Source organism: Microbispora bryophytorum, assembly GCF_043197435.1.
GTDB lineage: Bacteria > Actinomycetota > Actinomycetes > Streptosporangiales > Streptosporangiaceae > Microbispora > Microbispora bryophytorum.
In genome coordinates this window covers 338,283-382,816 of the sequence record NZ_JBICTF010000007.1, presented here as the reverse complement: position 1 = coordinate 382,816, position 44,534 = coordinate 338,283, and the positions used below count along the sequence as shown (strand labels likewise).

The window sequence follows — 44,534 nt, the reverse complement described above, 5'->3', positions numbered from 1 at the left end:
CTCGACCCGGTGATCGGCCGGGACAAGGAGATCGAGCGGGTCATGCAGGTGTTGTCCCGCCGGACGAAGAACAACCCGGTGTTGGTGGGTGAGCCGGGTGTGGGGAAGACCGCCGTGGTGGAGGGCCTGTCGCAGAAGATCGTCAAGGGTGAGGTGCCCGAGACGCTGAAGGACAAGCAGCTCTACACCCTTGACCTGGGTGCGCTGGTGGCCGGTTCCCGTTACCGCGGTGACTTCGAAGAGCGTCTGAAGAAGGTGCTCAAGGAGATCCGTACCCGCGGCGACATCATCTTGTTCATCGACGAGTTGCACACGCTGGTCGGCGCGGGCGCCGCCGAGGGCGCCATCGACGCCGCGAGCATCCTCAAGCCGATGCTGGCCCGCGGTGAGCTGCAGACCATCGGTGCCACCACGCTCGACGAGTACCGCAAGCACCTGGAGAAGGACGCGGCTCTGGAGCGCCGGTTCCAGCCGATCCAGGTGGCCGAGCCGTCGCTGTCGCACACGATCGAGATCCTCAAGGGTCTGCGGGACCGGTACGAGGCGCACCACCGGGTGTCCATCACCGATGGCGCTCTGGTGGCGGCCGCCACCTTGGCCGACCGCTACATCAGCGACCGGTTCCTGCCGGACAAGGCGATCGACCTGATCGACGAGGCCGGTTCGCGGATGCGGATCCGCCGGATGACCGCGCCGCCGGACCTGCGCGAGTACGACGAGAAGATCGCGAACGTGCGGCGGGAGAAGGAGTCCGCGATCGACGCGCAGGACTTCGAGAAGGCCGCGGCGCTGCGGGACCAGGAAAAGCAGCTGCAGCTCAAGCGGGAGCGGCGGGAGAAGGAGTGGAAGGCCGGCGACATGGACGTCGTGGCCGAGGTGACCGAGGAGCTCATCGCCGAGGTCCTGGCCACCGCCACCGGCATCCCGGTGTTCAAGCTGACCGAGGAGGAGTCCCAGCGGCTGCTGCGGATGGAAGACGAGCTGCACAAGCGGATCATCGGCCAGGACGACGCCATCAAGGGGCTGTCGCGGTCGATCCGCCGCACCCGCGCCGGGTTGAAGGACCCGCGCCGTCCGGGTGGGTCGTTCATCTTCGCCGGCCCGTCGGGTGTGGGGAAGACCGAGCTGTCCAAGGCGTTGGCGGAGTTCCTGTTCGGCGACGAAGACGCGCTGATCATGCTGGACATGTCGGAGTTCATGGAGAAGCACACCGTCTCGCGGCTGTTCGGCTCTCCGCCCGGTTACGTCGGGTATGAAGAGGGCGGTCAGCTGACCGAGAAGGTGCGGCGCAAGCCGTTCTCCGTGGTCCTGTTCGACGAGATCGAGAAGGCCCACCCCGACATCTTCAACTCGCTGCTGCAGATCCTGGAGGACGGTCGGCTGACCGACGCCCAGGGCCGGGTGGTGGACTTCAAGAACACCGTCATCATCATGACGACCAACCTTGGCACCCGGGACATCTCCAAGGGCATCGGGGTCGGGTTCGCCCGCGCGAACGACGCCGAGTCGAACTACGACCGGATGAAGTCCAAGGTGCAGGAGGAGCTCAAGCAGCACTTCCGGCCGGAGTTCCTCAACCGCGTCGACGACATCGTGGTCTTCCACCAGCTCACGCCCAAGGAGATCATCCGGATCGTCGACCTGATGCTCGCCCAGGTGGCCGAGCGGCTCAAGGACCGCGACATGGGCCTGGAGCTGACCCCGGCGGCCAAGCAGGTGCTGGCCGACCGCGGGTACGACCCGGTGATGGGCGCCCGTCCGCTGCGGCGCACGATCCAGCGCGAGCTGGAGGACACGCTGTCGGAGAAGATTCTCTACGGCGAGCTGCGGCCGGGCCAGGTCGTCAAGATCGACATCGAGGGCGAAGGCGACGCCGCGACGTTCACCTTCACCGGTGAGGCGAAGGCCCCGTCGGTCCCGGACTCGGCGGCCTCCATCGCCGAGGCGGTCCAGCGCTGATCCGCCTGCTGATCCGCCTGCGATAACCCGTTCCACCCGAGGGGCGCTCCGCGAGGGGCGCCCCTCGGCGTTTTCGCCGTACCCGGGTCTCCGCCGTACCCGGGTCACGGTGCGGTCACCTTCCTGCCGAGAAGGCGAGAACCGGTATCCCGCCACCGGGCGTAGTACTACACTTTGTAGAGTCCGCTCGCGGTATGCCATGAGTGAGAGCGGACGGCATGTCATCCCTGCGGCGTACCGGACAATCCGCTGCGGGGCGGACGCGCAGGGCCGGGCGCACGGAGGAAGCTCGGTCTGCCCGGGAGAGATCCCGGCGGTAGGAGGACCGGAGTCCCACGGGGTCGGGCCCCGCCCTGTGGGCGAAATGGCGGTCCGGAAGTGCACAAGCCTTGGAGGCACCTGATGCGCCTGTTGCACGACGACGGGACGCTGGTTCACCTGGCCTACAACGCGGGCGTACATCCCGCCGAGGATCTGGAGAACCTGATCGCCCACCTCACGCGCTACGCCGTGCCGGTGCGCAGGAAGCTGGGAGTCGACCGGCTGGGCGTCGGCCTGTGGCTCGCTCCCGCCGTGGCGGACCACCTCGTCTCCGATCGCATCGAGCTCGTACGGCTGCGCCGGTCGCTGGAGGAGCGCGGCCTGGAGTGCGTCAGCCTGAACGGCACCGGCGGGCGCAACCAGGAGGTCCCCGGACCCGACTGGGCCAAGCCCGAGCGCTACCGCTACACGATGTCGCTGGCGAAGATCCTCGCGTTCCTGCTTCCCGACGACGTGCAGTCGGGCAGCATCTCCACGATCCCCATCGGCTGGCGCCGTGACTGGCCCGCCGACCTGCACGCCATCGCCTCCCGCCGGCTCGAACGGCTGTCGCGCGAGTTGCGCGGCCTCTATAGCGTCACCGGCAAGATCGTCAGGGTCGGCTTCGAGCCCTGGCCGGGCTGCGTGCTGGAGACCACCGAGCAGGCCCTTGAGCGGGTCTGCGACATCGACTCCGATCACCTCGGCGTCTGCCTGGACGCCTGCCATCTGTCCTGTGGCGCCGAGGAGCCCGACGCGGCGCTGCGCGGACTGGCTCTCGCCGGGGCCCCGGTGGTCAAGCTCAGCCACGTGCACAACCACAGCCAGGAGATCCCCAGCACCCAGCCGGTGATCGCCGACACGCTCACCGCGATCCTGTCCGGAGCGGTGAACGGCACCGCGCACGTCGAGGTGGAGGCCCACGACCTGACCTCCCCCAAGGCGAAGGGGCCCGCCGCTCTGGTGGCGAAGCTCGCCGACGAGCTCGACTGGACCCGCCGCAACCTCACCGCGCTCGGCCTCAAGCTCGCCGCCTGAGGAGGGCGGGTCAGGAGGGCAACTGGTAGGTGCCGTCCGGGAGGACCTCGGCCAGGCGGTCGTCCAGGAGGCCGTCCAGTGCGCGCTCGCGCTGCACGTGGTCGGCCCAGACGGCGTCCAGCGCCTCCTTGGGGACCGGCCCGTGCGCCTCGCGGAGCACGGCGAGCAGGCGGCCGCGGCACTGCCGGTCGGTCCCCGCGTACGTCTGGCCCTGCCGAGCCGGGCCGTCGTGGGCCGGACGTCCGGCCAGCCGCCACGCGCACTGTGCGGTGACCGGGCAGCGCTCGCAGCGGGGCGCCCTGGCGGTGCACACCAGTGCGCCCAGCTCCATCACGGCCACGGCCCAACGGGGCGCGCCCACCGGGGGCACCAGCGACTCGGCGAGCCGCCGTTCGGCCGCCGTGGGCGCCTTCGGCGGGTACTCCTCGCCGCGCACCGTTCTGGCCAGCACCCGCCGCACATTGGTGTCGAGCACCGCGTGACTGCCGCCGTACGCGAAGCTGGCCACGGCCGCCGCCGTGTAGTCGCCGATCCCGGGCAGGGCCAGCAGTTCGTCGTACGTGGCCGGCACGCGGCCGCCGTGGTCGGCCGTGATGGCCCGCGCGCACGCGTGCAGGTTGAGCGCCCTGCGCGGGTAGCCGAGCCGGCCCCAGTGGCGTACGGCCTCGCCGGGGGACTCCTTCGCGAGCGCCTCGGGGGTGGGCCAGCGCTCCATCCACTCGGTCCAGATCGGCAGCACTCGGGCGACGGGCGTCTGCTGGAGCATGATCTCGCTCACCAGGATGCCCCAGGGGGTCGCGTCGGGACGCCGCCAGGGCAGATCGCGGTTGTGCTCGGCATACCAGTCGAGGATGGGCTCACGCAGGGAGGCGGACACGCCCCGACTGTACCGAGAGCCGTGCCGGCGCGCGTGTAGCGCCCGATTGCGCAAAGACCCGGCGACGCTGTGATGTGGAGAAGGACAAGGTTCAGCGAGCCGTTCCCGGCTGCCCCCCAGGGCTCCCCATACTGTCCGTATGGATCCGGACACTTTCCGTGGTGACGTGGGCGTCGAGGGGGCGGACGTCTACTGGCGCCGCCGGGTGTCGGTGCTCACGGGGATGCTCGTCGTGGTGGCGGTCGTGGCATGGGCGTGCAGCAGCGCCTCCGGACGGCCGGACGAGACCGCCGCCGCCGTCAAGGCGACGCCCTCCGACCGGCTGGTCGTCTCGCTGCCCGCCGGGCTGGCCCCGAAGACGCCCGCCGTCTCCGGCGCCGCCGTCCCCGGGCAGCCGTCGCCGTCCGCCTCCGCGGGCGTCTCGCCCTCGCCCGGCAAGCCGCGGCGTCCCGGCGATCCCTGCGATGAGAAGGACCTCGTGCTGGCGCTGCAGAACGGTCAGGACGTGTACAGCAAGGATGTCACGCCGTCCTTCCTGCTGACGGTGGTGAGCACGAGCAAGGTCGAATGCACGGTGGACGTCGGGCCGCGGACGCTGGAGATGCGGGTGCTGTCGGGCGGCGAGCGCGTGTGGTCGACGGCCGACTGCGTGGCGGGCGACGGCGTGGACCGGCAGTTGCTGGAGCGCGGCATCCCCTACGTCCGCTCGATCAAATGGGACCGCCACCGCTCGGGCAGCACGTGCGCCGGCAAGCGGCCTGCCGCCGACCCCGGCACGTACGTCGCGACCGCGCATTCCGGCCGGCTGAAGAGCCCGAAGATCGTCTTCCATCTGCGCTGAGAGAGGGCGTCGCGAGAGGGCACTGAGAGGCGGACGCCGAGAGGCGTGCGGGTCCGCATGATCGATGGTCTGGCCCGCCTCCTCTCCCGCGGCCTGGCGTCGTACGTCAGCCGGCGAATCTGGTGGCACTTCGCAACTGGTCGTGTTAGCGTCATTCCAACCGATTTCATTCTGCAATCAGTTTCCGGAGGCGTGGTGGTCTACTTCCACACCCGCAGCACGGAGGTGGAGTACGACGAGGGCGGCCCGTTCGGCCAGGCCGACTACCGCTTCTGACGCAGGGCAGCGACAGAGCACTCAGGAAAGGGCATCATGCGGCTCCTTCTCACATCCGCCGGCATCGCGAACGCGAGCATCCACGACGCGCTGGTCGACCTCCTGGGCAAGCCGATCGCCGAGTCCCACGCCCTCTGCATCCCCACCGCGGCATACGGGCACCCTCAGGGGACTCCTGTCGGCGCATGGCGTTTCATCAGTGGACAGTCCGCCCTACCCATGTGCGAGCTGGGGTGGAAGTCCGTGGGAGTGCTGGAGCTCACCGCGCTGCCCAGCATCGGTGAAGAGCGCTGGGTCCCCTGGGTCCGGGAGGCAGACGTCCTGCTGGTGAACGGCGGCGATGCGCTGTACCTGTGTCACTGGATGCGGCAGTCCGGGCTGGCGGATCTATTGCCGTCGCTGAGCGAGACGGTCTGGGCGGGACTGAGCGCCGGGAGCATGGTGATGACTCCCCATATCGGGGAGGACTTCGTCCAGTGGAAGTCGCCCTCCGGTGACGACAGCACCCTGGGTGTCGTCGACTTCTCGATCTTCCCGCACCTGGATCACGAACTCCTGCCGGAGAACACCATGGCCGAGGCGGAAAAGTGGGCGGCCGGCATCCCAAATCGGGCGTACGCGATCGACGATGAGACCGCCATCAAGGTGATCGACGGCCATGTCGAGGTCGTCTCCGAGGGGCACTGGAAGCTGTTCACCCCCTAGATCATGAGGGTCGGCGACCTCTCCGTCCTCGTGCTCGCACCGCCGTGGCCGCGCGCTCCTCAGCCGCTCCGGCAGGTCATCGAGTCGAACTGCCGCGCATCGATCAGAGGTAGCGCTCCAGGATGGACGACTCGGCGAGCCGGGACAGGCCCTCGCGGACGCTGCGCGCCCGGGTCTCGCCCACGCCGCCGACGGCCTGAAGATCGTCGGTGCTGGCCGCGAGCAGCTTCTGCAGGCCGCCGAAGTGGCTCACGAGCCGGTCGACGATCGCCCCGGGCAGGCGGGGGACCTTGGTGAGCAGCCGGAAGCCGCGTGGGCTGACCGGCGTGTCGAGCGCGTCGCCGCCGTGGTGACCCAGGATCTGCGCCACCTTCGGCAGGTCGAGCAGGTCGCCGGAGGACAGCTCGTCCAGCTCCCCCATGGCGTCGGCGTCCCCGTACGGCCGCGCGCCGAGCGAGCCGGGCGCGTAGTCGCGGATGATCTGCACACGGTCGGTCTCCACACCCGCGAACAGCTCGTCGAGCTGGAGGGACAGCAACCGCCCGTCGGTGCCGAGCTCGACGACGTATCCCTCGATCTCGCGGGCGATGCGGCGGACCATCTCCAGGCGCTGGACGACGACGGCCACGTCGCGGACCGTCACGAGGTCCTCGATCTCCAGGGCCGACAGGTTGCCGGAGACCTCGTCGAGCCGCTTCTTGTAGCGTTCGAGCGTCGCCAGGGCCTGGTTGGCCTTGGACAGGATCGCGGCCGACTCCTCCAGGACGTAGCGGATGCCGTCGAGGTAGAGCGCGATGATCCGCATCGACTTGCTGATCGCGATGACCGGGAGCGAGGTCTGCCTGGCCACCCGCTGCGCGGTGCGGTGCCGGGTGCCGGACTCGTCGGTGGGGATGGCCGGGTCGGGCACGAGGTGCACGGCGGCCCGCACGATCCTGAGGTGGGCGGTGTCGAGCACGATCGCGCCGTCCATCTTGGCCAGCTCACGCAGGCGGGTCGCGGAGAACTCGACGTCGAGCGTGAACCCGCCGGTGCAGATGTCCTCGACCGTGCGGTCGTATCCCAGGACGATCAGGCCGCCGGTGTGGCCGCGCAGGATGCGCTCCAGCCCGTCACGCAGCGCCGTCCCCGGGGCGAGCGCGGCGAGCACGGCCCTTCTTCGGTCGTCGATCGCCTTGTCGTTGTCCAGCACATGCACCCCAGTGGGCTCGCCCGGTCGTCATCCGTCGGATCGTCTTCCTACCGATCCCTTGTCGCGGCGAGATTCCGCGAGGCGCTCCGCGGACGCCCTGTGAAGCCCCTCGGGGGCGCGGGGGCGAGGCCACGGCCGACGGGGCAGGCAACAGAGTTTACCGGCGTGACGCCGTGCTCACCGGTGTGACGGCCGATCACCTGGCCGACCTCATGAGGTTGAGCGCGTCCCACACGTTCTCCACCTCCGTGACCTCGAAGCCCGGTGCGAACGGCGTCGTACGGCCGGTCGGCGAGCGGAGCGCCACGAGCCGGCCGCGGCTCTCCGACGACTCCAGGCGTGGGCCTTCCTCCTCCAGCGAGCCGGTGGGCACCAGTGCCCTGGTGAAGCCGAGCCGGGCCGCCTCGGCCAGCCGCCGCCGGACCTCCCGCACCGGCCGCAGTTCGCCGGCCAGGCCGACCTCGCCCAGCGCGACGAGCCCGGCGGGCAGGGCCTGGTCGCCGGCCGCGCTGACGACCGACAGCATCAGGGCGAGGTCGACGGCGGGGTCGGTCAGGCGGATGCCGCCCACCGTGGCCGTGAAGACGTCACACTTGCTGATCTTGGCGTTGAGCCGCCGCTCCATGACGGCGAGCACCATCGCCACCCGGTAGGAGTCGAGACCGGACGACGTGCGGCGGGGCTGCGGGGCCTCGGTCGGGCCGACCAGGGCCTGCAACTCGGCCGGTATCGGCCGGGTGCCCTCGATGGTCACGGTGACGCAGGTGCCCGGCACCGGCTCGGGATGGCGGGAGACGAACAGCCCGCTGGGGTCGGTGATCCCGCTGATGCCGCGCTCGTGCAGGTCGAAGCAGCCCACCTCGTCGATCGGCCCGAACCGGTTCTTGATCGCGCGCACCAGGCGCAGCCGCGAGTTGCGGTCGCCCTCGAAGTGGAGCACGACGTCCACGAGGTGCTCCAGCACCCGAGGTCCGGCGATCGTGCCGTCCTTGGTGACGTGGCCGACGAGCACTGTGGACAGGGCCCGCTCCTTCGCGAGGCGGACCAGGTTGCCGGCGACCTCCCTGACCTGGGTCACGCCGCCGGGCACTCCGGTCGCGTCGGCCGAGCCGATCGTCTGGACCGAGTCGACGATGAGCAGGCTCGGCTGCACCTTGTCCACGTGCGCCACCAGGGCCGACAGGTCGGTCTCGGCGGCCAGGTAGAGCCTGTCCTCGATCGCGCCGATGCGATCGGCGCGCATGCGCACCTGGGCGGCCGACTCCTCGCCGGTCACGTAGAGGACGGTCTCGCCGCTCGCGGTGCGGGCGGCGGCCTCCAGCAGCAGCGTCGACTTCCCGATGCCCGGCTCTCCCGCCAGGAGCACGACCGCGCCCGGGACGAGGCCGCCGCCGAGCACGCGGTCGAGCTCCGGGACCCCGGTCGTCCGCGAGCTGACGGCCTCGGCCTTCACCTGGCCGATCGGGACGGCGGGGGCGGAGACCGCGCCCGGCTTGACCACGTGGACGCCCTGCCGGGCCCCGGCCTCCTCGACCGTGCCCCACGCCTGGCACTCCCCGCACCTGCCGACCCACTTGACCGTGGTCCAGCCGCACTCGCCGCACCGGTACGCCGGTTTCGCTGCCTTGCTCACGTGCGGGAGGTTACCGGCAGCCGCCGACAATCCCCTCCGGAAAGCGGCGCGGGGCGGGAACTAGACTTCCGGCCTGTCCGGCACGTAGAAGGCGGTGGTGCCGGCGACCGCGGCGGTCACCACGTCGTCCGGCGCGCCGGAGGCCCGGTACGCCGCGCCCCACAGGTCGCTGCTGAGCCTCATGAGCTCGCGTGCCTCCTCCGACTGCTCCCACGCCGCGGGGTCGTCGAGCATCTCGCCGCGCAGGTGCAGTCCGAGCCCGAGCACCGCCAGATCCCAGCCGACGCCGGTGGCCCCCGGCCCGAACCGGTCCCAGAACTCCGGCGGCACCACGGCGACGTGCTCCAGTTCGAACACGGTGCGGCCGTCGCCCTCCGCGCTCAACCGCACCTCGACCTCGCTGAAGCCGGGGTTCTCGCCGAACAGCCAGCTCACCCGGAGCAGCCGGGGCGGCTCGCACCGCAGGATCTCCCCGCCCGCGTTGCCCTGGAGCTGGTAGTGCCCGCCGAGCTTCAGCTCGCCGCTCACCGGAAGGAACCAGCGGCTGATCCGCTCGGCGTCGGTGCAGGCGTCCCACACGTCCTCGATCCCGGCGTCGTAGGTGCGCCGCAGCAGCACCGTACGGGCCTCGCCTTCCGGCAGGGCGCGCGTGCCGACCGCGCGGTGTACTCGGTTGATCTGGTCGATGAAGTCGCTCATGGCCGCTCTTCCTCGTCGGTTCGTCCGTCGTGGGCTGCGTGACGGGCAACGTGATGGGTCGTGTGATGAGCATCGCCGCCGTCGTGCCGCCGGCCGAGTCGCCGCTCCCGTCTGCCCCTCGCCAGTTCGGTGCCGAGCGCGTCGAGCCGCTGCTCTCCCAAGCCGCGGAACCGCTCCAGCCAGGTGTCGACCTCCCGCAGCGGCTCGGGCTCCACGGCGTACAGCCGCCGCGTGCCCTCGGCCCGTACGGACGCCAGCCCTGACTCGCGGAGCACTCGCAGGTGCTGGGAGATGGCCGGCTGTGAGATCCCGAACTCGCCGCGGATGACGGAGGTGAGCGTTCCCGACGTCTGCTCACCTTGGGAGAGCAGCTCCAGGATCCGGCGTCGCACCGGATCCCCCAGCGCGTCGAATGCGTGCACGCGCTCACTATGCCGAGAGCCGCTTATAGAAGTCAACGCTTATATAAGCCGTCCAAGCGGCTCCCGGCAGACGGACGTGACTAGAAGTGGCCGGCGAGGTCGGCGAGCAGTAGGCGCTTGGGCTTGGCGCCCCTGATCTGCTGGACGATCTCGCCGTCCCGGTAGAGGTTCAGCGTGGGGAAGCCCAGGACGTTGTAGCGCTGGGCGATCTCGGGGTGGTCGTCGGCATTGATCTTGGCCACGATGAGGCGGTCGCCGTACTCGGCGGCGATCTCCTCCAGGATCGGGGCGATCATCTTGCACGGCGGGCACCAGTCGGTCCAGAAGTCCACCAGCACGGGCTTGTCGCCGTGCAGCACCTGCTCGTCGAAGTTCTCCGCGGTCAGCGTGATCATGACTCTCCTCGTCGTGTCAGCAGGCAGCCGGGGCAGGCGTCGGCGAACTGGGCGGCCACCTCCGAGCGGCGGGCCAGCAGGTCGCGGATCTGCCGGTCGATCTCGGCGAGCTTGCGCCGGTAGACGGCGACCGACTCGGGGCAGGAGCCCCCGGACGAATGTCCGGACCGCAGGCAGTCCACGAACGGGCGGGCGTCCTCCAGCGTGAAGCCGACCGACATCAGCTCGCGGATCTCGCTGACGATCGGGACGTCCGACTCGTCGTACTCGCGATATCCGTTCGCCGAGCGGCGCGACCGGATGAGCCCCCGCTGCTCGTAGTACCGCACCGCCCGGGTGCTCACTCCGGCACGCCGGGCCAGCTCGCCGATCCGCATCGGCTCCTCCTCGGCTGTCCTGGGCACGACGGTAAAGCTTGACGCCGGTGACAAGGTCAAGCCCGGATTCAGAATTCCCGCCACCGCAGGACGTTCGGGTAGTCGATCTCCAGGCCCTCGGCTTCCCGCAGTGCCTCGCCGGCCACCTCGGGCGTGAACTCGATCCGCAGCACCGCCTCCATGTCGGCCCGGGAACGGAACGTCATGCGCAGGTCCAGCTCCTCGCGCCGCCAGCCCTGCCGGGACCAGAAGAGCTCCACGGCCTCGGGCGAGTACGACGGCAGCGATCGGCGGAACCAGCGGCCGAACGCCCCGCGCGAGGCGTCCACGTCCACCACGAACGCCGCGCCGCCCCGGCGCAGCACCCGCCCCAGCTCGCGCAGGCCGGGCTCGCAGCCGGGCCCGAAGAAGTACGCCCACCGCGCGATCGCCACGTCGGCCGACGCGTCGGGGAGGGGCAGCGCCTGCGCGGTGCCCGTACGCACCGAGACGTTGGCCAGCGACGCGCAGCGGGCGGCGGCCTGGGCGGCCAGGCCGCCGTGCGGCTCGACACCCACCACCCGCCCCGCGGACGCGGCGAGCGCGGACAGGTGGAAGCCGCTGCCGCAGCCGATCTCGACCACGGTCGCGCCGTCCCAGGGCCGAACGGCCCGCATCGCCGAGTCGGCCGCGCCCACGGGTCCCACGGCGAGGTTCTCCAGCTCGTAGATCTGGGGAGTGTTCCAGATGTTCGGACTCGGTACGGCCCCGCTCACGATCCGTGCCATGCGCCCCACATTAGTTGGCGACCTTGGGTAGTTGATTGTGGCGAAGCGGCGTACGGCGCGGCTGCGGCTTAGGCTGGATCCGTGAACGGGCGCATGGAGCGAACGGACGGCCACGGCCACGGGACTGGAACGTGCCCGCCGGCCGCCAGGGGAGGCTGGCCTCATGAGTGACATCCGCGTGCCCCACGGCAAGGTGGCGCTGTCGACGGCGTCGGTGTACCCGGAGCGTACGCCGGACGCCTTCGAACTGGCCGCCAGGCTCGGGTACGACGGCGTAGAGATCATGGTGGGACAGGACCCGGTCAGCCAGGACATCGAAGTCCTCCAACGGCTGCGGGACCACTACCAGATCCCGATCATGGCCGTGCACGCGCCCTGCCTGCTGGTGACCCAGCGGGTGTGGGGCCGGGACCCGTGGCTGAAGCTGCGCAGGGCCCGCGAGGCGGCCGAGCGGCTGGGCGCGCACACCGTCGTCGTCCACCCGCCCTTCCGCTGGCAGCGCGACTATGCCAAGGAGTTCGAGAAGGGCCTGGCCCGGATGCGCGAGGAGACCGACGTCGTCTTCGCGGTGGAGAACATGTTCCCGCTGCGGGCCAGAGGCAACGAGGTCGTGCCGTACGCGCCGGACTGGAACCCCCTCGACTTCGACTTCCCCGACGTGACGCTCGACCTGTCCCATACGGCGGTGTCCGGGTCCGACGCGATGGAGATGGCGACCAAACTGGGCGAGCGGCTGGCCCACCTGCATCTGGCGGACGGGGTGGGCACCACCAACAAGGACGAGCACCTGGTGCCCGGCCGGGGGTCGCAGCCCTGCGGGCCGATCCTGGAACGCCTGGCCGGGAACGGCTACCGGGGCCTGATCGTCCTGGAGATCAACACGCGCAAGGCCACGAGCCGCAGCGAACGGATCGAGGACCTGACCGAAGCGCTCGCCTTCGCGAGGCTCCACTACGCCGCCTCGTCCACGGCCTCATGAACGAGCGGATCGCGGACAGCCATCGGGTCTTCGACCGCGTCTCCCAGGAGTACGACGCGGCGAGGCCGCACTACCCGGAGGCCCTCTACGTCGCGCTGGAGAGCCTGTCGAGGGTCCGGCTCGCCGGGGCGACCGTGATCGACGTCGGAGCGGGCACGGGCATCTCGGCCCGGGGCCTGCTCGACCGCGGCGCCCGGGTGGTCGCCGTGGACCGCGGCGAGGGGATGCTGGCCCGGCTGCGCGCCCGCACGCCCTGCCCGGCCCTGCTGGCCGACGGGAACGACCTGCCCTTCCGCACGGGCGCGGCCGACCTTGTGACGTACGCCCAGTCGTGGCACTGGCTCGACCCGGTGCGGTCGGTGGCCGAGGCCGTACGCGTGACCGGGGACGGCGGCGCGGTCGCGGGCTGGTGGAACAGCGTGGATCCCGGCAAGGCGGACTGGCTGGCGGCCAACCAGGTGCGGCTCGCCGAGTCGTGCCCCGGATACATCGGGCCCGTGCTGCCGGGGTGGAGCATGCCGCCGATCGCCGCGGCCATGTCCGACGCCGGCCTCGTCGTGGCGAAGACCTGGATCGAGTGGACCAGGTCGGTGCGACTGGAGGACTTCCTGACCGATCTGCGCTCCCACTCCTACATGGCGAGGATGGAGGGTGACGTGGTGGCGGAGCTGCTCGCCCGGGAGCGCGCCGAGCTCGGCCGGGTCTTTCCCGACGGGCGAGTGACCGTCCCCATGCGCGTGTATCTCGCGGTGGGCCGCAGGGACTGAGCTGGAGCGGGGAGCGACGTGACGACGGAGGTCTCGGATGGCAGGCCGCGACCGGGGCGGCGACCCGGCCGGCGTCCGGGCGCGGCGGACACCCGTGGGGAGATCCTGGCCGCGGCGCGCAGGGTCTTCGCGGAGAGGGGATTCGACAAGGCGACGATCCGCGGCATCGCCCGGGAGGCCGGTGTCGATCCGGCTCTCGTCCACCATTACTTCGACAGCAAGGAGGGGACGTTCGTCGCGGCCATGCGGCTGCCGGTGGACCCCTCCTCGGCGCTTCCCCTCATCCTGTCGGGGCCACGTGAGGGGATCGGCGAGCGCCTCGTCCGCTTCGTCCTGACGATGACGGCGGACCCGGCGGCCAGGGAGCCGCTGCTGGGCCTGGTGCGGACGGCGATGGTGAACGAGCAGGCCGTCGGCATGATCCGGGAGTTCTTCACCACAGCCATCCTCGGCCGGGTGGCCGAGACGCTGAACGTTCCGCCGCTGCGGATACAGGCCGCCTTCGCGCAGTTGTTCGGCGTGGTGATGACGCGGTACATCCTCAGGTTCGAACCGCTGGCCTCCGCCGACATCGAGGAGATGGTCGCGCTGCTGGGCCCCACCGTGCAGCGTTACCTGGCCGAATAGATTACGGCCGCCCCTCTCGTACCCTCTTGTAGAGCTTTGTTCTAGTATCGTGCCGTCGGCGGGAAACGCAGTGACAAGCGCCACTCGCCGAGCGTGACCCAGGATAAGTTACTCATCGGTACCATTCGGGAAGCGTAGGCGTTATCCACAGGGCGGGATTCCACCGCCCCCGTGAGGGCGCCGCGTCCCTACGCTGGCCGCCGACGTTTCGATTTGGGAGGGACTCGTGCTCTGGGTAGCGATTGTGGGCCTCGTCGCGACCGCCGTGGCGGTCGCACTGGCGGGCCGTCGCGTGCTGTTCCTCTACCGGCTCGCCACCAGCGGTCAGCCGGCCCCGGAGCGGATCGAGTACGCCAAGGAACACGCGGGCGCCGAGATCAAGGCCCAGCTGGTCGAGGTCTTCGGCCAGCGCAAGCTGCTGAAGTGGACCCCGTCCGGCACCGCCCACTTCTTCGTCATGTGGGCGTTCTTCATCCTGCTGACCGTCTACATCGAGGCGTACGGCGCGGTCATCCAGGGGGCGATCACCGGGCACTCGGACTTCCACATCCCGTTGATCGGGACCTGGCCGGTGCTGGGTTTCCTGCAGGACTTCATCGCGGTCGCCTGTCTGCTCGGGCTGGTCGCGTTCACCGCCATCCGGATCAAGAACTCGCCGAAGAAGCTCGGGCGCGGCTCCCGTTTCTCCGGATCCCACCTGGGCGGGGCCTGGCTGGTCCTGTTCATGATCTTCAACATCATCTGGACGCTGTTCCTCGCCCGGGGGTCGGCGGCCGCCAACGGCACCTTCCCCTATGACTCGGGCGCCTTCGCCAGCCTGGCCATCGGGAGGATCCTGCCGCACAGCGAGCTGCTGGAGCAGATCGCCCTGCTGCTGCACATCGGCCTCATGCTGGTGTTCCTGGTCATCGTGGTGAACAGCAAACACCTGCACATCTTCACCGCGCCGCTGAACGTGCTGTTCTCCCGCCGCCCCGACGGGATGGGCCCGGCCCAGCCGATGCGCAGCAACGGCAAGGTGCTCGACTTCGAGGAGGCCGACCCCGAGGTCGAGGTGTTCGGCCGCGGCAAGATCACCGACACGTCCTGGAAGGGCTTCCTCGACTTCTACACCTGCACCGAGTGCGGCCGCTGCCAGTCCCAGTGCCCGGCCTGGAACACCGACAAGCCGCTGTCGCCCAAGATGCTCATCCTCGACCAGCGCGACCACGCCTTCGCGATCGCGCCCTACCTGCTGGCCGGGGAGAAGGAGAAGGAGAGCTTCCCCGAGGACGTGCTGGCCCTGCTCGACAAGCCGCTCGTCGGGGAGGACGGGGTCATCCACCCCGACGTGTTGTGGTCGTGCACGAACTGCGGCGCCTGCGTCGAGCAGTGCCCGGTCGACATCGAGCACATCGACCACATCCTCGACATGCGCCGCTACCAGGTGATGATCGAGTCGTCGTTCCCGTCCGAGGCGGGCGTGATGCTCAAGAACCTGGAGAACAAGGGCAACCCGTGGGGGATGCCGGAGATGAAGCGCGCCGAGTGGATCGAGGAGCTCGATTTCGAGGTTCCGATCGTCGACTCAACGATGCCCGAAGACGTCGAGTACCTCTTCTGGGTCGGCTGCGCCGGCGCGCTGGAGGACCGGGCCAAGAAGACCACCAAGGCGGTGGCGGAGCTGCTGCACATCGCCGGGGTGAAGTTCGGCGTGCTCGGCCCGATGGAGGCCTGCACCGGCGACCCGGCCCGGCGCCTGGGTATGGAGTTCCTGTTCAACATGCTCGCCCAGCAGAACATCGAGACCCTCAACGAGGCAGGGGTCAAGAAGATCGTGGCCACCTGCCCCCACTGCTTCAACACCCTGGCGAATGAGTATCCGCAGCTCGGCGGCACCTACGAGGTCGTGCACCACACCCAGCTCCTGGCGCACCTGGTCGAGGAGGGCAGACTCACCCCGATCACCCCGATCGAGGAGAAGATCACCTACCACGACCCGTGCTTCCTCGGGCGGCACAACAAGGTCTACGCCCAGCCCCGCGACATCATGGCCAAGGTGCCCGGCGTCCAGGCCCAGGAGATGCACCGCTGCAAGGAACGCGGATTCTGCTGCGGCGCCGGCGGCGCACGCATGTGGATGGAAGAGCGCATCGGAAAGCGCATCAACACCGAGCGGGTGGACGAGGCGCTGACCACCGATCCCGACACCGTCTCCACCGCCTGCCCGTTCTGCCTCGTGATGCTCGGCGACGCGATCAACGAGAAGAAGAACGCCGGTCAGGCCAAGGAGTCGCTGGAGGTCGTGGACGTCGCCCAGCTCCTGATCAAATCCATCAAGCAGGGGTAAAGCAGACTTTGCCACGATCGTGAACTTTTTGTGGAAATCGCCGGTCAAGGCGATGTAATGAACCGTGTTTCACGGAAGAGTGACAAAGGCTTTCTCCACATAACAGGAAAATCACGGTAACCTCAACGTTGGCTCAATCGACGGGGAGGGGGCTGGACGGTGGGTGTGGTCGTCATCGACGCGGAGGTCACCCTGGCGGACGTCCTCTCCCTGCGTCTGTCCATCGCCGAGCCGCTGGCGGACGGCACCCGCCTGGTCCTGCGGCGACGGGGCACGGGTGAGGAACGGCGGGTGACGCTCGGCGCATCCGGGGGGCGTACGAGGGACGCCAGCGTCGCGGTCTCCCTCGCGGCCCTCGACCTCGGTCCCGGCCGCTGGGACACCTACCTCGAACAGGACGGCGTCCGCGCCCGCGTCCAGAGCGCCGATCCCGGGTTCTCGCTCGACCGTCTCGACGCGTACGCCCTGGGCCGCCGGACGCTGGCCTACCGGGCCTACCGCACGCGAAACGGATTTCTGGCCCTGAAGATAGATCCGGCGGAGCCGGTCGCCGACGTCCGCGCGGTGTGGTTCCGCGAGGGGCGGTTCGAGGTGACCGGGTTGCTGGCCTACACCGGCCTGGACGACGACGACCAGCACCGTCACGCCACGCTCGCGCTGCGTCACAGCGACCCGGACCGCGGCGCCCCGGAGCGCAACACCCTGAACCACAACACCCTGAACCACAACAACCAGGACCGCGGCGACCCGGACCACAGCACCCTGGACCGCAGCGACGCGGGCCTCCATGATGCGGGCCATCACGGTGCGGGCCATCACGGTGCCGGCCCCCGCGGCGTGGGCCACCACGGTGCGGGCGCCGGCGATGTGGGCCCCCACGATCCCGGCCCCCAGGACGCGGGCTTCGACGATGCGGGCGCGACCGTGCGGGTCGCCGCCACCGTCAAGGGGGTCCGGTTCCACGCCGCGCTCTCGCTGTGCGACGTGCTGGCCGCCACCCCCGACTCGCAGGGCTCCTGGGAGCCCTACCTGGAGGTGGACGGCGTCGATCGCGCGCTGCCGCTGGGCGCCAGGCTCGACGACGTCGAGGGCAAACGCCGCCGCGTCCACTATCCCCACGCGCTCGTGGACGGCGTGCCGATCCGGCCCAGCTTCACCCAGGGCGACGAGCTGCTCCTGGAGGTGGGAGCGTGAAGATCGCGTTCCTGCTCCCCTCGGCGTACGGCATGCGTGGTGACGTGCGGGCGATGCTGAACCTCGCGGGAGGGCTGGCCTCACGGCACGAGGTGGAGGTGGTGAGCGTCCGGCGCACCAGGGAGACGCCGTTCTTCCCGGTCGACCGCCAGGTGACGCTGCGCTGGCTCGTGGACGCCCGGCCCGGTGTCTATCACCTACTGCCCCGGGGACAGGTGCGCACCGAGGTGGCGCTCTGGCGGATGCTGCGCGGTCTGCGCGCCGACGTCCTGGTCACCACCCGGCCGTCGCTGAGCGTGCAGGCCGCCAGGCATGCCCCGCGAGACGTCGTCCGCATCGCGCGGGAGTGGGGCAGGCCGTCGGTGGCCGGCCCGGTGCGCCGGTTCTATCCCCGCCTCGACGCCGTGGTGACGAGCACCGCCGCCCGGCGGGACGAGTGGGTGCGGCTGCTCGATGACGACCTGTCCGTCCACGTCATCCCGGACGCGCTGCCCGGGACGCCCTGGCCGCGCTCCCGCATGGACAACCGGATCGTCAGCGCCGGGGGCAGGCTGGTGCCCGGCAAGTCCTACGACCAGCTCGTGCGGGCCTTCGCGATCGTCGCCGACAAGCGGCCCGACTGGCGGCTGCGGTTGTACGGCGGTGGCCCGGAGGAGCGGCGGCTGCGCGCCCTCGTCCGCGACCTCGACCTGCACAACCATGTGTACTTCATGGGCACCACGCCCGACCTGCCCGGCGAGTTCGCCAAGGCGTCCATCGTCGCGGTGCCGTCGCGGCACGAGCTGCTGGGCATGACCGTCATCGAAGCGCTGAGCTGCGGGGTGCCGGTCGTGGGCTTCGCCGGATCCCGCGGCCCCGCCGAGTTCCTCCGCCCGGACCGCGACAGCGTGCTGGTCCAGGAGGGGGAGGGCGGCGACGCCGAGCCGCTCGCCTGCGCGCTGCTCACCCTCGTGGACGACGAACGCCGCCGCATGAAGCTGGCGGCCGGGGCGCTGGAGACCGCGTCCGCCCACGCCGCGCCGTCCGTCGCGGTCCGTTGGGAGGAGCTCATGTACGGCCTGCGCTCGCGCCCCTGACCCGCCCCTGCGCTCGCGTCCCTGACCCGCCCGTGACCCGTCACGGCGGCGGGCGGCACGTCCGCGCGGCTGGTGGCCCGTCGAGTGGTGGCCCGTGGTGTGGTGGCCCGCCGAGCCGGTTCAGCCGCCGGGCGCGCTGAGATACGCGGCGGCGGCGATGACGGAGTCGTGGATCGGCAGCTCCGTGTCGAGGCCGGTGATCCTGAGCATTCGGGCGAAGCGCCCGTGGGCGCCGCTGAGCGCGAGGCGCCCGTCGGCCGCCCTGACCGCGGTCACGGCTCCCATGAGGACGCTCAGCCCGGTCGAGTCGCAGAACTTGAGCCCTTCGGCGTCGAGCACGATCCGGGGCGGCGTACGCAGCCCGACGGCCTCGGCCAGGCAGGCGCGCAGCGAGTGGGCGGAGCCCAGGTCCAGATCGCCGAACATCCGGATGACGACGACGTCCTCGTCCAGAACGGTGAGCATGGAGAAGGTGTCGGGCTGTCCGTGCCTTCCCGGTTCCACTCGCGCTCGCCCCTGCTCACCTTGCCCTGCCGTCCGGCCGTCGCCTCACGGCCCGCCGGAGCTGCTGTCCGTCAATGATTGCACATGGCAAACGATGCCCGGGCCCGGCCGTCAGGGCCGTTCCCTGCGGACGAGCAGCATGGCGGCGTCGTCCGGGACGGGCCCGCCGACGTGCGCGACCAGGTCGCGTTCCAGCAGGTCGAGGGCCTCCTGCGGGTCGCGGGCCCGCAGCAGGTGGGGCGCCCGGTCCTCCAGAGGATAGAAGTCTCCACCCCGGTCGCGTCCCTCGCACACGCCGTCGGTGTAGAAGAGAATCTGGTCGCCCTCGCGAAACGCGGATCCGTACGGCTCGGGGCCGGTGGGGGCGAGCGCGCCCAGGCCCAGCGGCGGCGCCTCCTCGCGCGGTTCGAGCCGGTGGACACGGCCGTCGCACGTGAGCAGCAGAGGCGGCGGGTGACCGTAGTTGAGCAGCCGGATCTCGTTCTCGCTCACCTCCGCGAGCACGGCGGTGACGAACTTCTCCCCGCCCAGTTGCCGCGCGAGGTGGTCCTCCAGGTGCCGGCCGACATCGGCGAGCGCCGGCTCGTCGTAGGCCGCCTCGCGGAAGGCGCCGACGACCGAGGCCGCCGTCTCCACCGCGTCGAGGCCCTTGCCCTGCACGTCGCCGATGATCAGCCGGACGCCGCCCGGCCCCCTGGCGATGTCGTACAGGTCCCCGCCGATGCGGGCGTCCACGGCGGCGGAGGTGTAGGACAGGGCGATGCGCAGGTCGCCCGCGCGGCGGGGCACCGGGTGCAGCAGCGCGCGCTGAACCGCCTCGGCGACGAGGCGGACGTCCGCGAGCCTGCGTTCGCCCTCGGCCCGGAGGCGGCACGCCAGCATGGCGGCCGCGGTGACCCCGACGATCGCGGCCAGCGTGACGGTGGTCCGCGGGCCGCCGAGCAGGCGGTCGTGGTAGGCCAGCGGCACGGACAGGACGAGCGCGACCAGCCCGGTCAGCGCGGTATGGCGCACGCCGCCCGTCACCGCGAACGCGGGACCGAGGGTCAGCAACGGCAGCAGGCCCAGGGACGACCCGGCGAGCAGGTCGAGCACGACCACCGTCGCCATGACGGCGAACGGCAGCGTGCGAAGGACAGCCTGGGTTCCCATCCGCGACTCCAGGGCCGCTACGACCGGTTCATCGGATATCTCCGAGGAATCCCCCTCCTTTAGAAGGGGGAGGATGTCAAGGATGCATTCCCGGAACCGCCCGCCCTACGCGCTGTATCGGGACGACGACGCTGGATACCGGTAACGGGTATCGTGGAGGGATGCACGGGTACAGCGAGGACAAGCAGGCCTACCTCACCCGCCTGCGCCGGATCGAGGGACAGATCCGGGGACTGCAGCGGATGGTGGACGAGGAGACCTACTGCATCGACATCCTCACTCAGGTCTCGGCGGCCACCCGCGCCCTTCAGGCGGTGGCGCTCGGTCTGCTGGAGGACCACATCGCCCACTGCGTCGCCGACGCCGTCAAGAGCGGAGGCCCGGAGGCCGATGAGAAGATGAAGGAGGCCTCGGCGGCCATCGCCCGTCTCGTCAGGTCGTGACGCCTGTCCGTCACCGCCTGGCCGTCACCGTCTGCTCCTGCCGACCTGTCCGCGCCGGCCTGTGCGTGATCGGCCTGTGCGTGATCGCCGGCTCGTGATCACCTGTCTGTGATCGCCCGTCCGGGCGGCCGGACGGACCATCACGGCCGAGCGACCGTCCCGGGCCCACCAGATGCCCGGGACGGTCCATGCTCTCAATGCCTTCAGCGGCTCGCCGAAGTCCGCAATCCGAGCGCGTTGTCGAGCTCTTCCAAGGTCAGTCGGTTCTCCGTGATGTTCACGGCCTCCAGCACCTCGGCGTAGAGCGCGATTTCGTCCAACGCGACACGGTCGTGGACCCGAGAGTCCAGGTCGTCGTGCCCCACCGCGTCGTCCTTCCTTCCGCAGCCCACACCCATCACGAGGTTACGTCTGGGTACCCTGCCGGGACATGGCCCATCGTGACCATTCCGACCCGCGGCCCTCGTCCCTCCGGGACCATTTCCCTGCTATCGAGATCACAATTCGATGAAAAAGGCAGTGATGAGGGGAAGGGATTGCTAAAGCGGAGGTAAGGACGGAATATCCGAATTGGATGTTTCGAACAGCCATCCACCAGATTCGTCCAGGTCGGGCCTGCGCGGCTCCGCCGCCTCCTGCGGACGTGGATCGTCCCGCTGGTGGATCAAGCATTTCACGACCGCGGAGCATACCGCGAAGCCCTCCGGCGGCGCGGGCGTCGCGGTCAGGGCGCACCAGGCCAGGCCGGTCGCGTACGCGGAGCCGAGCAGGGCGGCGGCCGTCTCCCGGTCGGGCGGGACCAGCCCCGGCGGCAGCTCGCCGCCGGCCGGCCAGCAGCCCCGAAGCGGGTGGGCAGGCTCGGCGAGCGCCAGATAGAGGGCCTGCCGGAGTTCGTCGTCCATCCACGGATAGAGCGCGGCGACCACCTGCGCGGTGCGCGAGCCGCCCGGCGCCGCCCAGGCGGGCTCGGACACGCCGCACACGCCCGCCACGTCGGCGGCCAGCAGCGCGGCCGCCATGGCCCGCGGATCCATCCCACGTGCGGCCGTGTAGTCCAGGGCCTCGACCAGGTCGTACAGGGTGTGCCGGAAGTGCTCGCCCGGCGCCCATTCGGGGAGCGTGGCCGAGACGAGGTGTGGCGGGCAGCGCGACAGCCAGGCCTGCCGTACGGCGCCGCCGGGCAGGGCGTGCTGGTCCAGCCAGGGGCTGCCGAGCAACGGCTCGGCCATCGCGATCAGCGCGTCGGCGCGCGGGCGGAACCGGGGGTCGGCGCGCAGCACGGTGGCGGTCTCGGTCATCAGCCCGGCCAGGCGCAGCCCCGCCTCCCGCGCGCCGGAGCGCATCCGCTCGGCGTAGAGGGCCACGAGCGCGTCGAGCGAGCCCATGGGCAGCCAGCGCACCCAGTCGTCCCCGGGCAACGGCCGGGCCAGGAACTCGCCGAACATCGACAGCATGACCTCGTTGCCGTCGAAGGCGGGCGCGTAGGCGCACCACATGATCGTGCCCCAGACGGCGGCCACCGTCGCGGCCACGTCGCGGGCGAAGACCTGCTGGTAGACGCTGCCGCCGAGGGGGAAATCCTCCCGCCGCAGCCCGCGGTGGGCGAGCAGCAGCGCGCGGAGCCGTTCGGTGATCTCGTGCGGGACGTCCGGGCCGACGAACCCCTGCGTGGACCCGCGGTCGTACGCGAAGTCGGGGCCCGCGGGGATCAGCGCGGGCGGGATCGCCACGCTCGGCGGGCTCGGCCGTGCGCCGGAGCGGACGGCCGGATGCGACGGAGGAGCCGACAGGTGCCAGCGGCCGTCGACGCGGTCGAGGCGATACCAGCGGGCGTGCGCGCCGAACAGCCACCGGACGCCGTCAGGAGTGACCAGGGCCCGCTGGGCCAGGGCGTGCGCCCGGGTGACGGGGGGAAGCAGCGTCCACCGAGGGTCGCCGACGACGGCGCGCACGTCGTGCTCCATCGTCGTGAACCCGTCCCAGTACACGCGGCAGTGACCTCCGTCCTCCGGAGAGGACGGCTTCTCGCCTTCCGGCCGTAGCCGGAGTGGGCGACGGCCAGGTCCTGGCCGATGCCCCTCCGGGGCAGACGATGCCGCGACGAACTCCGGCGGTCCCCTCGCTGCATTCGATGGTAGCCCGCCGGTCCCGGAGGCGGCGGGAGCGTCGGCGCGGCGGAGACCGTCGGTGAAAGTTTCACGCGCCGGGAGGCGTTGAACAGCACATATGCTTATTTCTTCGGCTTAATGGCTATTTCGGGGTGTGTCGGCCACTTGGCAGGGACTGCCGTGGCGTATTCCATAGGTGCTCGTGACGGAGATCCAGCAGGCCGGGACCGCCCGTGAGCGGAGCGCGGACGAGGCATCGGAGAAGATGGCGCCCGTGGACACCTCTGCCGGGACGGCGACCGGCGAGCAGACAGGGCCGCACTCGGGCCGCAGACGCTGGGCGATGTGGTGGCTCAGCCACTCACCCGATCGCACGGCCCTGCTCATCTGGTTCTTCTGGCAGGTCGCCTCGTACATCTACCTGATCCTCGCGGCGCCGGGCCGTACGGAGGACGCGATTCTCGACCGGTTCAACCGGTACGACTCCTACAACTTCATGGACATCGCGCGGTACGGCTACGACGGCCGGCCGGAGGACCAGGACTCGCCGCGGCTCGTCGCGTTCTTCCCGGGGCTGCCGCTGCTGCTGCGCGTCCTTCATCTGGTCATCCCGGACCTGAGGCTCGCCCTCGTCCTGATCTCGCTCGTCGCGAGCGCCGTCGTGGCGGTGGCGCTGTCGCGGCTGAGCGAGTCGTACCGGGAGGGCAGCGGCCCCTGGGCCGTGCTGGCGTTCTTCCTCAGCCCGTTCGCCGTGTTCCTGCTCGCCGGCTACACGGAGGGCCTGTTCCTCGCGCTCGCCATCCCCGCGTGGCTGCTGGCGCGCCGGGGCCGGTGGGAGGCCGCCGCAGTCTGCGCGGCATTCGCGTCGTCCATCCGCATCTCCGGGCTCTTCCTGGCCCTGGGCTTGGTCGTGCAGTTCCTCGTCTCGCGCGACGGGCTGCGCGCTCCCAAGGGATGGCGGAACGCGCCGTGGCTGGTGCTGCCGGGCGTGCCGGTGCTGGCGTACATGATCTACCTCTGGAACCGCACCGGCGACCTCATGGCCTGGAAGGCGGCGGAGGCGCAGTATTGGGGCCGTTATCCCGAGTTGCCCTGGAACGTGTTCATCGACACCTGGCACAGGTCGCTCAACGAGCCCATCCTGGCCACGTCGTACCGCGAGGAGATCATCGCGGCGCTCGTGCTGGTCCTGCTGATCATCGCGCGGCTGGTCCGGCGCAACTGGGCCGACGTCGCCTACCTGGCGCCGCAGGCGGTGGCGCTGCTGGCGATGTCGTCGTTCTACATGTCGGTGGGCCGGGCGTCCCTGCTGTGGTGGCCGCTCTACATCTCGGTCGGCGTCGTCGGCAGCCGAAGGCCCTGGGTCATGATGGCCTACCTCGCGGTCGCCGCGCCGGTGTGGGCAATCAATGTCGGTAATTTCACCACAGGCGCCTGGATCGGGTGATCCACCGCTGACTAACTTCTCCATGTATGGGGGTATTTGTCGCAGGAGTGGCGATTGTTGCGCTTGTGGTGGCCGGTCTTCCATCGGTGGCCGACACCTATCGGGTGAGCGTTCTCACCTACAACGTCTGCGCGGCGGGCAACAGCGCCGGCACCTGCGTACGCGACCTCACCCCCGAGCGCCGCAGGACCTGGGCCGATCAGGTCTCCGCGCTGATCCGGTCGCGGGACGCGGACGTCGCGTCGTTCACCGAGATGTGCTACGCCCAGGTGGGCCTGCTCCGGGGTGAGCTGCCCGGCTACCGTCTGGTCTGGTACGGCTACGCGAAGGGCGGCGGGCCGGGCCGCGAGGACCGGTGCCGCACGCTGTGGAGCGATCTCACCCCGGACACGGCCCCGCCGGACGGCAAGACCTTCGGCATGGCGCTGGCACTGAAGAACGGCGCCGAGGGCCCGCCGCTGCGGCGGCTGCTGCGCGCCGACCACGCCCCGGCCGCACCCGATGAGACGATCCACCCGCGCGGCCTGCTGTGCGCCACCGGCCGGGTCGGCCCGCGCCGCTCGGTCTGCTGCGTGACCCACATCTCCGACACCGAGACCCCGCGGCAGGTCACCGGACTGGTGTCGGAGTACGCCGGGAACGACCCGGTGATCCTCACCGGCGACTTCAACCGCGAGCCCGGCCACGACCAGCTGACCGAGGTGTACGGCATGGGCCTGGGCGACGGCGGCTACACGGAGGTCGACGCGGATTCGCGCGGAGTCGCGCGCCGGGGCGGCGAGCCCACCACGCGCGGCGGCCGGAAGATCGACTACATCTTCGCGACCGAGGCCGACTACCGTCCGGGCGGAGCCGAGGTCATCGAGACCGACCCGGAGCTGTCCGACCACCGGGCGCTGGCCGGCACGCTCATCGGGACCGAACCGAGGCCGCGGCGTGACGGCGGGCCTTGGCGAGATAGTTGTCCGGCGTACGGGCGAAGGAGGCGCGGTCGTCGTCGGTGAGCTCGCGCACGACCTTCCCCGGCACGCCCGCGACCAGCACGCCCGCCGGGATCCGGCGGCCGGGCGGCACGACGGCCCCCGCCGCGATCAGGGACCCGGCCCCGACGACCGCGCCGCCGAGCACGACCGCCCCGATCCCCACGAGGGCGCCGGTCTCGATGTGCGCGCCGTGCACCATCGCCCGGTGGCCGAGACTCACCCGGTCCTCCAGGATCGCGGGCTCACGGGGATCGGCGTGCAGGCAGCACAGGTCCTGGATGTTGACCTCGGCGCCGACCTCGATGCGCTCGTCGTCGCCGCGCAGCACAGAGCCGTACCAGACGTTCGCGCCGCGCCCGAGCCGCACCCTCCCGACGACCACCGCCCCGGGGGCCACCCATGCCTCGGGATGGATGATCGGCGTGGCGTCGTCGTCCAGGTCGGCGATGTACGGCATGGGGCCATGATCCCACGAGCGCCCGCGCCGGGCCCGGCGCGGCGTCCGGTTTCGCCGGCCGACCGAGGCGTTCAGGTTGCGATGTGCGACGGATAGCAGGAAAGTCGTGTCCTGGCTGCGTTACCGTCGTTATCTCCAACCCCAGGGTTTCTCATGACGAATCAGACCGACAACTTCCCCGACCTGATGAGTGACGACTCCTTCGAAGTCGTGATGCGTGGCTACAGCCGCAGGCAGGTCCACGACTACATGATCCGGACCCGCAACCAGATCCGGGACCTGGAGGAGCGGCTCGCCCGCACGATCGACCAGGCGGAGCAGAGCCGCCTGGAGCTGGCCGACGCGCGGCGGAGGATGACGGAGTCGCCGCAGAACCCCGACGAGCTGGGGGAGCGGCTGAGCCAGATACTCAAGCTGGCGCAGGAGGAGGCGACAGCCAACAAGGAGGCGTCCGAGTCGGAGGCCAGGAGGCTGCGCGAGACCTCGGCGGCCGAGGCCGAACGGCTGGTGACGTCGGCGCGTGAGCAGGCCGACGCGATCAGGGGCGCCGCCCAGGAGGAGGCCGAGCGCCGCGTCGCCGACGCCACCGCCACGTCGGAGCGGCTGCTGGCGCAGGCGGGCGCGGAGGCGGAGGGGACGCTGGGCTCGGCCCGCGGGGAGGCGGAGGAGACCCTGCGCTCGGCCCGTGCGGAGGCGGAGGAGACCCTGCGCTCCGCTCGCGCCGAGGGGGAGCGGCAGCTCACCGCCGCCCGGATGGAGGCGGAGCGGCTGCTCATCGAGGCGCGCGGGCAGGCCGAGGCCATGCTGGCGGCGGCGCAGCAGCGGGTGAACGCGCTGGACGAGCACACCGGCCGCCGGGTGGCCTACCTCAGCGACACCCACACGGAGGTCGTGCGGCGGCTCAACGAGATCGGCGCGGTGCTCGGCGACCTGATGCACCGTGAGAGCGCGGCCGGCCCGCTGATCGACGAGGCCGCCGTGCTGCCGCCCGGGCCGCAGGTGCACGCCATCGCCGCGGGCGCGCCCGCCCAGGGGCACGAGCAGCCGTACGAGCAGTCCTACGAGCAGCCGCACGAGCCGGTCGAGGACACGCCGCAGGCCCTGGAGGCCGCGCCGTCCGGGCACGAGGCGGACGACGCCGCCACGGGTCAGGGGCGGATGGACGGCGACGAGGACGACGCGGTCCTGATCGTGGACGACGGACGCCACGAGAACGGTCACGACGTGCCGCCGTCGCCCGAGGACACCGACGTCAACCTCGGCCGGGTGCGGCGTGCCGCACCGGACGGGAAGTCGGCCGCCGGCAAGTGAGCCCGCCCGCGCCGTGTCAGCGGGTGGCCAGCTGAGAGTCGTGTGAGTGGTGGTAGCGGAAGCCCCCGCCCCCGATCGGGTCGGGGGCTTCCGCGCTCATGGATCGGCGACGCGGGCCTCCTGCTCGCGCAACAGCTCGCGCAGCCCGTCGGGCTCGTCGGCGTCGATGGTCATCGCGCATCCCGCCGCCCGCTGCGCCGAGGTGAGCGGGTGGTGCCGGGTCGCCCACCACCGGCCCGCGTCACTCCGCCAGATCGTCCACTTGGGAAACTCCCGGGCGATCTCGGCGAGGCGTCGGTCCAAGGACATCCGTACACCTTTCCTCGCCATATGCCCGGGTGCTTGACGTCTCCTCCTCAAGGTGCGGGACATCTCTAGAGAAATCAATGATCGGTATGGTCAGGTCAACCTTGCCTCTTGACCTAGGCGTCGAAGTCGTACTGGAGTACATACGACGCCGCGTCCAAGGTCATCTCATTGACCTCGACCGGCACGCCCCCTTCCGCGAAGGCCACCCGCGTGACGGAGATCACCGGCGTGCCGGCCGGCAGGCCCAGCGACCCGGCCTCCCCGGGCAGCGGCATCCGTGCCCGCACCTCCTCGCTGAAGTGGACGGGAGCCCGGCCGAGCTCGCCCAGCCGGGCGTACACCCCGCCAGGACCGGTGTCGGGCAGGACGACCGCCGTGCCCTCCACGAGATCGGCGGGAAAGCAGGAGGCCGCGAGCTGCACCGGACGGCCGTCCACCGAGTAGCGGCGGCGGCGCACCCACACCTCGCCGGCGCCGAGCACGCGGGCGACCTGCTCGCTCGCCGGTTCGCGCAGGATGGTCACCTCGTCCACGACGTACGACCGGCCCCGGGTGTCGGAGTCCCAGATGGCCAGGCCCTGGGCCCACTGCTCCCGCGAGAGCCGGCGCGACCCGTGGCGGCGGATGGGGCGGAACAGCCGCACGTAGACGCCCGATCCCCGCTTCGGCACGGCCAGCCCTTCGTTGATCAGCACGGCGAGCGCCTGTCGTGCCGTGGCCCGCGCGACGCCGTGCTCCTTCATGAGCGCGTTCTCGCCCGGTAGGCGGTCGCCGTCACCGAGTGCTCCGGACAGGATCTGATCGCGCAGCCGGTCGGCGATACGGCGATAGATCGGGGACTCGTGATGCACCGACGGGGATTCCGTCACGTTTGATCACCCTCTGTCACCAACGGGGGTTTGGCGTCTCCAGAGAACTTGCCCCGTCTTGTCCACGATCGCACAGAGTCTTGGGTGCGTCTTGTGCTTACTTTTGGCTGATCGTGCCGTTGTGGCGATCTCTGGGGGTTATAGCCGTCCGCATCCGTGGAACGGTCCCTTCCGGTATTGCCGGCACCGGGAACGCTCTGTCATCACGACCACGACAAGATCGGATATTTCGGTACATAATGCTGTGACGAAGGAGTTGCCGATGGTTCTCAGCCGTGCCGAATGCCAGGACCTCGACGCCAAGGACCCGCTCGGGGCGTTCCGGGACGAGTTCTCGCTGCCTCCCGGGGTCGTCTACCTGCTGGGCAACTCGCTCGGCGCGCTACCGAGGCGTACGCCGGAACGCGTGGCCCACGCGGTCGAGACCGAGTGGGGGGTGCACCTCGGGGCGAGCTGGAACACGGCCGGCTGGTGGGACATGCCCCAGAGCACCGGCGACCGCATCGCGCCCCTCGTCGGCGCGATGCCCGGCGACGTGCTGGCGGGCGACTCCACCTCGGTGAACATCTTCAAGGTGGTCACGGCCGCCCTCCCGCTGCGGCCCGGCCGCCGTGTGATCGTCTCCGACCTCGACAACTTCCCCACCGACCGGTACGTCGTGGAGGGCGCCGCCAGGGCGCTCGGCGCGTACGAGATCCGGGACGTCGGCGAGGCCGGCAGCTCGCTGGAGGACGCCCTCGGCGAGGACGTCGCGCTCGTGCTGCTGTCACACGTGGACTACCGGACCGGCGAGGCCAGGGACATGGCGGCGGTGACGGAGCTGGTCCGGGCGGCCGGCGCGCTCATGGTCTGGGACCTGTGCCACAGCGCGGGGGCGCTGCCCGTGCGGGTGGGCGAGGCGGACTTCGCCGTCGGCTGCACCTACAAGTACCTGAACGGCGGGCCCGGCGCCCCCGCCTATCTCTATGTCGCGCCGCGCCACCAGGACGCCGTCCACAACGTGCTGTCGGGCTGGCACGGCCACGCCGCGCCCTTCGACTTCGAACCGCACTACCGCCCCGCCCCGGGTGTGCGCCGCTTCGCCACGGGCAGCCCGCCGATCCTGTCGTACGCCGCGCTCAACGCGTCCCTCGACATCTGGGAGCGGGTGGACCTGGACGAGGTCAGGGCCAAGAGCCTGGCCCTGACCTCGCTGTTCATCGACCTGCTCGACGATCTCGTCGACCCCGGGCTCGGGCTCGCCCTGGCCACCCCGCGCGACCCGGAACGGCGGGGAAGCCAGGTCAGCTACCGTCACCCGCAGGGTTACCCCGTGGTGCGCGCGCTCGCGGACCGGGGGGTGGTGGGCGACTACCGCGAGCCGGACTTCGTCCGTTTCGGCTTCGCCCCGCTGTACCTGCGCCATGTCGACGTGCACGACGCGGCGACGGCGCTGGCCGAGGTGCTCGGCGAGGAGCTGTGGCGGGACGAGCGCTACGCGGCGCGGCTCACCGTCACCTGACGCGCGTCAGCGGCCGCGACGGGCCAGCCCGGCGACGATGTCGCCGGCCAGTGCCACGCAGCGGTCGCAGATGCGCCCGCCCTCGCCGTGGACCATGTGGACGCGTGGGCCCGGCGGCCTGCGGCAGAAGGAGCAGGCGGCGTCGCGCTTCATGCGGCGGTTGACCAGGTGCCGGTGGGCGAAGGCGGGCGTGAAGCGCCTGCGCGGGCTCCGCACGATGTACCCGAACCGCTCACCGACGGCGGTCCAGGACGCGCCGGCCTCACGGGCCCGGCACACGGCGAGATCGAGCAGGGAGTCCACCGCGCCGCCCGCTTCGCCGGACAGGTCCCGGCACAGGGCGATCGCGGCGGACAGGACTTCCAGGGGGTCTGCGGGGTCGGATGCGCGCGAGCGGGCCCGCTCGAGTAACTCAGATGCCTCCATGGCGGACACCATAGGCCGCCGTACAAAGACGATCAACCGCGCCCGGGGACGCGACCGGAGGCTCACCGTGCGTAGGCTGGGCCGGTGAGAATGCCCGAGGGGCGGGCGCGCGAGCTGTTCGCGGCGGCCCCGGTGGCCCGCCTCGCGACCGCCGGAGCCGGGGGCGCGCCGCGGCTCGTCCCGGTCACGTTCGCCGTGCTGCGGGACGGGGAGAAGGGCACCGTGGTGACGGCGGTGGACCACAAGCCGAAGGCCACCACCGACCTGCGACGGCTGCGCGACATCCGCGACGATCCCCGCGTCTGCCTGCTGGCCGACCACTACGAGGACGACTGGGAACGGCTGTGGTGGGTGCGCGCCGACGGGCTCGCCCGCGTCGTGGAGGGCGGCGAGGAGCACGAGCGGGCCGTGGCGTCGCTGGTGCGCAAGTACGCCCCGTATCGCGAGCGTCCCCCGGCCGGGCCCGCGATCCTCGTCCGCGTCGAGCGCTGGTCGGGCTGGTCGTACGGCGAGATGTAGGCCGGCCGGCGTGGTCAGGCGGGCGGGAAGGGGTCGTCTCCCCGGGCGATCGTGTCGAGCATCTGGGCCGTGAACGCCTGGGCCGCGCGGTGGATGCCGGGACCGAAGCTGACCCTGGCCACACCAAGGGCCGCGAGATCGCGGACGGCCGGCACGCCGGGCCGGGACAACACGTTGATCGGGCCGCCGAGCTCCCGGGCGAGGGTGGCGATCACCTCGGGGTCGCCCGCGAAGATCGGGTAGACGCAGTCGGCGCCGGCCGTGAGGTAGCGGCCGCCCCGGTCGAGCGCCTCCGCGAGCCTCTCGCCGGGGGTCCCCGAACCGTGGATGAAGGTGTCCACGCGGGCGTTGATCACGAGGCCGGTCCCTGCCTCGTCCGCCGCCGCCCGCACGGCGGCCACGAAGTCCGCCTGCTCAGCGGGGTCGATCATCGCTCCGGTCGCCGGGTCGGAGTCCTCCAGGTTGCAGCCCACGGCGCCCGCGGCGGCGAGCCGCTCGACGAGCTCGGCGGGCTTCAGGCCGTAGCCGCGCTCGACGTCGGCGGTCACGGGGACCGCGACGGCCCGGGCGATGCGGGCCACGGCCGCGAACATCTCGTCCGCCGGCGTGTCCTGCCCGTCCTCGTAGCCCAGGGCGGCGGCGACGGACGCGCTGCCGGTGGCGACGGCGGGGAAGCCCGCCGCCTCGACGGCGCGCGCCGACGCGGCGTCCCAGGCGTTGGGCAGCACGAGGGGGTCGCCGGGCACGTGGAGCGCGCGCAGGGTCGCCGCCTTCTCGCCGATCTCCGGCTTCGCGTGAATCTCAGCCATGAGGACAGCCTAGAGAGCCCGGCAGGTGAGAACGACACCACTGGCCGACGATGAGGGGGAACCGCTGGTGATTCAAGGGGTCGAGTCCGGTGTCGTGGCCCACCGGTCATTGGATACGCTCGCGAAACCGGCCCTCCGATCCCCCCGAGCCCATTCGTCAGGAGAGTTTCATGAGCGACATCGACAGCGCCGTCGACCAGGCCGGAGCGGGCAGCCGTCCCCGAGTGGACTTCTACTTCGACCCCGTCTGCCCGTTCGCGTGGGTCACGTCGCGGTGGATTCTGGAGGTCGAGAAGCAGCGCGACATCGACCTGCGGTTCCGGGTGATGAGTCTTTCCGTGCTCAACGAGGGCAAGGAGGACCTGTCTGACTTCTACCGTGAGGCGGTGCCCAGGTGGCGGGGCCCGGTCCGGGTGTGCATCGCCGCCGCGCAGCACCACGGTGAGGGCGTGCTGCGCGACCTGTACACCGCGATGGGCGCGCGCATTCACAACCAGGACAACAAGGACTACGGGGTCGTGGTCAAGGAGGCGCTCGCCGAGGTCGGGCTGCCGGTCGAGCTGGCCGACGCCGCCGGCACCGACGAGTACGACGAGGCCCTGCGCCGGATGCACCACGAGGGCATGGACCCGGTCGGCGACGAGGTGGGCACGCCCACGATCCACATCGACGGCGTGGCGTTCTTCGGCCCGGTGATGACCCGCATCCCGCGGGGCGAGGAGGCGGTCCGCATCTTCGACGGCGCCGTCGCCATGGCGAAGTTCCCGTACTTCTACGAGATGAAGCGCAGCCGCAACACCGACCCCGAATTCGGATGACACGGTTCGGATGACACGGTTCGGACCGACCGGCGCCCTCACCTCGGCGGCTCCTCCTGGGGCCGCCGGGGCGCCGCCCTGCGCATGCTCCTGAACAGCGAACGCATGGTCGCCAGCGCGGGAGACCTGTCGTCGGACCGCATGGCCAGGCTGATCGTCCGGTGCAGGCCGGGCGGGGCGAGCCGTCGTACGCTGAGGGGGTTTTCGGCCAGGTCGGCGACGGTCCTCGGCACGAGGGCCAGGCCCATGCCCCCGCTGGCGAGGGCGCACGACATGCCGTAGTTGCCCGTCTCGTACGCCACGACGGGCGGCGCCAGCCCCTCGCGGCGGAACAGCGCCTCAAGTGCCTCCCGGTTGGCCAGCCCGCGCGAGCCGCTGATCAGCGGCCGGCCGGCGAGCTCGGGCCACGGCAGCGGCTCGGCCGCATCGGTGAGCGCGTGCCCGGGGGCGGCCACCAGCACCAGCTCCTCCACCAGCAGCGCCTCGACGAGGACCCCGGAGGGCGGCGCGGGGGCGGGCTGATGTTCGTAGGTGTGCGTGAGCACGAGATCGGCCTCGCCGGTGGCCAGCGCGGGCAGCCCTGACGGCGGTTCGTACTCCCTCACATTCACCTCCACGGCGGGGTGAGCACGCCGGAACGCCGCGAGGACCGGCGGCAGCAGGTGGATGCCGGCGGTCGTGAACGTGCCGATCGTGATGTGGCCGCCGGACAGGCCGGCGAGCGCGGCCAGGCCGTGCCGGGCCCGTTCCAGCTCGTCGAGCACCCGCCGGGCGTGCTCCACCAGCAGCTCGCCCGCCGCCGTGAGCGTGGCGCCGCGGCGGTGCCGGATCACGAGTGTGGCTCCCGCCTCCCGCTCCAGCTTGGCGATCTGCTGCGACAGCGCGGGCGGTGTGTAACCGAGGCGGGCGGCGGCCCGGGTGATCGAACCGGCCTCGGCGACCGCCACCAGCGCCCCGAGGCGCGTCACGTCGTGCATGAAGCAATGCTTAACACCGCCTCGCCAAATGTGACATACCTCACGACACCTTCGCTGCCGCATCCTCGACTCACGACCCGAGGGCAACTGGAGGAGCGGATGACCACAACACGATCGACCCGGCCGTTCGAGGTGTGCGTGATCGGAGCGGGGCCACGCGGAATGTCGGTGATCGAGCGGCTGTGCGCCAACGCGCGGCGGCTGCCGCCGCGGGCACGCGTCCTGCTGCACGTCGTGGATCCGTACCCGCCGGGGGCGGGACAGGTGTGGCGCACCGACCAGCCGGGCCAGCTGCTCATGAACACCGTCGCCTCGCAGGTCACGCTCTTCACCGATCCCAGCGTCGGCATCCGGGGGCCGCTGGAGACGGGCCCCAGCCTGCACGAGTGGGCGCGGCACCTGGTGCTCTTCGCCGACACCGGGCTTCCGGCGGAGGGCATGTCGGTGGACGGCGTCTCGGTGGACGGCGTCTCGGCGGACGTGCTCGCCGAGGCGCGCCGGCTCGGGCCCGACACCTACCCCACCCGCGCCTTCTACGGGCGCTACCTGCGCTGGGTGTTCGAGCGGGTGGTCGCACGGGCGCCCCGGCAGGTGGAGGTGCGGGTGCACGCCACGCGGGCGACCGCGCTCGACGACGTGCCCGGCACCGGCGCGCAGCGGGTGGTGCTGGAGGACGGCACCGTGCTCGGCTCGCTCGACGCGGTGGTCCTGGCCCAGGGGCACCTGCCGGTCACGCCCTCGGCCGCCGAGCGGGAGGCGGCCGCGTACGCCGCCGCCCACGGGCTGGTCCACGTGCCGCCCGCCAACCCCGCCGACGCCGACCTGAGCGACGTGCGGCCGGGGGAGGCGGTGCTGCTGCGCGGGCTCGGGCTCAACTTCTTCGACCACATGGCCCTGCTGACGCTCGGGCGCGGCGGCCGGTTCGAGCGCGGCGAGGCGGGCCGCCTCGTCTATCGGCCCTCGGGGCGCGAGCCCCGCCTGTACGCCGGATCGCGCCGGGGCATCCCGTACCAGTCCCGGGGCGAGAACGAGAAGGGCGTCGAGGGCAGGCACGAACCGCTGCTGCTCACGCCGGGCAGGATCGCGTCGCTGGCCGAGCGCTCGGCCGCGCGCGGCGGGCTCGACTTCCGCGCCGACCTGTGGCCGCTGATCGCGAAGGAGGTGGAGACCGTCTACTACGCGACCCTCCTGGCGCGGCGGGACTGCGCGTGCGTCGCCGACCGCTTCCGCGCCGCCTACCTCGCCCACGCCTGGGGCGACGCCGGGGAGGCACTGGTGCTGGACGCCTTCGGCATCGGCGCGGCGGTGCGGTGGGACTGGGAGAGCGTGGCCGAGCCGTACCGGGGGATCGGCTTCGGCGGCCCGGACGACTGGCGCGAGTGGCTGACCGCCTACCTGCGCACCGACCTGGCGCAGGCCCGCGCGGGCAACGTCAGCGGGCCGCTGAAGGCCGCCCTCGACGTGCTGCGCGACCTGCGCAACGAGGTCAGGCAGGTGGTCGACCACGGCGGGCTCACCGGGCGCTCGCACCGCGACGACCTCGACCGGTGGTACACGCCGCTCAACGCGTTCCTGTCCATCGGGCCGCCGGCCGAGCGGGTCGAGCAGATGATCGCGCTCATCGAGGCGGGTGTGCTCACCGTCATCGGTCCCAACATGCGCGTGCACGCCCGCGACGGCGTCTTCGAGGCCGAGTCCGCCGCCGTGCCGGGCTCCGCCGTACGGGCCAGGGTGCTCGTCGAGGCCCGCCTGCCCGAGATCGACCTGCGGCGCACGGCCGACCCCCTGCTGCGCCACCTGCTCGGCACCGGGCAGTGCCGGGCGTACGTGATCGGCGGGCGGCGTGGGGAGGACCGGCACGAGACGGGCGGCCTCGCGGTCACCCGCCGGCCGTACCGGCTCCTGGACGCGGACGGGCGGGCCCACCCGCGGCGGTTCGCGTACGGGGTGCCCACCGAGTCGGTCCACTGGGTGACGGCCGCGGGCGTGCGGCCGGGGGTGAACTCCGTGATCCTGGGCGACTCCGACGCCATCGCCCGCAGCGTGCTCGCGCTGACGCCCGCGCGGGCCCTCCCGGGTCGCCGCGTCGCCCGCGTGGCCCGCGTGACCGCCGGCCCGCGTACGGCTCTCGCCTACGGCCCGACGCCGGCGGGCGTCCGATGAGCCCCGGCAGTGACCTCGGCGGCGACCTCGGCAGTGACCTCGGCAGTGACCTCGATTTGGGCCTGCTGTCCCCGGTCCGGGTGGGTTCGGCGGCGGAACGGGCGACCGGCGACGGCGCGTGGCTGCGCGCGATGCTCGACGCGGAGGCCGCCCTGGTCCGCGCGCAGGCCCGGCTGGGGGTGGTCCCGGTGGAGGCCGCGGAGACGATCGGCAAGGTGGCGGAGGCGGGCGGCCTCGACCTGGCGGCCCTGGCCCTGCGCGCCCGGGAGGCGGCCAACCCGGTGGTGGCGCTGGTCGAGGACCTGACGGCCGCCGTGGCGGTGGTGGACCCGGCCGCGGCCGAATTCGTGCACCGCGGCTCTACGAGCCAGGACATCATGGACACGGCCGCCATGCTGGTGGCCGCCCGGACCCTCGACCTGATCACCGCCGACCTGGACCGGGCCGCGACCGCGCTCGCGGGGCTCGCGGCGCGGCACCGCGACACGCTGATGCCGGGCCGCACGCTGACCCAGCAGGCGGTGCCCACAACGTTCGGACTGAAGGCGGCCGGCTGGCTGCACGCCGTGCGCGTGGCGGCGGCGCGGCTGCGCCGGGTGCGCGCCGACCTGCCGGCCGAGCTCGGCGGCGCGGCCGGCACGCTGGCGGGCTACGTGGAGTACGCGCGGATGGCCGCGGTGCCCGACCCCGAGACATACCCGGAGCGGCTGATCGCGGCGTTCGCCGCCGAGGTGGGGCTGGCCGAGCCGGTGGTCCCCTGGCACGTCCTGCGGATTCCGATCGCCGACCTCGCCGGGGCGCTGGCCCTCGCCTCGGGAGTGCTCGGGAAGATCGCGGTGGACGTGCAGTCGCTGTCGCGCACCGAGGTCGCCGAGGTCGTGGAGCCGGCCGCCCCCGGCCGGGGCGTGTCGTCGGCGATGCCGCACAAGCGCAACCCGGTCCTCGCCACCCTCGTCCGATCGGCGGCGATCCAGGTGCCCGCGCTCGCCGCGAGCCTCGGCCAGTGCCTGCTCGCCGAGGACGAACGGCCCGCGGGCGCCTGGCACGCGGAGTGGCAGCCGCTGCGCGAGTGCCTGCGGCTGGTCGGCGGGGCCGCCGCCGTGACGGCCGAACTGGCCGAGGGGCTGGTCGCGTTCCCCGAGCGCATGCGGGCCAACCTCGCGCTCACCGGCAGCCTGACCGTGACGGAACGGGCGGCCGCCGTGCTCGCGCCGGTCCTGGGGAAGGCCGCCGCCAAGCGGCTGCTCGGGGAGGCGTCCGCGGCCGCCGCCGCGTCCGGGCGCCCCGTGGCCGAGGTGCTGGAGGAACTCCTGCCCATGCCGGACGGGCTGGACCTGGTCCGGTTGTTCGACCCCGCCGAGTACACGGGGGCCGCCGGAGCGCTCGTCGACCGCGTTCTACGCTGCTGTCCAGACGAGTGAGGAGGTCCTCATGACCGGTCGCGTCCTTCCCTTCGGGCCGTCGAACCCGATCATCCAGGCGCCCATGGCGGGCGGCGGAGCCACCCCGGCCCTCGCGGCGGCGGTGTCCCGGGCGGGCGGCCTCGGGTTCCTCGCGGCGGGCTACCGCACGGCGCAGGACGTACGCCGGGAGATCGCCGCGGTGCGCGAGCAGACGGACCGGCCGTTCGGAGTGAACGTCTTCGTCCCCGATTTCGCGGCGGCCCTGGATTTCGCGGCCGCGCGGCGGGAGCCGGGTGACGACGCGGCGCTGGCCCGCTACCGCGACGAGCTCGCCCCCGAGGCCGAGCGGTACGGCGTGACGCTGCCGGAGGCCCCCGCCTGGGACGACGACGAGTGGGACGCCAAGATCGGCCTGCTGGTGGACGAACGGGTGCCGGTGGCGGGTTTCACCTTCGGCTGCCCGCCGCCCGAGGCGACGGCCCGCCTCCACGACGCCGGGAGCGTGATCATGGTCATGGTGAACACCCCGTGGGAGGCGGTCGCGGCGGCCGAGTCCGGCGCCGACGCCGTGATCGTCCAGAGCTCCGGAGCGGGCGGGCACCAGGCGGCCTTCCTCAACCCGCCGCCCTCCTGGGAGGCTCCGGACAACCTGCCGGAGCTGGTGGCCCTCGTGCGGGAGGCGACCGACGTGCCGCTCGTGGCCGCCGGGGGGATCATGGACGGCGCGGACGTGGCCGCCGTCCTCGCCGCGGGCGCGGTCGCCGCGCAACTCGGCACCGCGTTCCTGCGCACCCCGGAGAGCGGGACGCATCCCGTGCACAAGGCCGCCCTCGCCGATCCCCGGTTCACCCGCACCGCGTTCACCCGGGCCTTCTCCGGACGTACGGCGCGTGGCCTGGCCAATCGGTTCATGGCCGAGCACGAGGCGTCGGCGCCCGCGTGCTACCCGCAGGTGCACCACCTGACGAAGGGACTGCGCCGGGCGGCTGCGGAGCACGGCGACCCCGAGGCGATGGCCCTGTGGTGCGGCCGGGGATACCGCCGCTGCCGTGACCTTCCCGCCGCCGCCCTCGTCGAGGCCCTCATGGAGGAGCTCGCGGCCGCCCGCGCCTGACCGCGACCGGCGTCCCCCGCACTCAGCGGGGAACGACCTGCGCCCGCACGCCCGGCAGATCGTCGAAGGCCGCGGACGAGTCCATCGTCACCACGGTCCGGGCGGTCGCCGCCGCCGTCGCCGCGATGAGCAGGTCGTAGGCGCCGCGCGTCTTGCCCTCGCGCCGCACGTATGCCATCAGACGCGCATGAACTCTGGCGATGTCGGTCGTGTATTCCTCGACGGGAATCAGCGCGAGGACTTGGTCCACGAACGCCTGCCGGGCCGGACGCCGGACCGGATCGGCCAGTTCGACGCCGACGAGCAACTCGGCGATGGTGATGGCTGCGACAGCCACGTCGTCGGCGTCGCCGATGACGGAATCCACCTCGGCTTTGCCCCGCTCCGCGGCAATAAGAACGCCGGTGTCGAGAATCAGGCGTCGGGCCACGTGGTCCTCATCTCGTCGCGGACGCTTTCCCTGGCCGCGGTGACGTCGGCCTCGAACTCCGCGTCGAGGGTGCCGGCGCTTCTGGCCAGAAACGCCTTCACCATGCGCCCTGGCGCGACGGGAGCGGGACCGATGACCGCGATCCGCCTGCCTCCGCGGGTCACGACGATCGTCTCCCCGTGCTCGGCCTCGTCCAGCACGGCTGCGAAGTTGCGCGAGGCCTCGGTGGCGGTCATCACCTTCATGAAATCAGATTATCAGACCCTCTCTCGGGGACGCGGCGAGCCGACGTTGGTTCAGGGCCTGGAAGAAGGGGGGGACGACACGGCGGCGTAATGGGCGGGAAACGCTGAGATGCCACGGTGATGAGGTCGGCAGACGGCGCGGGTGCTTGTTTTCGCCTCTGAACTAAGATGACCGTGTCGCGACGGGGAGGGTGGGTCATGGCAAGGCCTCAGCGCAGGACGGTACGGGACATCCGCCGAGGAAACCGGGCCGTGTTGCTGCGCGCGCTGTACTTCTCCGGCCCGACCAGCCGCAACGACCTCACCGCGCGCACCGGCCTGAGCGCCGCCACGGTCAGCACGATGACCGCCGACCTGCTGGGCGAGAACATCGTCGTCGAGGCGGGCCAGGTGGAGTCCGACGGCGGCCGGCCCCGCGTGCTGCTGCGCGTCAACCCCGAGTACGGCTTCGCGGTGGGCGTCGACGTGGCCGAGACGCACGTCCGGGTCGGGTTGTTCGACCTGGAGATGACCGAGCGGGCCAAGGTGGACTACATGCTGCGGCCGGCCCGCCACGATCCCGAGCTGGTCGCCCGGCACATCCTTTCGGGCGTCGAGGTCGTGCTGTCGGACGCGGGCGTCGCTCCCGAGCAGGTGCTCGGCATCGGCGTGGGGGTTCCCGGCATCGTCGAGCCGGGCGTCGACGGCGTCATCCACGCCAAGACCTTCGGCTGGGACGGCGTGCCCCTTGGAGCGCTCCTGCGGCGCGGGACCTCGCTCCCGCTGTACGTGGACAACGGCGCCAAGACGATGGGCCAGGCCGAGCTGTGGTTCGGCTCGGGCCGGGGCGCCTCGGAAGCGGTCATCGTGCTGCTCGGCGTCGGGGTGGGCGCGACCATCGTGGCCGACGGCACCACGTTCCGCGGGGTCAGCAGCAGCGCGGGCGAGTGGGGCCACACGAAGATCGTGGCGAACGGGCGGCCCTGCCGCTGCGGCGGACGCGGGTGCCTGGAGGCGTACGTCGGGATCGAGGCCATCCTCGACCGGGCGGGCGTCACCTCGCAGGGCGACTGGGAGGAGGACCTCGCCGGCGTGCTGGCGTCGGAGTCCCCCGTGGTCGAGGAGACCGTCACCTACCTGGGCGTCGGCCTGGCCAACCTGGTCAACCTGATCAACCCCGAGAAGATCGTGATCGGCGGCTGGGTGGGGGTGCGGCTCGGCGAGAGTCTGCTGCCCGGCATCCGCCGCGCCACCGCGGCCAACTCGCTGGCCGAGCCGTACGCCGCGACGTCGATCGTCCTGGGCCGCCTCGGCCCCGACGCGGTGGCGCTGGGGGCCGCCACGCTCGTCCTGGAGGAGTTCCTGAACGCGCCCCAGGTCGCCAGGATCACCGCCGCCGGCTGACGCGGCACCGCCGCACGGAAAGCATGCGAAGCGCCCGGGACGGCGCCGCGTACGAGGTGGGGCGCGACGGTCGCGACATAATTCTGAGGGTGAAATAAGTCTTGACATAAGCGGAGCGGCGACGGACGCTCATGCCGCTGGACCTCTCTCATCCCCCGAACCCTCGCCCGAGGGGCTCCGCGCCAAGGAGACATGCATGCCTTTCTCCTCCCCGCCTCACCCCGCACCCGGACGACCGCGCAGGCGGCGCAGCCGATACGGCCTGGTCGCCGCCGGGCTCGTCGCACTGTCGACCTTCGCGGCCGTGACCGGCGTCGTCCCCGCCACCTACAGCGCCGCGGCGGCGGCCTGCGGCACGACCAACGTCGCGCAGGGCAGGCCGTCGTCGGCCTCCTCGGCCGAGAACGGCGCGTCGCCGGCGTCGGCCGCGTTCGACGGCAACACCGGCACCCGGTGGTCGAGCGCGTTCAGTGACCCGCAGTGGATCCAGGTGGATCTGGGCAGCTCTCAGCAGGTCTGCAAGGTGGTCCTGAGCTGGGAGACCGCCCGCGCGCAGACGTTCAAGATCCAGGTGTCGCCGGACGGTTCGTCGTGGTCGGACGCGACCGCCACGGTGAGCGGCGTGAGCGGGACGCAGTCGCTCGACGTGTCGGCGACCGGCCGGTACGTCCGGATGTACGGCCTGACCAGGGCCACGGCGTACGGCTACTCGCTGTGGGAGTTCGCCGTCAACGTCGCCTCCGGCGGCGGGACCACCTGTGGCACCGCGAACGTCGCGCAGGGCAGGCCGGCGTCGGCCTCCTCGGCCGAGAACGGCGCGTCGCCGGCGTCGGCCGCGTTCGACGGCAACACCGGCACCCGGTGGTCGAGCGCGTTCAGTGACCCGCAGTGGATCCAGGTGGATCTGGGCAGCTCTCAGCAGGTCTGCAAGGTGGTCCTGAGCTGGGAGACCGCCCGCGCGCAGACGTTCAAGATCCAGGTGTCGCCGGACGGTTCGTCGTGGTCGGACGCGACCGCCACGGTGAGCGGCGTGAGCGGGACGCAGTCGCTCGACGTGTCGGCGACCGGCCGGTACGTCCGGATGTACGGCCTGACCCGCGCCACGGCGTACGGCTACTCGCTGTGGGAGTTCGCCGTCAACACCACCGGCGGCGGCGACGACGGCGGCTCGGATCTCCCGGGCGGCGGCGACCTCGGGCCCAACGTGAGGGTCTTCGACCCCTCGATGTCGAGCGCGAGCATCCAGAGCACGATCGACACCGTCTTCAACCAGCAGGAGTCGAACCAGTTCGGCAGCCAGCGGTACGCGCTGCTGTTCAAGCCGGGCACCTACAGCGGCCTCAACGCCCAGATCGGCTTCTACACCTCGATCGCCGGTCTCGGCCAGTCGCCGGACAACGTGACGATCAACGGTGACATCACCGTCGACGCCGGGTGGTTCAACGGCAACGCCACCCAGAACTTCTGGCGGTCGGCGGAGAACCTGGCCGTCGTCCCCGTCAACGGCACCGACCGGTGGGCGGTGGCCCAGGCCGCGCCGTTCCGGCGGATCCACGTGCGCGGCGGGCTGAACCTGGCCCCCAACGGGTACGGCTGGGCCAGCGGCGGCTACATCGCCGACAGCAAGATCGACGGCACGGTCGGCCCGTACTCCCAGCAGCAGTGGTTCACCCGCGACAGCACCATCGGCGGCTGGACCAACGCCGTGTGGAACATGGTGTTCTCCGGTGTCGTCGGCGCTCCCGCCCAGAGCTTCCCGAACCCGCCGTACACGACGCTCGCGACCAGCCCGGTCACCCGGGAGAAGCCGTACCTGTACGTGGACTCGGGCGGCGCCTACCGCGTCTTCGTCCCCTCGCTGCGGACCAACTCCAGCGGCGTGAGCTGGGCGAACGGCGCGACCCCCGGCACGTCGATCCCGCTGACGCAGTTCTACGTCGCCAAGCCGTCCGACAGCGCCGCCACGCTCAACCAGGCGCTGGGTCAGGGCCTCAACCTGCTGTTCACGCCCGGCATCTATCACCTCAACCAGACGCTCAACGTGACCCGGGCGGACACGGTGGTCCTCGGGCTCGGCTACGCCACGCTGATCCCGGACAACGGAGTCGTCGCGATGAACGTCGCGGACGTCGACGGCGTGAAGATCGCCGGTCTGCTCTTCGACGCCGGCACGGTCAACTCGCCGGTGCTGCTGCGGGTGGGCCCGGACGGCGCCTCGGCGAGCCACGCCGGCAACCCCATCTCGATCCAGGACGTGTTCTTCCGGATCGGCGGCGCGGGACCCGGCTCGGCCACGACCAGCCTGGTGGTGAACAGCGACAACACGATCATCGACCACATCTGGGCGTGGCGGGCCGACCACGGCGCGGGGGTGGGCTGGAACTCCAACCCTGCCGACACCGGCCTGATCGTCAACGGCGACAACGTCACGGCGTACGGCCTGTTCGTCGAGCACTACAGGAAGTACGAGGTGATCTGGAACGGCCAGGGCGGCAAGACGATCTTCTTCCAGAACGAGCTGCCCTACGACCCGCCCAACCAGGCGTCCTGGATGAACGGCTCGACCCGGGGCTACGCCGCCTACAAGGTGGCCGACAGCGTGACCAGCCACGAGGCCTGGGGCATGGGCAGCTACTGCAACTTCAGCACCGACCCCTCGATCGTCGCCGAGCGCGGCTTCGAGGCCCCCAACAGGTCGGGCGTGAAGTTCCACGACCTGCTCACGGTGTCGCTGGGCGGCGTGGGCACGATCGCCCATGTCATCAACGACACGGGCGGCGCGGCCCAGGGCACGGCCACCGTGCCCGTCAACGTGGTCAGCTACCCCTGACGGTCAACGCCCCGTGAAAGGCGGGCGCGGCGGGAGGCCCATCGCCTTCCGCCGCACCTCGCACGTCCACAGACATTCCCTACATCCGGGCGCCGGCGGGCTGGAGCGTGTGGATCCGCACGGCGTGCCGTACGCGCATTTCGAGTTCGTCCAGCTCGGCCGGGGTGGGCGCGTCGATGAGGAACGTCACGGCGCGGTCGTCCGAGCTGTGCAGCGGCCCGAGCTGGGCGCCGCGGTCCTTGAGCACGAGCACGGCGCGCAGCGTGGGCGGGTCGTCCGAAGCGGCGGGCGCGACCTCGGGCCACAGGCCGCCCTCGCCCACCCAGACCGGTGAGATCCCCGGCCAGTCCACCGTCACGTCGCCGAGCCGCCCGGGCTCGTGCTCCAGGTAGACCTGCCGGGCGTACCGGCGCGGCGCGGGGTAGGCCGCCGGCTCCCCGAGGGCGATGCGGATGAGCTCCGGTTCCATCGGAGCGCCGGTCGCGAGCGAGTAGAGGATCGACAGGCCGTCGCCGGGGGTGCGCGCGGCCACCTCCATCAGGTAGGCCCGGCCCGTGTCGTCCACGCGCCACTCGGCGTGGGCGATGCCGCATCCGAAGGCCAGCCGTTCGAGCATGCGCCGGTTGGCGTCGAGGATGATCTCGTTCACGCCGTCGAGCTCGTTCGGGACCGAGTGGGACAGCTCGACGAAGGTGCGGGTGCCCGACTCGGTCGTCTCCTTGCGGGTGACCGAGGCGAACACAATCCGGCCGTCCTGCACCAGGCTCTCCACGGAGAACTCCTGGCCCGCCACCTTCTCCTCCACCAGCACCGTCTCGTGCGGCAGGTAGGCGTCGAGCTGGGCGCGTAGCTCGGCCGGATCGCGCACGGTCTCCACGCCCGAGCTGGAGTGCCGGCTCGCGGGCTTGACCACGGCGGGGAACGACACATCGGCGGCGGTGAACGTCGCCCGCGCGCCCGGGGGGACGACCACCGAGGCGGGGCTGAACTCCGGCAGATACCACCGCTGGAGGTATTTACTGCGGCAGGCGCGGGTGGCCCGCAGGCCGGGGGAGGGCAGCCCCAGGGCGTCCGCGAGCAGGCCGGTCGGCTCGACCAGCGTCTCGCCGACCGCGTAGACGCCGGCGATGTCGTAGCGGTCCCGCCACGCCCGTACGCCGGAGATCACGCCGGCGGTGAACGAGTTGTCCGTGTTGACGTCGCCGTCGGTGAAGGCGATCTCCTCGATGACCGAGGCGGGGTGCGCGGGGTCGCGCATCTGGGCCAGGGCCTGCTCCCGCCAGGAGGCCGGTGTGACCACGAGGATCCGCAGCCCCCGGCGGGACAGTTCGCGCAGATAGAGAGGGGCCCGGCAGATCACCAGGAATGATCCGGTAAGTACGAATGCTCGAGGTTTCACTTTCGCCACCGCCGTTTCTCGCACGTGCTCACAGGCACTTCGCGAACGGAGATTAGTTCCACCATTTTCGGACGGTCAACCAAATTTCCCGATCATTCGGGATCCATCGTTTCCCGATAGGGGTCAACCGGGGTCGCGGGCCGTCTTTGCCCGCGTGGCCTCGCCGCCCGCCGAGAAGTCCGAGGTTGTCCCGGACTGTCCGGCTGCGCTGTGGGGGTGTTAGGGGTTGTGAGAAATGTGCGTCAGATCGAATCCTGAATTAGCCGGAACACCGGCGCACCATCGATTGGAGGGCTGTTCACATGGCTGGCAACGGCGCCGGAGAAGACGGTCTGGAGACGCTGCGGGCCTCGCTGGACCGCATCGACGAGTCGCTGCTCGACACGCTGCGCAGGCGTATCGAGTGCTGCGTGGAAATCGCGCATTTCAAGCGTGAGCACAACGTCCCGATGATGCAGCCCCACCGCATCGGCATCGTGCA

The 44,534-nt window shown here is 71.5% G+C and carries 45 protein-coding genes (1 of these 45 only partly in view); 24 read left to right on the top strand and 21 right to left on the bottom strand.

The genetic code is table 11. The features are described from left to right. Together ACGFIB_RS25930 and ACGFIB_RS25925 are read left to right on the top strand one after the other, a co-directional pair. On the top strand, window positions 1–1,959 hold a 1,959-nt coding region (locus tag ACGFIB_RS25930), incomplete at its 5' end, for an ATP-dependent Clp protease ATP-binding subunit (protein WP_393375618.1). 402 nt (window positions 1,960–2,361) lie between these two features. Continuing rightward, window positions 2,362–3,297 (top strand): TIM barrel protein, encoded by a 936-nt coding sequence (locus ACGFIB_RS25925; RefSeq protein WP_142574661.1) that lies wholly within the window; start codon window positions 2,362–2,364, stop codon window positions 3,295–3,297. A gap of 10 nt (window positions 3,298–3,307) precedes the next feature. On the opposite strand, the gene ACGFIB_RS25920 is transcribed toward ACGFIB_RS25925, so the two are convergent. After that, the gene (locus tag ACGFIB_RS25920; protein ID WP_357245218.1) at window positions 3,308–4,174 is read right to left on the bottom strand and encodes an A/G-specific adenine glycosylase; all 867 of its coding nucleotides are present in this window, start codon (window positions 4,172–4,174) and stop codon (window positions 3,308–3,310) included. A gap of 139 nt (window positions 4,175–4,313) precedes the next feature. On the opposite strand from ACGFIB_RS25920, the gene ACGFIB_RS25915 reads away from it, so the two are divergent. The 3 genes from ACGFIB_RS25915 to ACGFIB_RS25905 are packed head-to-tail and all read left to right on the top strand — an operon-like array spanning window position 4,314 to window position 5,996. Continuing rightward, on the top strand, window positions 4,314–5,015 hold the full coding sequence (locus ACGFIB_RS25915) for a hypothetical protein (RefSeq protein WP_357245219.1): 702 nt from the start codon (window positions 4,314–4,316) through the stop codon (window positions 5,013–5,015). Between the two features lie 57 nt (window positions 5,016–5,072). Further along, window positions 5,073–5,291, top strand: coding sequence for a hypothetical protein (locus tag ACGFIB_RS25910; protein WP_357245221.1), 219 nt, complete (start codon window positions 5,073–5,075; stop codon window positions 5,289–5,291). A gap of 36 nt (window positions 5,292–5,327) precedes the next feature. Further along, window positions 5,328–5,996 (top strand): Type 1 glutamine amidotransferase-like domain-containing protein, encoded by a 669-nt coding sequence (locus tag ACGFIB_RS25905; protein WP_393375613.1) that lies wholly within the window; start codon window positions 5,328–5,330, stop codon window positions 5,994–5,996. A 103-nt stretch (window positions 5,997–6,099) separates the two neighbouring features. On the opposite strand, the gene disA is transcribed toward ACGFIB_RS25905, so the two are convergent. The 7 genes from disA to ACGFIB_RS25870 all read right to left on the bottom strand — a co-directional run bounded on the left by disA (window position 6,100) and on the right by ACGFIB_RS25870 (window position 11,481). Next, on the bottom strand, window positions 6,100–7,188 hold the full coding sequence (gene disA, locus ACGFIB_RS25900) for a DNA integrity scanning diadenylate cyclase DisA (RefSeq protein WP_229689924.1): 1,089 nt from the start codon (window positions 7,186–7,188) through the stop codon (window positions 6,100–6,102). A 196-nt stretch (window positions 7,189–7,384) separates the two neighbouring features. Further along, entirely contained in the window at window positions 7,385–8,821 is a 1,437-nt protein-coding gene (radA, locus tag ACGFIB_RS25895; protein ID WP_142574667.1) for a DNA repair protein RadA, read from the bottom strand. A gap of 60 nt (window positions 8,822–8,881) precedes the next feature. Next, complete coding sequence (locus tag ACGFIB_RS25890; protein ID WP_393375610.1) at window positions 8,882–9,520, bottom strand: SRPBCC family protein; 639 nt, start codon at window positions 9,518–9,520, stop codon at window positions 8,882–8,884. After that, window positions 9,517–9,942: an ArsR/SmtB family transcription factor gene (locus ACGFIB_RS25885; protein ID WP_393375607.1), complete on the bottom strand. Its 426-nt coding sequence runs from the start codon at window positions 9,940–9,942 to the stop codon at window positions 9,517–9,519. Before ACGFIB_RS25885 ends, ACGFIB_RS25890 begins: the two co-directional genes overlap by 4 nt. A gap of 80 nt (window positions 9,943–10,022) precedes the next feature. Then, window positions 10,023–10,337 carry a thioredoxin gene (gene trxA / locus ACGFIB_RS25880; RefSeq protein ID WP_393375605.1) on the bottom strand — a complete coding sequence of 105 codons (315 nt, stop codon included), beginning with the start codon at window positions 10,335–10,337 and terminating at the stop codon, window positions 10,023–10,025. Further along, a complete protein-coding gene (locus ACGFIB_RS25875; protein WP_229689923.1) occupies window positions 10,334–10,741 on the bottom strand; it encodes a MerR family transcriptional regulator in 408 nt (135 codons plus the stop codon). Before ACGFIB_RS25875 ends, trxA begins: the two co-directional genes overlap by 4 nt. Window positions 10,742–10,782: 41 nt before the next feature. Next, window positions 10,783–11,481: a class I SAM-dependent methyltransferase gene (locus tag ACGFIB_RS25870; protein ID WP_142574671.1), complete on the bottom strand. Its 699-nt coding sequence runs from the start codon at window positions 11,479–11,481 to the stop codon at window positions 10,783–10,785. 163 nt (window positions 11,482–11,644) lie between these two features. On the opposite strand from ACGFIB_RS25870, the gene ACGFIB_RS25865 reads away from it, so the two are divergent. The 6 genes from ACGFIB_RS25865 (at window position 11,645) to ACGFIB_RS25840 (ending at window position 18,453) form a co-directional block, all read left to right on the top strand. Beyond that, window positions 11,645–12,460 carry a sugar phosphate isomerase/epimerase family protein gene (locus tag ACGFIB_RS25865; protein WP_142574672.1) on the top strand — a complete coding sequence of 272 codons (816 nt, stop codon included), beginning with the start codon at window positions 11,645–11,647 and terminating at the stop codon, window positions 12,458–12,460. After that, window positions 12,457–13,227 (top strand): class I SAM-dependent methyltransferase, encoded by a 771-nt coding sequence (locus tag ACGFIB_RS25860; RefSeq protein WP_393375603.1) that lies wholly within the window; start codon window positions 12,457–12,459, stop codon window positions 13,225–13,227. Before ACGFIB_RS25865 ends, ACGFIB_RS25860 begins: the two co-directional genes overlap by 4 nt. Before the next feature lie 18 nt (window positions 13,228–13,245). Continuing rightward, complete coding sequence (locus tag ACGFIB_RS25855) at window positions 13,246–13,854, top strand: TetR/AcrR family transcriptional regulator (protein WP_142574674.1); 609 nt, start codon at window positions 13,246–13,248, stop codon at window positions 13,852–13,854. 226 nt (window positions 13,855–14,080) lie between these two features. Then, window positions 14,081–16,183: a (Fe-S)-binding protein gene (locus ACGFIB_RS25850; protein WP_142574675.1), complete on the top strand. Its 2,103-nt coding sequence runs from the start codon at window positions 14,081–14,083 to the stop codon at window positions 16,181–16,183. 159 nt (window positions 16,184–16,342) lie between these two features. Then, window positions 16,343–17,377: a hypothetical protein gene (locus ACGFIB_RS25845; protein WP_393375599.1), complete on the top strand. Its 1,035-nt coding sequence runs from the start codon at window positions 16,343–16,345 to the stop codon at window positions 17,375–17,377. Then, entirely contained in the window at window positions 17,374–18,453 is a 1,080-nt protein-coding gene (locus tag ACGFIB_RS25840; RefSeq protein ID WP_393375597.1) for a glycosyltransferase, read from the top strand. Before ACGFIB_RS25845 ends, ACGFIB_RS25840 begins: the two co-directional genes overlap by 4 nt. Window positions 18,454–18,573: 120 nt before the next feature. On the opposite strand, the gene ACGFIB_RS25835 is transcribed toward ACGFIB_RS25840, so the two are convergent. Both ACGFIB_RS25835 and ACGFIB_RS25830 read right to left on the bottom strand, forming a co-directional pair. Then, the gene (locus tag ACGFIB_RS25835) at window positions 18,574–18,918 is read right to left on the bottom strand and encodes an STAS domain-containing protein (RefSeq protein WP_357245240.1); all 345 of its coding nucleotides are present in this window, start codon (window positions 18,916–18,918) and stop codon (window positions 18,574–18,576) included. Between the two features lie 150 nt (window positions 18,919–19,068). Continuing rightward, entirely contained in the window at window positions 19,069–20,109 is a 1,041-nt protein-coding gene (locus tag ACGFIB_RS25830; protein WP_208762423.1) for a PP2C family protein-serine/threonine phosphatase, read from the bottom strand. Between the two features lie 161 nt (window positions 20,110–20,270). Between ACGFIB_RS25830 and ACGFIB_RS25825 the strand changes: the two genes are divergently transcribed. Then, the gene (locus ACGFIB_RS25825) at window positions 20,271–20,552 is read left to right on the top strand and encodes a metal-sensitive transcriptional regulator (protein WP_393375593.1); all 282 of its coding nucleotides are present in this window, start codon (window positions 20,271–20,273) and stop codon (window positions 20,550–20,552) included. 203 nt (window positions 20,553–20,755) lie between these two features. On the opposite strand, the gene ACGFIB_RS25820 is transcribed toward ACGFIB_RS25825, so the two are convergent. After that, complete coding sequence (locus ACGFIB_RS25820) at window positions 20,756–20,917, bottom strand: hypothetical protein (protein WP_167538777.1); 162 nt, start codon at window positions 20,915–20,917, stop codon at window positions 20,756–20,758. Between the two features lie 174 nt (window positions 20,918–21,091). Continuing rightward, a complete protein-coding gene (locus ACGFIB_RS25815) occupies window positions 21,092–22,540 on the bottom strand; it encodes a hypothetical protein (protein WP_393375591.1) in 1,449 nt (482 codons plus the stop codon). A 322-nt stretch (window positions 22,541–22,862) separates the two neighbouring features. Here ACGFIB_RS25815 and ACGFIB_RS25810 point away from each other — a divergent pair, with 322 nt between their 5' ends. Continuing rightward, entirely contained in the window at window positions 22,863–24,107 is a 1,245-nt protein-coding gene (locus ACGFIB_RS25810) for a mannosyltransferase family protein (protein WP_142574680.1), read from the top strand. Between the two features lie 68 nt (window positions 24,108–24,175). Further along, complete coding sequence (locus tag ACGFIB_RS25805; RefSeq protein ID WP_393375589.1) at window positions 24,176–25,111, top strand: endonuclease/exonuclease/phosphatase family protein; 936 nt, start codon at window positions 24,176–24,178, stop codon at window positions 25,109–25,111. On the opposite strand, the gene ACGFIB_RS25800 is transcribed toward ACGFIB_RS25805, so the two are convergent. Then, on the bottom strand, window positions 25,017–25,547 hold the full coding sequence (locus tag ACGFIB_RS25800) for a gamma carbonic anhydrase family protein (protein ID WP_142565268.1): 531 nt from the start codon (window positions 25,545–25,547) through the stop codon (window positions 25,017–25,019). The genes ACGFIB_RS25805 and ACGFIB_RS25800 overlap by 95 nt on opposite strands. 153 nt (window positions 25,548–25,700) lie before the next feature. Here ACGFIB_RS25800 and ACGFIB_RS25795 point away from each other — a divergent pair, with 153 nt between their 5' ends. After that, window positions 25,701–26,858 (top strand): hypothetical protein, encoded by a 1,158-nt coding sequence (locus tag ACGFIB_RS25795; protein ID WP_393375587.1) that lies wholly within the window; start codon window positions 25,701–25,703, stop codon window positions 26,856–26,858. A gap of 96 nt (window positions 26,859–26,954) precedes the next feature. Here ACGFIB_RS25795 and ACGFIB_RS25790 read toward each other — a convergent pair whose 3' ends face one another. Together ACGFIB_RS25790 and ACGFIB_RS25785 are read right to left on the bottom strand one after the other, a co-directional pair. Next, window positions 26,955–27,167 carry a hypothetical protein gene (locus ACGFIB_RS25790; protein ID WP_191055433.1) on the bottom strand — a complete coding sequence of 71 codons (213 nt, stop codon included), beginning with the start codon at window positions 27,165–27,167 and terminating at the stop codon, window positions 26,955–26,957. Between the two features lie 113 nt (window positions 27,168–27,280). Next, window positions 27,281–28,036, bottom strand: a complete 756-nt coding sequence (locus ACGFIB_RS25785; protein WP_393375584.1) for a GntR family transcriptional regulator — start codon at window positions 28,034–28,036, stop codon at window positions 27,281–27,283. A gap of 262 nt (window positions 28,037–28,298) precedes the next feature. Between ACGFIB_RS25785 and kynU the strand changes: the two genes are divergently transcribed. After that, window positions 28,299–29,537, top strand: a complete 1,239-nt coding sequence (kynU, locus tag ACGFIB_RS25780; protein WP_393375581.1) for a kynureninase — start codon at window positions 28,299–28,301, stop codon at window positions 29,535–29,537. A 6-nt stretch (window positions 29,538–29,543) separates the two neighbouring features. On the opposite strand, the gene ACGFIB_RS25775 is transcribed toward kynU, so the two are convergent. Next, complete coding sequence (locus ACGFIB_RS25775; RefSeq protein WP_357245251.1) at window positions 29,544–29,963, bottom strand: ClpX C4-type zinc finger protein; 420 nt, start codon at window positions 29,961–29,963, stop codon at window positions 29,544–29,546. A gap of 90 nt (window positions 29,964–30,053) precedes the next feature. On the opposite strand from ACGFIB_RS25775, the gene ACGFIB_RS25770 reads away from it, so the two are divergent. Then, window positions 30,054–30,482: a TIGR03668 family PPOX class F420-dependent oxidoreductase gene (locus ACGFIB_RS25770; RefSeq protein WP_393375642.1), complete on the top strand. Its 429-nt coding sequence runs from the start codon at window positions 30,054–30,056 to the stop codon at window positions 30,480–30,482. A gap of 14 nt (window positions 30,483–30,496) precedes the next feature. Here ACGFIB_RS25770 and ACGFIB_RS25765 read toward each other — a convergent pair whose 3' ends face one another. After that, entirely contained in the window at window positions 30,497–31,291 is a 795-nt protein-coding gene (locus ACGFIB_RS25765; protein ID WP_142574687.1) for an isocitrate lyase/PEP mutase family protein, read from the bottom strand. A gap of 170 nt (window positions 31,292–31,461) precedes the next feature. Here ACGFIB_RS25765 and ACGFIB_RS25760 point away from each other — a divergent pair, with 170 nt between their 5' ends. After that, window positions 31,462–32,109, top strand: coding sequence for a mycothiol-dependent nitroreductase Rv2466c family protein (locus ACGFIB_RS25760; RefSeq protein WP_357245253.1), 648 nt, complete (start codon window positions 31,462–31,464; stop codon window positions 32,107–32,109). Between the two features lie 38 nt (window positions 32,110–32,147). On the opposite strand, the gene ACGFIB_RS25755 is transcribed toward ACGFIB_RS25760, so the two are convergent. Then, on the bottom strand, window positions 32,148–33,086 hold the full coding sequence (locus ACGFIB_RS25755) for a LysR family transcriptional regulator (RefSeq protein ID WP_357245255.1): 939 nt from the start codon (window positions 33,084–33,086) through the stop codon (window positions 32,148–32,150). A 99-nt stretch (window positions 33,087–33,185) separates the two neighbouring features. On the opposite strand from ACGFIB_RS25755, the gene ACGFIB_RS25750 reads away from it, so the two are divergent. Genes ACGFIB_RS25750 through ACGFIB_RS25740 form a run of 3 tightly spaced genes read left to right on the top strand, consistent with a single transcriptional unit; the run spans window position 33,186 to window position 37,766 of the window. Further along, window positions 33,186–35,249 (top strand): FAD/NAD(P)-binding protein, encoded by a 2,064-nt coding sequence (locus tag ACGFIB_RS25750; protein WP_393375578.1) that lies wholly within the window; start codon window positions 33,186–33,188, stop codon window positions 35,247–35,249. Then, window positions 35,246–36,670, top strand: coding sequence for a nitrosuccinate lyase (pcaB, locus tag ACGFIB_RS25745; protein ID WP_393375575.1), 1,425 nt, complete (start codon window positions 35,246–35,248; stop codon window positions 36,668–36,670). The genes ACGFIB_RS25750 and pcaB overlap by 4 nt, the downstream gene beginning before the upstream one ends. A gap of 10 nt (window positions 36,671–36,680) precedes the next feature. Continuing rightward, window positions 36,681–37,766 carry a nitronate monooxygenase gene (locus ACGFIB_RS25740; RefSeq protein ID WP_393375573.1) on the top strand — a complete coding sequence of 362 codons (1,086 nt, stop codon included), beginning with the start codon at window positions 36,681–36,683 and terminating at the stop codon, window positions 37,764–37,766. A 22-nt stretch (window positions 37,767–37,788) separates the two neighbouring features. Here the strand turns inward: ACGFIB_RS25740 and ACGFIB_RS25735 are convergent, their stop codons facing one another. Both ACGFIB_RS25735 and ACGFIB_RS25730 read right to left on the bottom strand, forming a co-directional pair. Beyond that, window positions 37,789–38,196, bottom strand: coding sequence for a PIN domain-containing protein (locus ACGFIB_RS25735; RefSeq protein ID WP_142574693.1), 408 nt, complete (start codon window positions 38,194–38,196; stop codon window positions 37,789–37,791). After that, window positions 38,181–38,441, bottom strand: coding sequence for a type II toxin-antitoxin system Phd/YefM family antitoxin (locus ACGFIB_RS25730; RefSeq protein WP_142574694.1), 261 nt, complete (start codon window positions 38,439–38,441; stop codon window positions 38,181–38,183). The genes ACGFIB_RS25735 and ACGFIB_RS25730 overlap by 16 nt, the downstream gene beginning before the upstream one ends. Before the next feature lie 198 nt (window positions 38,442–38,639). Here ACGFIB_RS25730 and ACGFIB_RS25725 point away from each other — a divergent pair, with 198 nt between their 5' ends. Then, window positions 38,640–39,824 carry an ROK family transcriptional regulator gene (locus ACGFIB_RS25725; RefSeq protein WP_393375570.1) on the top strand — a complete coding sequence of 395 codons (1,185 nt, stop codon included), beginning with the start codon at window positions 38,640–38,642 and terminating at the stop codon, window positions 39,822–39,824. A gap of 196 nt (window positions 39,825–40,020) precedes the next feature. Continuing rightward, window positions 40,021–42,654: a discoidin domain-containing protein gene (locus ACGFIB_RS25720; RefSeq protein WP_393375567.1), complete on the top strand. Its 2,634-nt coding sequence runs from the start codon at window positions 40,021–40,023 to the stop codon at window positions 42,652–42,654. 79 nt (window positions 42,655–42,733) lie between these two features. Here ACGFIB_RS25720 and ACGFIB_RS25715 read toward each other — a convergent pair whose 3' ends face one another. Then, a complete protein-coding gene (locus ACGFIB_RS25715) occupies window positions 42,734–44,014 on the bottom strand; it encodes an ATP-grasp domain-containing protein (protein ID WP_357245273.1) in 1,281 nt (426 codons plus the stop codon). 341 nt (window positions 44,015–44,355) lie between these two features. Here ACGFIB_RS25715 and ACGFIB_RS25710 point away from each other — a divergent pair, with 341 nt between their 5' ends. After that, window positions 44,356–44,534, top strand: partial view of a chorismate mutase family protein gene (locus ACGFIB_RS25710; protein ID WP_393375565.1) — the 5' portion only. 130 nt of this gene lie beyond the right edge of the window; 179 of the gene's 309 nt are visible here — the first part of the coding sequence; the start codon lies at window positions 44,356–44,358; its stop codon lies beyond the right edge, outside the window.

What these genes read in the sequence shown, in the direction of transcription:
- ACGFIB_RS25925 (WP_142574661.1), top strand. Translation starts at nt 2,362, where the DNA reads ATGCGCCTGTTGCACGACGACGGGACGCTGGTTCACCTGGCCTACAAC.
- ACGFIB_RS25915 (WP_357245219.1), top strand. Translation starts at nt 4,314, where the DNA reads ATGGATCCGGACACTTTCCGTGGTGACGTGGGCGTCGAGGGGGCGGAC.
- ACGFIB_RS25910 (WP_357245221.1), top strand. Translation starts at nt 5,073, where the DNA reads ATGATCGATGGTCTGGCCCGCCTCCTCTCCCGCGGCCTGGCGTCGTAC.
- ACGFIB_RS25905 (WP_393375613.1), top strand. Translation starts at nt 5,328, where the DNA reads ATGCGGCTCCTTCTCACATCCGCCGGCATCGCGAACGCGAGCATCCAC.
- ACGFIB_RS25890 (WP_393375610.1), bottom strand. Translation starts at nt 9,520, where the DNA reads ATGAGCGACTTCATCGACCAGATCAACCGAGTACACCGCGCGGTCGGC.
- trxA (WP_393375605.1), bottom strand. Translation starts at nt 10,337, where the DNA reads ATGATCACGCTGACCGCGGAGAACTTCGACGAGCAGGTGCTGCACGGC.
- ACGFIB_RS25870 (WP_142574671.1), bottom strand. Translation starts at nt 11,481, where the DNA reads ATGGCACGGATCGTGAGCGGGGCCGTACCGAGTCCGAACATCTGGAAC.
- ACGFIB_RS25865 (WP_142574672.1), top strand. Translation starts at nt 11,645, where the DNA reads ATGAGTGACATCCGCGTGCCCCACGGCAAGGTGGCGCTGTCGACGGCG.
- ACGFIB_RS25860 (WP_393375603.1), top strand. Translation starts at nt 12,457, where the DNA reads ATGAACGAGCGGATCGCGGACAGCCATCGGGTCTTCGACCGCGTCTCC.
- ACGFIB_RS25835 (WP_357245240.1), bottom strand. Translation starts at nt 18,918, where the DNA reads ATGCTCACCGTTCTGGACGAGGACGTCGTCGTCATCCGGATGTTCGGC.
- ACGFIB_RS25830 (WP_208762423.1), bottom strand. Translation starts at nt 20,109, where the DNA reads ATGGGAACCCAGGCTGTCCTTCGCACGCTGCCGTTCGCCGTCATGGCG.
- ACGFIB_RS25825 (WP_393375593.1), top strand. Translation starts at nt 20,271, where the DNA reads ATGCACGGGTACAGCGAGGACAAGCAGGCCTACCTCACCCGCCTGCGC.
- ACGFIB_RS25800 (WP_142565268.1), bottom strand. Translation starts at nt 25,547, where the DNA reads ATGCCGTACATCGCCGACCTGGACGACGACGCCACGCCGATCATCCAT.
- ACGFIB_RS25795 (WP_393375587.1), top strand. Translation starts at nt 25,701, where the DNA reads ATGACGAATCAGACCGACAACTTCCCCGACCTGATGAGTGACGACTCC.
- ACGFIB_RS25790 (WP_191055433.1), bottom strand. Translation starts at nt 27,167, where the DNA reads ATGTCCTTGGACCGACGCCTCGCCGAGATCGCCCGGGAGTTTCCCAAG.
- kynU (WP_393375581.1), top strand. Translation starts at nt 28,299, where the DNA reads ATGGTTCTCAGCCGTGCCGAATGCCAGGACCTCGACGCCAAGGACCCG.
- ACGFIB_RS25775 (WP_357245251.1), bottom strand. Translation starts at nt 29,963, where the DNA reads ATGGAGGCATCTGAGTTACTCGAGCGGGCCCGCTCGCGCGCATCCGAC.
- ACGFIB_RS25770 (WP_393375642.1), top strand. Translation starts at nt 30,054, where the DNA reads ATGCCCGAGGGGCGGGCGCGCGAGCTGTTCGCGGCGGCCCCGGTGGCC.
- ACGFIB_RS25765 (WP_142574687.1), bottom strand. Translation starts at nt 31,291, where the DNA reads ATGGCTGAGATTCACGCGAAGCCGGAGATCGGCGAGAAGGCGGCGACC.
- ACGFIB_RS25760 (WP_357245253.1), top strand. Translation starts at nt 31,462, where the DNA reads ATGAGCGACATCGACAGCGCCGTCGACCAGGCCGGAGCGGGCAGCCGT.
- ACGFIB_RS25755 (WP_357245255.1), bottom strand. Translation starts at nt 33,086, where the DNA reads ATGCACGACGTGACGCGCCTCGGGGCGCTGGTGGCGGTCGCCGAGGCC.
- ACGFIB_RS25750 (WP_393375578.1), top strand. Translation starts at nt 33,186, where the DNA reads ATGACCACAACACGATCGACCCGGCCGTTCGAGGTGTGCGTGATCGGA.
- pcaB (WP_393375575.1), top strand. Translation starts at nt 35,246, where the DNA reads ATGAGCCCCGGCAGTGACCTCGGCGGCGACCTCGGCAGTGACCTCGGC.
- ACGFIB_RS25740 (WP_393375573.1), top strand. Translation starts at nt 36,681, where the DNA reads ATGACCGGTCGCGTCCTTCCCTTCGGGCCGTCGAACCCGATCATCCAG.
- ACGFIB_RS25730 (WP_142574694.1), bottom strand. Translation starts at nt 38,441, where the DNA reads ATGAAGGTGATGACCGCCACCGAGGCCTCGCGCAACTTCGCAGCCGTG.
- ACGFIB_RS25725 (WP_393375570.1), top strand. Translation starts at nt 38,640, where the DNA reads ATGGCAAGGCCTCAGCGCAGGACGGTACGGGACATCCGCCGAGGAAAC.
- ACGFIB_RS25720 (WP_393375567.1), top strand. Translation starts at nt 40,021, where the DNA reads ATGCCTTTCTCCTCCCCGCCTCACCCCGCACCCGGACGACCGCGCAGG.